This window comes from Mycobacterium pinniadriaticum, assembly GCF_026242045.1.
Taxonomy (GTDB): Bacteria; Actinomycetota; Actinomycetes; order Mycobacteriales; family Mycobacteriaceae; genus Mycobacterium; species Mycobacterium pinniadriaticum.
Genome location: NZ_JAPJDO010000034.1, coordinates 1 through 57,130, shown reverse-complemented (window position 1 = coordinate 57,130; position 57,130 = coordinate 1). Strand labels below are relative to the sequence as shown.

At 64.2% G+C, this 57,130-nt stretch carries 47 protein-coding genes and 1 pseudogene; 28 read left to right on the top strand and 20 right to left on the bottom strand.

Annotated features, from left to right (window positions below; translation table 11 throughout):
- Positions 1 to 31 precede the first annotated feature (31 nt).
- Positions 32 to 1,417, top strand: coding sequence for an OB-fold domain-containing protein (locus tag ORI27_RS26235; RefSeq protein ID WP_266000024.1), 1,386 nt, complete (start codon positions 32 to 34; stop codon positions 1,415 to 1,417).
- The gene (locus tag ORI27_RS26230; RefSeq protein ID WP_266000022.1) at positions 1,414 to 2,592 is read left to right on the top strand and encodes a thiolase domain-containing protein; all 1,179 of its coding nucleotides are present in this window, start codon (positions 1,414 to 1,416) and stop codon (positions 2,590 to 2,592) included. Before ORI27_RS26235 ends, ORI27_RS26230 begins: the two co-directional genes overlap by 4 nt.
- Positions 2,593 to 2,613: 21 nt before the next feature.
- On the opposite strand, the gene ORI27_RS26225 is transcribed toward ORI27_RS26230, so the two are convergent.
- Positions 2,614 to 3,294: a TetR/AcrR family transcriptional regulator gene (locus ORI27_RS26225; protein ID WP_266000021.1), complete on the bottom strand. Its 681-nt coding sequence runs from the start codon at positions 3,292 to 3,294 to the stop codon at positions 2,614 to 2,616.
- 268 nt (positions 3,295 to 3,562) lie between these two features.
- Here ORI27_RS26225 and ORI27_RS26220 point away from each other — a divergent pair, with 268 nt between their 5' ends.
- The 5 genes from ORI27_RS26220 (at position 3,563) to ORI27_RS26200 (ending at position 9,710) form a co-directional block, all read left to right on the top strand.
- Positions 3,563 to 4,537 (top strand): dihydrodipicolinate synthase family protein, encoded by a 975-nt coding sequence (locus tag ORI27_RS26220; protein WP_266000019.1) that lies wholly within the window; start codon positions 3,563 to 3,565, stop codon positions 4,535 to 4,537.
- Complete coding sequence (locus ORI27_RS26215; RefSeq protein WP_266000018.1) at positions 4,537 to 4,983, top strand: cupin domain-containing protein; 447 nt, start codon at positions 4,537 to 4,539, stop codon at positions 4,981 to 4,983. Before ORI27_RS26220 ends, ORI27_RS26215 begins: the two co-directional genes overlap by 1 nt.
- Before the next feature lie 37 nt (positions 4,984 to 5,020).
- A complete protein-coding gene (locus ORI27_RS26210) occupies positions 5,021 to 6,592 on the top strand; it encodes a class I adenylate-forming enzyme family protein (RefSeq protein WP_266000017.1) in 1,572 nt (523 codons plus the stop codon).
- A 10-nt stretch (positions 6,593 to 6,602) separates the two neighbouring features.
- Positions 6,603 to 8,420, top strand: coding sequence for a flavin-containing monooxygenase (locus ORI27_RS26205; RefSeq protein WP_266000016.1), 1,818 nt, complete (start codon positions 6,603 to 6,605; stop codon positions 8,418 to 8,420).
- 135 nt (positions 8,421 to 8,555) lie between these two features.
- Entirely contained in the window at positions 8,556 to 9,710 is a 1,155-nt protein-coding gene (locus ORI27_RS26200; RefSeq protein ID WP_266000015.1) for an FAD-dependent monooxygenase, read from the top strand.
- Positions 9,711 to 9,797: 87 nt separating this feature from the next.
- Here ORI27_RS26200 and ORI27_RS26195 read toward each other — a convergent pair whose 3' ends face one another.
- Entirely contained in the window at positions 9,798 to 11,441 is a 1,644-nt protein-coding gene (locus ORI27_RS26195; protein WP_266000014.1) for a GMC family oxidoreductase, read from the bottom strand.
- A gap of 210 nt (positions 11,442 to 11,651) precedes the next feature.
- Here ORI27_RS26195 and ORI27_RS26190 point away from each other — a divergent pair, with 210 nt between their 5' ends.
- The 6 genes from ORI27_RS26190 to ORI27_RS26165 are packed head-to-tail and all read left to right on the top strand — an operon-like array spanning position 11,652 to position 18,034.
- Positions 11,652 to 12,929 carry a cytochrome P450 gene (locus ORI27_RS26190; protein ID WP_266000013.1) on the top strand — a complete coding sequence of 426 codons (1,278 nt, stop codon included), beginning with the start codon at positions 11,652 to 11,654 and terminating at the stop codon, positions 12,927 to 12,929.
- A 31-nt stretch (positions 12,930 to 12,960) separates the two neighbouring features.
- Positions 12,961 to 13,158: a ferredoxin gene (locus tag ORI27_RS26185; RefSeq protein ID WP_266000012.1), complete on the top strand. Its 198-nt coding sequence runs from the start codon at positions 12,961 to 12,963 to the stop codon at positions 13,156 to 13,158.
- Positions 13,155 to 13,970 carry a maleate cis-trans isomerase family protein gene (locus ORI27_RS26180; protein WP_266000011.1) on the top strand — a complete coding sequence of 272 codons (816 nt, stop codon included), beginning with the start codon at positions 13,155 to 13,157 and terminating at the stop codon, positions 13,968 to 13,970. Before ORI27_RS26185 ends, ORI27_RS26180 begins: the two co-directional genes overlap by 4 nt.
- A complete protein-coding gene (locus tag ORI27_RS26175; protein WP_266000010.1) occupies positions 13,967 to 15,631 on the top strand; it encodes an FAD-dependent oxidoreductase in 1,665 nt (554 codons plus the stop codon). Before ORI27_RS26180 ends, ORI27_RS26175 begins: the two co-directional genes overlap by 4 nt.
- Positions 15,628 to 16,779, top strand: a complete 1,152-nt coding sequence (locus ORI27_RS26170; protein ID WP_323055673.1) for an acyl-CoA dehydrogenase family protein — start codon at positions 15,628 to 15,630, stop codon at positions 16,777 to 16,779. Before ORI27_RS26175 ends, ORI27_RS26170 begins: the two co-directional genes overlap by 4 nt.
- A gap of 10 nt (positions 16,780 to 16,789) precedes the next feature.
- Positions 16,790 to 18,034 carry an acyl-CoA dehydrogenase family protein gene (locus ORI27_RS26165; protein WP_266000008.1) on the top strand — a complete coding sequence of 415 codons (1,245 nt, stop codon included), beginning with the start codon at positions 16,790 to 16,792 and terminating at the stop codon, positions 18,032 to 18,034.
- A 152-nt stretch (positions 18,035 to 18,186) separates the two neighbouring features.
- On the opposite strand, the gene ORI27_RS26160 is transcribed toward ORI27_RS26165, so the two are convergent.
- The gene (locus tag ORI27_RS26160) at positions 18,187 to 18,975 is read right to left on the bottom strand and encodes an enoyl-CoA hydratase/isomerase family protein (RefSeq protein WP_266000007.1); all 789 of its coding nucleotides are present in this window, start codon (positions 18,973 to 18,975) and stop codon (positions 18,187 to 18,189) included.
- A gap of 251 nt (positions 18,976 to 19,226) precedes the next feature.
- Here ORI27_RS26160 and ORI27_RS26155 point away from each other — a divergent pair, with 251 nt between their 5' ends.
- From ORI27_RS26155 to ORI27_RS26140, 4 genes are read left to right on the top strand one after another with little or no spacing between them, the layout of a single operon-like run.
- The gene (locus ORI27_RS26155; protein ID WP_266000006.1) at positions 19,227 to 20,417 is read left to right on the top strand and encodes a thiolase family protein; all 1,191 of its coding nucleotides are present in this window, start codon (positions 19,227 to 19,229) and stop codon (positions 20,415 to 20,417) included.
- A 5-nt stretch (positions 20,418 to 20,422) separates the two neighbouring features.
- Positions 20,423 to 20,830, top strand: coding sequence for a Zn-ribbon domain-containing OB-fold protein (locus tag ORI27_RS26150; protein ID WP_266000005.1), 408 nt, complete (start codon positions 20,423 to 20,425; stop codon positions 20,828 to 20,830).
- Between the two features lie 54 nt (positions 20,831 to 20,884).
- Positions 20,885 to 22,357 carry an NAD-dependent succinate-semialdehyde dehydrogenase gene (locus tag ORI27_RS26145; protein ID WP_266000004.1) on the top strand — a complete coding sequence of 491 codons (1,473 nt, stop codon included), beginning with the start codon at positions 20,885 to 20,887 and terminating at the stop codon, positions 22,355 to 22,357.
- A 27-nt stretch (positions 22,358 to 22,384) separates the two neighbouring features.
- Positions 22,385 to 24,520 (top strand): acetate--CoA ligase family protein, encoded by a 2,136-nt coding sequence (locus ORI27_RS26140; RefSeq protein ID WP_266000003.1) that lies wholly within the window; start codon positions 22,385 to 22,387, stop codon positions 24,518 to 24,520.
- Positions 24,521 to 24,529: 9 nt separating this feature from the next.
- Here the strand turns inward: ORI27_RS26140 and ORI27_RS26135 are convergent, their stop codons facing one another.
- The 5 genes from ORI27_RS26135 to ORI27_RS26120 form a co-directional block, all read right to left on the bottom strand.
- Positions 24,530 to 24,925: an ArsR/SmtB family transcription factor gene (locus ORI27_RS26135; RefSeq protein ID WP_266000002.1), complete on the bottom strand. Its 396-nt coding sequence runs from the start codon at positions 24,923 to 24,925 to the stop codon at positions 24,530 to 24,532.
- A gap of 97 nt (positions 24,926 to 25,022) precedes the next feature.
- Positions 25,023 to 25,817, bottom strand: coding sequence for an enoyl-CoA hydratase/isomerase family protein (locus ORI27_RS26130; protein ID WP_266000001.1), 795 nt, complete (start codon positions 25,815 to 25,817; stop codon positions 25,023 to 25,025).
- A gap of 43 nt (positions 25,818 to 25,860) precedes the next feature.
- Entirely contained in the window at positions 25,861 to 26,133 is a 273-nt protein-coding gene (locus ORI27_RS33215; RefSeq protein WP_407666432.1) for a 3,4-dihydroxy-2-butanone-4-phosphate synthase, read from the bottom strand.
- 129 nt (positions 26,134 to 26,262) lie between these two features.
- On the bottom strand, positions 26,263 to 27,714 hold the full coding sequence (locus tag ORI27_RS26125; RefSeq protein ID WP_266000000.1) for an aldehyde dehydrogenase family protein: 1,452 nt from the start codon (positions 27,712 to 27,714) through the stop codon (positions 26,263 to 26,265).
- A 13-nt stretch (positions 27,715 to 27,727) separates the two neighbouring features.
- Entirely contained in the window at positions 27,728 to 29,173 is a 1,446-nt protein-coding gene (locus ORI27_RS26120; protein WP_265999999.1) for an aldehyde dehydrogenase family protein, read from the bottom strand.
- Positions 29,174 to 29,652: 479 nt separating this feature from the next.
- On the opposite strand from ORI27_RS26120, the gene ORI27_RS26115 reads away from it, so the two are divergent.
- The gene (locus ORI27_RS26115; protein WP_265999998.1) at positions 29,653 to 30,288 is read left to right on the top strand and encodes a GntR family transcriptional regulator; all 636 of its coding nucleotides are present in this window, start codon (positions 29,653 to 29,655) and stop codon (positions 30,286 to 30,288) included.
- 19 nt (positions 30,289 to 30,307) lie between these two features.
- Here ORI27_RS26115 and ORI27_RS26110 read toward each other — a convergent pair whose 3' ends face one another.
- The 3 genes from ORI27_RS26110 to ORI27_RS26100 are packed head-to-tail and all read right to left on the bottom strand — an operon-like array spanning position 30,308 to position 33,292.
- Positions 30,308 to 31,324 (bottom strand): dihydrodipicolinate synthase family protein, encoded by a 1,017-nt coding sequence (locus ORI27_RS26110; RefSeq protein ID WP_265999997.1) that lies wholly within the window; start codon positions 31,322 to 31,324, stop codon positions 30,308 to 30,310.
- 34 nt (positions 31,325 to 31,358) lie between these two features.
- Positions 31,359 to 32,342 carry an ornithine cyclodeaminase family protein gene (locus tag ORI27_RS26105; RefSeq protein WP_265999995.1) on the bottom strand — a complete coding sequence of 328 codons (984 nt, stop codon included), beginning with the start codon at positions 32,340 to 32,342 and terminating at the stop codon, positions 31,359 to 31,361.
- The gene (locus ORI27_RS26100) at positions 32,339 to 33,292 is read right to left on the bottom strand and encodes a cyclase family protein (protein ID WP_265999994.1); all 954 of its coding nucleotides are present in this window, start codon (positions 33,290 to 33,292) and stop codon (positions 32,339 to 32,341) included. The genes ORI27_RS26105 and ORI27_RS26100 overlap by 4 nt, the downstream gene beginning before the upstream one ends.
- A gap of 328 nt (positions 33,293 to 33,620) precedes the next feature.
- Here ORI27_RS26100 and ORI27_RS26095 point away from each other — a divergent pair, with 328 nt between their 5' ends.
- Positions 33,621 to 34,880, top strand: a complete 1,260-nt coding sequence (locus tag ORI27_RS26095) for an IS110 family RNA-guided transposase (RefSeq protein WP_265999993.1) — start codon at positions 33,621 to 33,623, stop codon at positions 34,878 to 34,880.
- A 62-nt stretch (positions 34,881 to 34,942) separates the two neighbouring features.
- Here the strand turns inward: ORI27_RS26095 and ORI27_RS26090 are convergent, their stop codons facing one another.
- The 5 genes from ORI27_RS26090 to ORI27_RS26070 are packed head-to-tail and all read right to left on the bottom strand — an operon-like array spanning position 34,943 to position 43,424.
- The gene (locus ORI27_RS26090) at positions 34,943 to 38,002 is read right to left on the bottom strand and encodes a hypothetical protein (RefSeq protein WP_265999992.1); all 3,060 of its coding nucleotides are present in this window, start codon (positions 38,000 to 38,002) and stop codon (positions 34,943 to 34,945) included.
- 11 nt (positions 38,003 to 38,013) lie between these two features.
- Complete coding sequence (locus ORI27_RS26085; protein ID WP_265999991.1) at positions 38,014 to 39,378, bottom strand: NAD-dependent succinate-semialdehyde dehydrogenase; 1,365 nt, start codon at positions 39,376 to 39,378, stop codon at positions 38,014 to 38,016.
- 11 nt (positions 39,379 to 39,389) lie between these two features.
- Positions 39,390 to 41,375, bottom strand: a complete 1,986-nt coding sequence (locus ORI27_RS26080) for an AMP-binding protein (RefSeq protein WP_265999990.1) — start codon at positions 41,373 to 41,375, stop codon at positions 39,390 to 39,392.
- Between the two features lie 19 nt (positions 41,376 to 41,394).
- Complete coding sequence (locus ORI27_RS26075) at positions 41,395 to 42,159, bottom strand: SDR family NAD(P)-dependent oxidoreductase (protein WP_265999988.1); 765 nt, start codon at positions 42,157 to 42,159, stop codon at positions 41,395 to 41,397.
- The gene (locus ORI27_RS26070; protein ID WP_265999987.1) at positions 42,156 to 43,424 is read right to left on the bottom strand and encodes a cytochrome P450; all 1,269 of its coding nucleotides are present in this window, start codon (positions 43,422 to 43,424) and stop codon (positions 42,156 to 42,158) included. The genes ORI27_RS26075 and ORI27_RS26070 overlap by 4 nt, the downstream gene beginning before the upstream one ends.
- Before the next feature lie 562 nt (positions 43,425 to 43,986).
- Between ORI27_RS26070 and ORI27_RS26065 the strand changes: the two genes are divergently transcribed.
- Genes ORI27_RS26065 through ORI27_RS26050 form a run of 4 tightly spaced genes read left to right on the top strand, consistent with a single transcriptional unit; the run spans position 43,987 to position 48,126 of the window.
- Positions 43,987 to 45,261 (top strand): LLM class flavin-dependent oxidoreductase, encoded by a 1,275-nt coding sequence (locus ORI27_RS26065; protein ID WP_265999985.1) that lies wholly within the window; start codon positions 43,987 to 43,989, stop codon positions 45,259 to 45,261.
- A gap of 30 nt (positions 45,262 to 45,291) precedes the next feature.
- Positions 45,292 to 46,236, top strand: a complete 945-nt coding sequence (locus ORI27_RS26060) for a VOC family protein (RefSeq protein ID WP_265999984.1) — start codon at positions 45,292 to 45,294, stop codon at positions 46,234 to 46,236.
- Between the two features lie 57 nt (positions 46,237 to 46,293).
- Positions 46,294 to 47,598 carry an aromatic ring-hydroxylating oxygenase subunit alpha gene (locus tag ORI27_RS26055; protein WP_265999983.1) on the top strand — a complete coding sequence of 435 codons (1,305 nt, stop codon included), beginning with the start codon at positions 46,294 to 46,296 and terminating at the stop codon, positions 47,596 to 47,598.
- Positions 47,599 to 47,631: 33 nt separating this feature from the next.
- The gene (locus tag ORI27_RS26050) at positions 47,632 to 48,126 is read left to right on the top strand and encodes an aromatic-ring-hydroxylating dioxygenase subunit beta (protein ID WP_265999982.1); all 495 of its coding nucleotides are present in this window, start codon (positions 47,632 to 47,634) and stop codon (positions 48,124 to 48,126) included.
- A 239-nt stretch (positions 48,127 to 48,365) separates the two neighbouring features.
- Here the strand turns inward: ORI27_RS26050 and ORI27_RS26045 are convergent, their stop codons facing one another.
- Complete coding sequence (locus ORI27_RS26045) at positions 48,366 to 50,021, bottom strand: GMC family oxidoreductase (RefSeq protein WP_265999981.1); 1,656 nt, start codon at positions 50,019 to 50,021, stop codon at positions 48,366 to 48,368.
- A gap of 464 nt (positions 50,022 to 50,485) precedes the next feature.
- Between ORI27_RS26045 and ORI27_RS26040 the strand changes: the two genes are divergently transcribed.
- The 4 genes from ORI27_RS26040 (at position 50,486) to ORI27_RS26025 (ending at position 53,955) form a co-directional block, all read left to right on the top strand.
- Entirely contained in the window at positions 50,486 to 50,926 is a 441-nt protein-coding gene (locus tag ORI27_RS26040) for a cupin domain-containing protein (RefSeq protein ID WP_265999980.1), read from the top strand.
- Positions 50,927 to 50,991: 65 nt separating this feature from the next.
- Complete coding sequence (locus ORI27_RS26035; RefSeq protein ID WP_265999979.1) at positions 50,992 to 52,254, top strand: cytochrome P450; 1,263 nt, start codon at positions 50,992 to 50,994, stop codon at positions 52,252 to 52,254.
- Positions 52,255 to 52,273: 19 nt separating this feature from the next.
- On the top strand, positions 52,274 to 52,975 hold the full coding sequence (locus tag ORI27_RS26030) for an SDR family NAD(P)-dependent oxidoreductase (protein ID WP_265999978.1): 702 nt from the start codon (positions 52,274 to 52,276) through the stop codon (positions 52,973 to 52,975).
- Between the two features lie 158 nt (positions 52,976 to 53,133).
- Positions 53,134 to 53,955 (top strand): iron-containing redox enzyme family protein, encoded by an 822-nt coding sequence (locus ORI27_RS26025; RefSeq protein WP_265999977.1) that lies wholly within the window; start codon positions 53,134 to 53,136, stop codon positions 53,953 to 53,955.
- 113 nt (positions 53,956 to 54,068) lie between these two features.
- On the opposite strand, the gene ORI27_RS26020 is transcribed toward ORI27_RS26025, so the two are convergent.
- Positions 54,069 to 54,905 carry a GntR family transcriptional regulator gene (locus ORI27_RS26020; RefSeq protein WP_265999976.1) on the bottom strand — a complete coding sequence of 279 codons (837 nt, stop codon included), beginning with the start codon at positions 54,903 to 54,905 and terminating at the stop codon, positions 54,069 to 54,071.
- Positions 54,906 to 55,140: 235 nt separating this feature from the next.
- On the opposite strand from ORI27_RS26020, the gene ORI27_RS26015 reads away from it, so the two are divergent.
- Positions 55,141 to 56,112, top strand: coding sequence for a PDR/VanB family oxidoreductase (locus tag ORI27_RS26015; RefSeq protein WP_265999974.1), 972 nt, complete (start codon positions 55,141 to 55,143; stop codon positions 56,110 to 56,112).
- Between the two features lie 74 nt (positions 56,113 to 56,186).
- Here ORI27_RS26015 and ORI27_RS26010 read toward each other — a convergent pair whose 3' ends face one another.
- Both ORI27_RS26010 and ORI27_RS33210 read right to left on the bottom strand, forming a co-directional pair.
- Positions 56,187 to 56,675 (bottom strand): hypothetical protein, encoded by a 489-nt coding sequence (locus tag ORI27_RS26010; RefSeq protein WP_265999972.1) that lies wholly within the window; start codon positions 56,673 to 56,675, stop codon positions 56,187 to 56,189.
- A 72-nt stretch (positions 56,676 to 56,747) separates the two neighbouring features.
- Positions 56,748 to 57,020 (bottom strand): annotated as a pseudogene (locus ORI27_RS33210) (Rieske 2Fe-2S domain-containing protein); the annotation flags it as partial.
- Positions 57,021 to 57,130 lie beyond the last annotated feature (110 nt).

Sequence of the window (57,130 nt, the reverse complement as noted above, 5' to 3'; positions counted from 1 at the left end):
AAGGAATGGGCATGAGACAAGGACAAGGCTTGTGAGGCAGACCGTCAGCATTCACGCCGTGGGTGCGGCCGCGCCGTCGTTCCGGCTCGCTGCGGCAGACGTCGCCGCCGCATGGGGTTTGAGGGCCGGCAACGGCCAGGTGGGAGTGTGCGCTCCGGATGAGGATGTGCTGACGCTGTCCTGGCTGGCCGTCGTGCGGGCCTTGGCCAACGCGGGTCGATCATCCGGGGAGGTGGACGGTCTGTGGTGGGGCACGACACGGCTGCCCCTGGCGGAGGGCCCGAGCTTGGCGATACTGGGCGCTGCGCTGCGGCTGCGAAGCGATGTCGGCGGTGCTGTGATGAGCGGATCGGCGCACGCCGGCATGGAGGCCCTCACCGGCGCCTGGCACGCGGTTGCTGCCGGAACCACAGAACTTGCCGTTGCCGTCGCCGCCGATGCGTTGGTACCGGGTCTGGGCACAGCGTGGGAGTCGCGGGCCGGGGCGGGTGCGGTCGCGTACGTGCTGACCGCCGCTGACGGCCCGGCGGCGCTCGTGTCGATGACCCAGCGGAGCAAGCCGGTACTCGATCGCTACCGCGGTGACGGCGAGGACTCGACACGAGATGTGTACGACGCGCGCCTGTTTCGCGAGGACGTGTTCTTGCCGATGCTCACCGACGTTGCGAGCGCAACGGGCGACGCGGATTTCTGGTCGCTGCCCGACCCGGACGGCAGGCTCGGCGCAGTTCTTGCTCGTCGTCTTGGCGTAGACGCCTCGCCGTCCGTCTCGGCCTATGCCGAGGTGGGTGATGCCGGCGCGGCCGCTGCGCTGCTGGGCCTTCGGAGGGCCCTGGGTAGCGCCGGCCGGGCCGCGGTGGTCGGGTACGGAGGCGGGCGGGCGACGGGCATCGCCATCGAGGTCAGTGAGACGGTCCCTGGTTGGTGCGACGAACTCGATCGTGGCGTCCCGGTCAGCTACCCCGAAGCGCTCCGTGCCCGCAGGCAACTCGTCGCCTCTGGCGAGCCCGTCCCGATGGGCGTGCCCCCGGCCGGCGGCGCCTTCGTGCGCGGCGGCTTGGAGATGCTGGCCTTGCTGGGAGGCAGGTGCGTCGAGTGTGGCACGGTCAATGTGCCGCCGTCGGTGCATCCCGCGTGCATCGGATGCGGCGCCGACAAATTCGAGATCTGCGAGCTCGAGCGGACCGGCACCGTCCACACCTTCAGTGTGAATCATTCGATGCCGGCACCCTTCGTGGCGCCGTTGCCGCTGGTCATCGTCGACCTCGAGGACGGTGCCCGAGTTCAGTTCCAAGGTCTACCCGAAGATGCGTCGAGCTTGGCGGTCGGTGACCGCGTCGAACTGGTGCTGCGACGCTACGCCCTGGAGCGAGGAGTGCCGGTGTACGGCTACAAAGTACGGAGGATCGCGTCATGAGCTGGAATCGCGTCGCGGTGGTCGGCGCCGGTCTGATCAAGTTCGGCGAACTGTTCGAGCAGAGCTTCGAGCAGATGGCCGCTGGCGCCTTCGAGGCTGCCCTTGCCTCGGTTGACAACGGGATCCCGCGCAGCGCCATCGATTTCGCCGTGGTCGCCACCCAGCGGACGACGTTGTGGGGCCACGAAAGCATCTCGGGCAACACGGTTCCGACCGTGCTGGGTCTCAACGGTATTGCCTGTACCCGAATCGAGAACGCCTGCCCGACCGGCAGCGACGCATTTCGGATCGGTGCGATGGCGGTCGCCAGCGGAGTCTACGAGTGCGTGCTGGTGATCGGTGTGGAAAAGATGCGAGACAAGTCCCCCGACGAGGGACTGCTCGCACGCGCGGCGTCCGGCCATCCTCTCTACCAGCGCGGCGAGTCCGCTCCGGCGTTGTTCGCGCCGTTCGCAACCCGGCACATGCACGAGTTCGGTACCACTCGCGAGATGTTGGCGAGCGTCGCGGTGAAGAACCACCACAACGGTGCACTCGATCCTTACGCGCATTTCCAGAACGAGGTCACCGTCGCCGACGTGCTGAACGGGCCGCCGGTATGCCACCCCTTGCACCTGCTGGACTGTTGTCCACAGACTGACGGCGCCGCCGCTATGCTCCTGGTTTCTGCCGATCGCGCAAGAGAATTCACCGACAAGCCGGTCTATGTAGCCGGATTCGCGATGGCCTCGGACCACCCGTGGATGCACGAGAAGTCCTCCTACGTCGGATTCCAGGCCACGACTCTGGCCGCGGAGCGCGCCTACCGGATGGCCGGGTTGACTCCGGATGACATCGACATGGCCGAGGTGCACGATTGCTTCACCATTACTGAGATCCTCGATATCGAAGACCTCGGTTTCGTCGACAAGGGCAAAGGCGGTATCGCCTCGCTGGAAGGCGAGACGGCCATCGGGGGTCGGATTCCGATCAACACCAGTGGTGGACTGCTGGCCAAAGGCCACCCGATCGGCGCCACCGGTGTCGCCCAGCTCACCGAATGCTGGTGGCAACTGCGCGGCCAGGCCGAAGATCGACAGGTCGACATCCGGCATGGAAATGTTCTGCAGCACAATGTGGGCGGCCGCGGCTCAGGCGTCGCCGTCGTCAACATCCTCACCACCAACACGGCTTGACAAATTCCGCCGGCCCGGGCCTCAGGGGGTGGACGTGGCGCGCTGGATCAGCTCGGTACCCTCGCGGATGAGTTGGAGCCCGCGCTCGACAGGAGTGCCCGTGCGTCGTGTCGGTTCCACAACCCCATGCAGAATGACGTCGACGGCCAGCCGCATGGCCTCCTCCGGGGACTTGTCGATGGTCGCCACGTAATGCCCTTGCATGCCGCTGAGCGCGGCGATGATCGTCAGTGCGGTGGCAGGCGCGTCATGCACGCGAAGGTAGCCTGCCTCGCTGCCTTCATCGAGGGTCCGGGCCAGGAGGTGGAAGTAGGCCAGACGGGATGCGCGGTCGCGCGCGCGGGCGTCGTCGGGCAGCGCGGCTTCGTCGCGCAGCGCGATGCGTATCCAGACGGGGTGCTCGCTGATGAGCTGCCCGAGTCCGAGTATCAGTGCGGTGAGGCGGTGCAGCGGGTCGCCGTCGAGCTCGCGAAGGCCCTCGGTGATGATGTCGCGCTGCTTGGACAGCAGATCGATTCCGGCGGCCAGAATCTGCTCCCGGTTGTCGAAGTAGTGATAGAGCGACGGCCGTGCCATGCCGATGGCGTCGGCGATGTCCTGCAGGGTGGTTTGGTTGAAGCCCTTGCGGTCGAACAGTTCGGCGGCGGCCTCCAGGATCGCCTGTTCCATCTTCTCGAAGCTCACGCCCCGCGGCTTTGTCATCGCTATCTCCAATGCCCTCGTCGAAATCTTGCGAAATCCTCGCCACCAAATCCTCGTCGTACGCATATCTTGACACTCGACACTAGTGTAGTAATCTCGTCGTTAGTGTCGATGTCGGCCTTGTCGCGCGGGTCTCGCAAATCGGAGTCCGGGTGCGCCGAACCGCCCAGGGAAGGACGGCAGTGGACCACAGCGACGTGACGCGTCCGCTCCGCAAGCGTGCGCTGCGCGGTTTTTCGAACAACTTTCAGTGGAAGGGTGGGCAAAGATGCTGAGCGCGCAGGATTTCAAGGGCGTTTACGGAATTCTGCCCACGCCTGCCAAAAGCGGGGCCGACCGCTGGGACGCCACGGACACCGTCGACCTCGACGAAACCGCTCGGCTGACAAACAAACTCATTGAGGACGGCTGCAGCGGCCTGCTCGCGCTGGGGACCACGGGGGAGTGCGGAACCCTCACCGAGGCCGAGTTCGAGGCGTTCACCGACTGCTTCCTCGCCACCGTCGACAAGCGGGTTCCTGCCCTGGTTGGTGCCACGACTCTTGGTACGCATGACACGGTGCGGCGAATGCGGTTCCTGCGTGACCGTGGCGCAGACGGCACCATGCTCGGACTCCCCATGTGGCAGCCATGCAGCGAGGAACAGGCGGTGAAGTATTACGCCTCCATCAGCGAGGCGTTTCCCGACATGGCGATCATGGTCTACGCCAATCAACACGCGTTCCGCTTTGCGTTCCCGCCGTCCTTCTGGTCCGCAGTCACCGACGCCGCGCCGACCGTCACCAGCGCGAAGTTCGCCAGCCCCGCGACCTACCTCGACTGCTTGGCGGCCTCGAAAAACAAGGTCAACTTTCTGCCGATCGACATGATGGCACTCGCGTTCGCCGAGCAATCTCCGGACACCATGACCGCTTTGTGGGCTACCGCAGCGTCCATGGGGCCCCAGCCTTGTGTCGCGTTGATGAATGCGATCGAGGCGAAAGACCTCGACCGCGCCGGAGATGTCACGAGGGACATCGCTTGGGCGAATGAGACATTCATCCCGGGCGGCGACCTTGCCGAGTTCGCCCGGTACAACCTGCAACTGGAGAAGATGCGGTTCAATGCGTCCGGTTACTGCAATGCCGGCCCGATTCGTCCGCCATACGATGTCGTCCCGGAGGGGTACGCAGAAGGCGCCCGCGAGTGCGGCCGCCGCTGGGCCGAGCTGGTGGAGAAGTACTCATCTGTAGGAGCGAAATAATGACGACCACGCCGGAGATGCCCAAGATCCCCGATGACGAGAAGGTCGTCTCCGAACTCGCTAGTGCGATCGATCCGGACAACCTGCGGAGCCTCGTTTTTCCACTGTCGAACTACCAACAGTTCGATGACAGGATGCCGACTGTCGTGCTGGGCTACCTCACCGGTCAGATCGGTATGTGCGTATGGAATCTCGAACCGGGTCAGCAGAACGACTATCACGTCCACCCCACCACGGAGCACATGCACATCGTCATCGAGGGGGAGTGCGAATATTCCCTGGGTGATGCGGAGCCGGTGATCATCAGGGTCGGGGATGCCGTCATGGTTCCGGCGGGGATCGCCCACGGAATTCGTAACATCAGCGACAAGCGGACGTCCTACGTCGCCGTGACCAGTCCCGGACCCTACGAGAAGATTCGCGTCGAGCGACCGCAGAGAGGTTGACCTGGGTATGACCCCAAGTTGCGGACCGCGAGACGAAGTGCCCGGCGCTCGTTGGAGTGATCGCGTCGTCGCCGGCGAGGTCGATGGACACCCGTCGCTCATGTACGCCGATCGGGTGCGGTCATTCGGTGCGGTGTTGCAGGAGTCCGCACGTTGGGTCGATCGCGAATACCTGATCCAGGGTGAGCGTCGAGTCACGTTCGGTGACCACGAACGCGCCACAGCCCGTGCTGCGCACGGGCTGTGGCAGGCCGGAGTGCGCCCCGGCGACCGCGTTGGGGTATTCGCCGCCAACAGTCCGGACTGGGTGGCGGTGTTCCATGGCGCGCTGACGCTGGGGGCCATCGTGGCGCCGTTCAACGGCTGGTGGTCCTCCGACGACGTACGTCAAGCGTGTGACTTGGTGTCGCCGGCGGTGGTGGTGGCCGATGAACGCCGATCGCACAAGCTACCGGCGGGCGTGCGTGCAGCCGATTTCGTCGAGATCACCTCGGGTTGCGCCCCGACGTGCGAGCTGCCTGCGGTCACCGACGAAAACAACCCGGCGATGATCCTTTTCACAGCCGGTACCACCGGTTATCCCAAGGGCGCGGTGCTATCTCATCGGTCGCTGATCGCTAATCTTCAGACCTTACTTGTTGTTTCGCGAAAGCTTCCCGATCAGATTCCCGATGACATTGCGCCGAGTGTGACGCTGGTCGGGCTGCCGCTTTTTCACATCGGCGCGATCCAGTTGTTGCTCGTGCCGCTGATGACCGGTAGCAAGGTCGTCTTCTTGGAGGGCAAATTCGACGTCGGGGAGTTCCTACGCTTGGTGGAATCTGAGCACGTGACGATGTTCTCGGGCGTCCCGACCATGATGGAGCGCATCCTCGCTCACCCAGATCTCGGTCGACACGACTTGTCGTCGTTGCGCACCGTCGTGCTCGGCGGATCGCCGGTGAGCCGAGAGCTACTCGAGCGGATTGGTACGGCGCTGCCGAACACCCGACGACGGGTCGGGCAGACCTACGGATTGACCGAGGCGGGCGGCGTTGTCAGCACAGGAGTCGGCGCCGATATCGAATCGCATCACGGGTGTTCGGGCCGGCTCGCTCCAGTCGTCGAGGCACGGGTGGCCGGTCCCGACGCCGAGGGCAATGGTGAGTTGCTTGTGCGGTCGCCAGCGGCAATGGACGGTTACTGGGGGCTGCCGGACGATCCGACCCTGGACAGCGACGGCTGGATCCGAACGGGTGACATCGGTCGCGTCGACGGCGACCGCTACCTGTACATCAGCGGCCGGGTCAAAGAAATCATCATTCGGGGCGGCGAAAATGTCTCGGCAGCAGCGGTCGAAGCCGCATTGGCCAGGCACCCGGCGATCGCCGAGGTTGCTGTGGTCGGCCTACCCGATCCTGACCTCGGTGAGATCGTTGCCGCGGCAGTCATGCTGGCTGACGGCCAGGTTGTCGAGGTCGGAGAGCTCGACGCGTGGGCCCGAAAGAATCTGGCGCACTACGCCGTTCCCGCCAAGTGGTGGATTCGATCAGCTCTGCCCACAAATGACGCCGGCAAGATCTTGAAGCGTGAGCTGATCGCAGCCTGGCCTGTCGGCGTCGAGGTCTAAGGCACGGTTCATGGAAAAGGGCGCGATGTCGATCCTGGACATGCAGCACGACACATCGATTGCGGCACAGACGCAGGCGTGGCTCAGCAGCATCGAGCAGGCAGTTCGCCGACACGACCGCGAGGCCTTCGACGACTTATTTCTGCCTGAGTCATTCTGGCGCGATGTCGTCTCGCTGACCTGGGATACCTGCCAGTTCTGGGGCCGGGACGACCTGCGGGAAGCCATGTTCGAGCACGTTGCCTCGGCCGGGTTCACGAGCCTGCGTATCGACGAGGAGCGTTCGGCACCACAACTCGCCGAATTTCTCGGCAAGCCGGTTGTCGAAGTCTTCTTTGCCTTCACCACGGCCGTCGGCTCCGGCAAGGGATTCGTCCGGTTGACGCCTGACCCATCGGGCGCGGCCGGTCTGCGCTGCTGGATGATCGCCACCTCGCTGGTGGCGTTGGACTGTGCGGTAGAGCCCGAGGGCCGGCATCCGCGGCTGGGATTTGACCCCGCATATCCAGGTCAGACCTGGGCGGAGTGGGTCACGGCGAAATCGGATTTCTCCCAACGTGATCCGGATGTGCTTATCATCGGGGGCAGCCACTCCGGTCTGAGCGTGGGCGCCCGTTTCGAGCGCAAGGGCGTCTCCTATCTCATCGTCGAGAAGAACCAGAATCCCGGCGACATGTGGCGAGGTCGCTATGAGTCGTTGGCCCTGCACACACCGACGTGGATGAACGATCTGCCCTACCTGCCGCTGCCCAAGGACTGGGCCGATTTCTTGCCCAAGGACCGCTGGGCCGACTGGCTTGACAGCTATGCCAGGCTGATGAACCTCAACTTCTGGGGATGCACCGAGGCGCTGGGCGCGTCATTCGACGAAACCACCCGAACCTGGGCGGTGCGGCTGCGCCGGCCTGACGGCTCGGTGCGCATCATGCACCCCAAACACATGGTGCTGGCGGTCGGTGGCGTGGGCGGTAGGCCCCGGATTCCCGACCTATCGGGTTTGGAGGAGTTCGAGGGCGAGGTCTTGCATTCGTCGGGCTTCAATAGCGGCGCCGCCTACAAGGGCAAGACCGTCTTGGTGGTCGGTTCGTCCACCACTGCCCACGACATCTGCCTGGATCTGTACCACAAGGGTGCCTGCCCGACGATGGCCCAGCGTGGTCCGACCTGCGTCGTCAACATCGACGAGGTAGTCAAGTTCAGCGCGGACTACGGCAGGTTACCCGTCGAAGAGGCTGACCAGCTGCGTAGCTCCATGAGCCTCCCCCTGATGATCAGGCGTGCCCAGGCATACACCCGGACTACCGAAGAGTCGCATGCCGAATTGCACAGGGGCCTGCGAGCGGCTGGCCAGAAGCTGACCATCGGTCCCGACAACACTGGGTGGTCCATCAAGCTGTTCCGCGAGGCGGCCGGCTATTACCTCAATGTCGGCGCTTCCGAGGCTATTGTCGACGGCCACATCACAATGCTCGATTTCGGCCGGATTCAGCGCTTTGTCGCCGGCGGCGCCTTACTCACGGACGGTAGCACCATGCCACTGGACGTCGTCGTGCTGTGCACGGGCTATCACGACTTGTCTCAAGACATCGAAGCGTTGCTCGGCGCGGAGATAGCGCGCAAGATCGGCCGCTGCGTCGGTGTCGCCGAAGACGGCGAGTACCGCACGATGAGCCGTCCCACGGCGCAGCCGCACCTCTGGTTGATCAACGGTGGCATCGTCGATGCACGCAAGTCCAGCGACATCCTGGCGCTGCAGATCATTGCGCAAATGAACGGACTGGTACCGAGTTTGGTGCGTCAGCCCGACGGTCGAGTCAGCCCGATGTGATGACGGGGCACGCCGGACCATCCCTGCGCCCTGATGCCGGGCCAACTCCCCGCCGGCTCGGCGTGGTAACGGGTGCGGTAATGGGCAGGGTGTAGGCATGTCGGCAGTCGGTAACGCGAGGAAGGACGGGTTGCAGTGGTCGATGTTGCGATAGTGGGTGGAGGGGTCGGTGGCCTCACCGCCGCCCTCTCGCTGCAGCACGCGGGCGTCAAAGTAGCGGTATACGAGCGAGCGCCGGAACTCCTCGAGTTGGGCGCCGGCCTGATTGTGTCGAAACCCGCGATGCGCGCCCTGAATTTCTTGGGGGTCGGCGCAAACGTGCGCGCGCTCGCGGGCAAGTACCCGGAGACGGGTTACCACGTCATGAAGCACTACGCCACCGGCGAGGTGATCGCACCGGCCATCGCGCACGGAAGCGGTCCCGACCGGCCCTGCGCGATGCATCGGGCCGATCTGCAAAGTGTCCTCGTCGACGGTGTGCGGGCGAACGATCCTGAATGCCTACATCTGGGCCACGAGTTCGCCAGCCTGGAGCAGGACGGTCGCGGGCCGATCCGGCTGTCGTTCAGCAACGGCGAGATAGTGTCGGCCGACGTCGTAATCGGTGCCGACGGCTGCGCCTCGGCGGTGCGATCCAATGTGTTCGGCGAGGAGGCGGTTGACTTCACCGGCAAGGTGTCCTATCGCGGGCTCATCCCGCGGAAGCTGATGACACCAGAGCTCGAAACCATGAACGGTGTCTACTACCTCGGACCCGAGCGAATGTTCCTGACCTACTCCGTCCGCGGGACCGATTTCCTCAATGTGGTGGCCCATTCTCGTCAACTCGGATGGGCCGAAGAGGGATGGTCGATCCCCGCAACCAACGCCGAGCTGCTCGAGTTGTACTCCGACTTCTGTGCCCCGGTACACCGTGTGATTGAAGCGATCCCGCCGGAGTCCTTGTTCAAGTGGGCATTGCGCGACCGTTCGCCGAGCCCCCGCTGGGTGAACGGCCGGGTGGCGCTGTTGGGTGATGCTGCGCATCCGATGCTTCCGTTCCTCGGTCAGGGCGGCAACCAAGCGATCGAAGACGGCACCGTGTTGGGTCGCTGCTTCGAAACGACCGGAGACATCGACGACGCGTTGGCCCGTTACGAGAAGGTGCGCAAAGACCGGGGCAACGGAGTGCAGACCATGACCCGGGCGACCGCCGAGGCCCAAATGAGATTCGAGAATCTCGAGGAGGTTGTCTTCTCGAAGTCGGCAGAAGCCATCTACGAGTACGACCCTGCGACCGTCACCGTGTGATTGAGATGGAGATGCAGAGGGGTGGCGGCAGGTGCTGCGTCGCAGATCGCGGCCGCCCCTCGAGTGCCGTGGCCGGCCCGCTCCTGCTCAACCGCCAGGCAGCCTGGACTTGTCGAGGATGAGATCGCCGGCACGCTCGGCGACCATGATGACCGGAGCGTTGGTGTTGCCGCTGGTGATGGTGGGAAACACCGAGGCATCGACGACACGGAGCCCGGTGACGCCTCGCACTCGCAGCTGAGGGTCGACGACCGCGCCCTCGTCGGAGCCCATCCGGCAGGTTCCGACCGGATGGTACGGCCGAAACGACTGCCGTCGCAGGTAATCCGCCCATTGGTCGTCGGTCTGCACGTCCTCGCCCGGCATCTCCTCGAGGACCTGTCGGGCGCGCATCACCGGTGTGCGGAAGATCTCGCGGGCCTGGCGGCAGGCGGCGATCAGGGCGGTCATGTCCTCACCGGCGACGAGGGAGTGCTCGATGATCGGGTTGGCAGCGGGGTCGGCCGATGCCAGGCGCACGCTGCCTCGGCCCGTCGGGTGGACGAAGCTCGGATACAGCATCACGCGGTTCTTGACGATCTTGACGTCATAGAGGCCGTGGGTGTCCTCAGCCTCGGAGTTCTGGCCGAATTCCATGCCGACCGGCATCAAGATGATCTCGGTTTCGGTGGGTCTTTCGCCTGTGATCGGTGCGAACACCACAGCCGCGCCGCCGGCCAACGTCATTGCGCCCCGGCCGCGAAGGAAGAAGTCGATCGCGTGTCGGATCGCCCGGGTGGGGCGCAGTTCCTCGCCAAGAGTCCGGGCGGTCGTGCGGTACCGCATGAGGCCGTAGGCGTGCTCCTGAAGATTGGTGCCGACGGCGGGCGCATCGAGCTGGACGTCGATGCCAAGAGCGCGGAGATGCTCGGCCGGTCCGATACCCGAAAGCATCAGCAGCTTAGGCGAATTCAGCGCTCCGGCGCTCACGATGACCTCTGTGGTGGCCTCCGCCTGCCGTCGCCGTCCTCGGTGTTGGTACACCACGCCGGTGGCCCGTGCCCCGTCGATCAGCACCTTGCTCGCCACCGCACCGGTACGGATCGTCAGGTTCGGGCGTTTGCGGGCCGGTGCCAGATACGCTCGCGCCGTGCTGCTGCGATACCCGCGTCGCTGAGAGACCTGTGCGCGGGAGACCCCCTGTTGGTACTCGCCGTTGTAGTCGGGGTTGAGCTCGTGGCCCGCCGCTACGGCCGCGGCGAGGAAGTCGTCGATGGAGTCGAGAGGCATCGCGACAGGGGTCACGCCGACCGGTCCGCTACTGCCGCGGTAGCGGCTGGGCGAGCCCGCGAAGGTCTCGGCTCGTTTGAAATAGGGCAATACGTCGTCGTAGCCCCAGCCGGCGCAACCCGAATCACGCCACGCATCGAAGTCGGAACGGTCGCCGCGCACCCAGAACATCATGTTGATCGAACTTCCGCCGCCGAGCACCCGGCCGGCAGCCCACGTGTCGGGCATATTGTTTCGCGACGGGTCAGGGGCGCCTGTCATACGCCAATCGAAGCGTTCGGGCAGTCGCGCGAGACCCGCGGGGATGCGGATCAGCGGGTGGCGATCCCAACCCCCTGCCTCCAACAAAAGCACGTGCGTAGCGGGGTCCGCCGACAGCCGATTGGCCAGGACGCAGCCAGCCGAACCGCCGCCGACGATGACGTAATCCCACTGCGTGCGTTCAGATTCGCGAGATGTCACTCGCTCGCCTCCATGCGTTGCCAGCCACTCACGTGGTTCATCGGATCGCGCTGGCAGGTCGGTTCCTGCAAGCGCCGGAAGCGACCATAACAAGAAATAGTTGACTGGGTCGATATAGTTTTAAAATAGTTGACCTGGTCGATGAAATCGAGCTAGGTTGAGGTGGATGCAGGCGCGTGACGGCGCCGCGGTCAACAGCGGGAGATCTCCATGACGAGTACTGCGGCGCAACGCAAGTACGACGTAATCGACTTGTCGGCAGACAATCTCTGGGCCGGGCCGCCGGACGAGCGGGATCGGCTGTTTGCCGAGCTTCGCCGCGACCGTCCGGTCAGTTGGCAACGTCCCTTCGTCACTCCGATGATGACGCTGCTCGGCCAAGAGCCACCGCCCGGGTACTGGGCGGTGGTCAGCCGCGAGGACATCGTGACCGTGAGTCGTAACACCGAGGTGTTCTCCCACGCGAGCGGTGTCATGTTCGAAGACCTACCTGACGAGGTCAGGCGAACCTCATTTCTTCTCGCGATGGATGAACCTGCGCATGGCAAATACCGCAGGCTCGTCAGTTCAGTGTTCACTCCGAAGCGTCTGGCCCAGATCCGTGATCAGATCGACAACCAGGCTCGGCTGATCGTCGACGACATCGCGCAGCACTCCGACGACGTGGAGTTCGTCAGTACCGTCTCGGCGCGCCTGCCGTTGTGGACGGTTTCAGAGATGGTCGGTGTTCCTGAGGAATGGCACGACGAGATACGCGAAGCCGCACTGGGATTGGTCGGCCAGAACGATGCGGAGGTCGTCGGCGATTCGGACCCGGTAACCGTCATGGTCAGCTCGGTCCAGACCTTGCACGACCGGTGCCACCAGATCATCGACGCCCGCCGCCGCAAGCCGGAGAACGACCTCATCACCGCCTTGGCGCAAGCCGAGATCGACGGAGAGCGATTGACCGACGACGACATCTCGAACTTCTTCACGCTGCTGTGCGTCGCGGGCAGCGACGCTCCGATGCACGCCACCACGCACACAGTTCGCGCATTGAGTGCCCACCCCGAGCAGCGCGCGTATCTCCTGGATGATTTGGACGGGCGTCTGGACACCGCGATCGAGGAGTTCCTTCGCTGGTCCACACCGCCCATGACATTCCGCCGCACCGCACTACAGCCCTATGAGCTGTCAGGTGCCATGATCGAGCCGGGGGACCGAGTGGTCATCTTCGTCAACTCCGGCAATCGCGACGAGAAGTGGTTCGCTGACCCATACCGCTTCGACATCACCCGTAAGCCCAACCCTCACATCGCGTTTGGGGGCGGAGGCCCGCACTACTGCCTGGGCAGTCATGTCGCAAAGATGCAGCTGAGAGCGATCTTCACCGAGCTGTATCGCCGGCTGCCCGACATCGAAACCGTTGGCGAACCTGAGTATCTGGCAAGCACGTTCATTCACGGCATCAAACGCCAGTATGTCCGGTTTACCCCTGAGTCCTGACCGCAAGAGATCGGCGAAGTTGGATACACCAATGAAAATCGAAGTAGACCGCGTCAAATGTACGGGGATGGGTCTGTGCGAGGTAGCAGCACCGGCGATCTTCGAAGTAGGTGAGGACGGGCAGACGCACGTTCTCGTCGAGAATGTGCCGGACGCCGACCGGGCGGCGGTCGAGGAGGCGGTGGCGAACTGCCCGGCGATGGCACTGTCGTTGAAGCAGGGCGAATGAGTCTCAGCCTGAATGCGCCGACCCGGCTGGGCCTGATCGTGCCGAGCTCGAACACGACGATGGAAACCGAGCTTCCCGAGATGTTCGCGCGCCGGACGCATCTCACCCCTGATGAGCGATTCACTTTTCACTCCAGCCGGATGCGGATGCAGCACGTCAGCGCCGAGGCCCTCTTGCAGATGGATCGCGACAGCAACCGGTGCGCCGTCGAACTCGCCGATGCTCAGTGTGACGCGATGGCCTATGCATGTCTGGTCGCGATCATGTCGCAAGGGGCCGGCGCCCACATCGACGCCGAGGACCGGCTTACGAAGGTCGCCCGCGAGGAGGGTTGTAGCGCACCTGTCTTGTCCAGCGCAGGAGCGCTGCTGCGTGGTCTCGCTGCCCTTGGCGCGCGCCGGATCTCGATGGTCACGCCGTATGTGCCGGAACTGTCTCAGAAGGTGCGCGACTACATCGAGGATGCCGGGGTGGAGGTGGTCGACATGGTCAGTCTCGGTGTCGCCGACAACTGCGCTGTCGGGCGGCTGGACCCGGTCAACCTCCCGGAGATCGCCGCCGGTCTGACGCGGACCGGGTGCGATGCGGTCGTCCTGTCGGCATGTGTGCAGATGCCTTCCCTCGCTGCGATCCCCGAGGCTGAGGCGCGTCTCGGCTTGCCCGTGCTCTCGGCGGCGACGGCCACCACCTACGACCTGTTGACCGCACTCGGGCGTTCGACCGTGGTGCCCGATGCCGGCCATCTCCTCAGCCACGCATTCGCGGCCAATACGCCACGGAGCGGGGAGCGGCGTGGAAAAGGGGACAAGTGAGCGATCAAGCAACCTCGGGACCTGACGACTGGGACGAGGTGTACGACCTGGTCATTGTGGGCAGCGGCGCGGCCGGGCTCACGGCAGGCATTGCGGCTGCCCGCAGAGGGCTCAAAGCCCTCCTGGTGGAGAAGGCGCCGGTGTGGGGCGGTACGTCGGCACTTTCGTTGGGTGGTGTCTGGATTCCGGCGAATCCGGTGATGCTCGAGTCAGGTTGTCGGGACTCGACCGAGAACGCAATCCAGTTCCTTCGTGACGTCGTCCCTCCCGATGGGCTTGCCACCGCACCGGACAGGCAGGCTGCATTCGTCCAGAACGGCCCGCGGATGGTCGCCGAGCTGATTGAAGCGGGAATGCGCTGGGACGCTGAGGTGCATCATCCCGATTACATCTCCGAGGACCCACACGCCGCCCAGGGGCGATGCCTTGACGAGGCCCTCTTCGACGGCAAGAAGCTAGGTCCATGGTTGAAGACCCTGCGGCACAGCACTCTTGCCCCCTACGCGGTACAACTAGCGGACTTGCCGCTGATGGGGAAAGGCAGTATGCGCAGGCTGGCCTACGTGGTTCTACGGCACTACGGCCGTAGGCTGCGTGGCGAACAGCCACTCGGCGCCGGCGCAAGCCTTGTTGGACAGCTCATGTACATCCTGCAGAAATATCAGGTCCCGGTGCGGCTCGAGACGTCCATCGACGAGGTGGTGTTCAACAGTGGTACGGCGGTCGGCGTCGTGACCCGCTCGCAGGGGGCGCGACGGCGGATCGGCGCACGCGCGGGTGTTGTTCTCTGTGCGGGCGGGTTCGCCCACGACGATGCGTTGCGCACCCGCATGCACCACATGACCGGCGCGCTGTCGAGCGCATGTCCGGACGACACCGGCGACATCATCAAGATGGCTGACGAGATGGGTGCCATGACGCAGCTTTCCGATGATGCCTGGTGGACTACCACCTACGCCCTGCCGGACGGGTCGCCTTCTCCGTCGCACTTCGAGCGCTCGGTACCCTTCGGGCTCTGTGTGGGCTCGGACGGAAAACGCTTTGTCAACGAGTCACGGGACTACTATCACTTCGCACGGGCCATCGTCCAGCGCGGAGGGGAGCCGGTGTGGCTGATCTTCGAGTCACGGCACCGCAAGCGCTACCCGTTCCTGGGTAACCCCCCGCGCGTCACACCACGATGGATGCTCAGGAGCGGATTCCTCAAGACTGGCAACAGTCTTCAGGAGCTGGCCCGCACGTGTGGTATCGACGAAGCCAACCTGACGGCCACCGTGCAACGTTTCAACGCCTTCGCGCGATCCGGGATCGACGACGACTTCCACCGTGGCGAATCGAAATACGACAGACACTGGGGTGACCCGAGGCAGACGCCGAATCCGAATCTCGGACCACTCGAACGTCCGCCCTTCTACGCGGCGCAGGTACACGCGGGCGACCTGGGCACCAAGGGCGGATACGTAACCGACGGCGATGGGCAGGTGCTGGGTGAAGATGGAACGCCGATGACGGGTCTGTACGCCGCGGGCAACGTCACGGCTTCGATCATGGGCAAGTCCTATCCCGGCCCCGGCGTCACCCTGGGCCCAGCCATGACGTTTGCCTTCCTGGCGGCCGAACACGCCGCCAAGCGGCTCCAAACGAGCCACACTCGGCCTTGACAAGGCCCCATTTACGATGTGGAGATCTGGTATTGACAACCGAACTCGAGCTTGACCAGAGGCCGCTTCGAGACGCTGCGCGGAAGTTCCTCGATCACTACGCCTCCTCGGCGCAGGTGCACCAAATAGCCTGTTCCACACCAAGTCTGGATAGGACATACTGGTCGGCCGCAGCCGAGCTGGGCTGGACATCCCTACTCGTGCCCGAGAACGCCGGCGGTGGCAGCATCAGTGGTCGTCCCTTCGCCGACGTCGCCGTTCTGGCCGAAGAGGCTGGCCGCCATGTGGCTCCGGGGCCGCTCGTGCCCTGCAACGTGGTCGCATGGGTCCTTTCGCGGGACGATGCCGAGCCGACTGGCGACGCGCTGAGCTCGGTTCTCGATGGAAGTGCGGTGGCGGCTTGGTCTCTCGTGGAACCGGGCAGCGGCTGGGATCCGGACGCTGTCGCGGTGCGGGCCACCCGCGCCCCCGGCGGGCATACGGTGACCGGCATCAAGACTGTCGTCGAGGCCGCACCGGATGCCGACGTCTTCCTGGTCTCCGCACGTGATGAGGACGGCGTCGGGCTGTACTTGGTCGACAGATCGGCACCGGGTGTGGCGGTGACGCCGAAGCGCGGACTCGATCCGACACGTGGATTCGGCACCGTAGAATTCGCCACGGCACCCGCAACCAAGGTCGCCGGAGGCGATGCGGGACGGCGCATTTCCGAATCGGCCTATTGTGCTGCGATCGCCATTCAAACCGCCGAGACGGCGTCGCTGATGCGCCATGTCTTCGAGATCACCCTCGACTGGGTGACCAAACGATATGCATTTGGGCGAGTTGTCGGCTCCTACCAGGCGATCAAACATCGCTTGGCCGAGCACTACTTGGCTCTCGAAGTCGCCACGGGCGCCGCGGCCGGGTTGGCCACCGCACTGGACGAGGGGTCGCCGGAGGCATCGGCTCTGGCGAGTGCGGCCAAGGCCTACATCGGCGACGCCGCCGTCGCTCTCGTTCAGGACGCGATCCAACTGCATGGGGGAATCGGTATGACGTGGGAGCACGATCTGCACCTCTACCTGCGGCGCGCGTCGACGAACCGCGTGGTTTATGGCGATCCGGCCGCACACCGTGAGCGGCTGTGCCGGTTGGCCGGAGTCTGAGGAGGCGTCAATGGCTACCGAAACAGAGGCTGACGGCCGGCCGGCGGTCCCCTCGGATATCACCGAATTTCGTTCTTATGTCAGGCGATGGCTACCCGGCGGGCTCCCGAAGTCGGGTAGCCAATCCCGAACCGGCGAGCCCCTCGAGGAGCAGGCCGCACGGCACCGGGAACTGCAACGGCGGCTGTGGGACGCGCATCTGGCCGGTATCTGTTATCCGGTCGAATACGGTGGACTCGGTCTGACGCGTGAGCATCAGGCAGCGTTCCTTGACGAGACGGCCGGGTATGAATTGCCGACGATTATGGCCGTCACGCACGCCGTGATCCTGCCGACGCTACTGGATTTCGGCACACCCGAGCAGTGCGCGGGTCACGTCCCAGCGGCACTGCGCGGCGAAGAGATCGCCGTGCAGCTGCTTTCGGAACCCAGTGGCGGTTCGGACATGGCCGGTGCGCTGACGCGGGCGATCAAGGATGACGATATCTTCATCATCAACGGCGCCAAGGTCTGGAGCACGGGTGCACAGGTGGCAGACTACGGGCTGCTGCTCGCCCGTACCGATCCCGAACTCTCCAAGCACAGTGGCCTGTCGATGTTCGTCGTGCCACTCGATGCCGACGGTGTGACGGTCAACCCGATTCAACTCGCCACCGGTGCCAGTGAGTTCTGTGAAGAGTTCTTCGACGACGTCAAGATTCCGGCGACCAACCTCGTGGGCCAGCTCAACGATGGCTGGGCAGTCGCCTCCCGCCTGCTCTTCCATGAGCGCAGCATGGTCGGCGACAGCGGAATGAACGACTCCCGCTACACCCCTGCAGCCGAGGAACGTTCGGATCCCTTGGTGAATATGGTGCAGCGGCTCGGGACCGGTTCCGACCCGCTGGTTCGGCAACTGTTGGGTGAGGCACTCGCCCTGGCCCACGTGAAGCGTCCTGCCGTAGAGCACATCAGCGAGGGGCTGCGCTCCGGGCGATTCCCAGGCCCGGGGGCCAGCCTGCTCAAACTGCTCAGCTCGCATATCGGATACCGCCGACTGGAGATCGCGATGGAGATTGCCGGTGACAGCGGCATCGTCTGGGAGGGCGCCGACGAAGAGTCGCCCGGAATCCAGTGGCTAGGTGCGCGAGCGCATACCCTCGCAGGCGGCACCACGGAGATGCAGCTCAACCAGATCAGCGAGAGGGTCCTGGGGCTTCCGCGTGACCCGTCGGCAGACCGGGATCTGCCATTCTCCAAGCTGCCGCACAACTAGGACAACAGAGAGGATTGCTCAGAGAGGAAAATGTCCTGGTGCACAACAGAATTCGGGCGGATTATCGCGGGAACCAGCGGTCGCGGCACACTGCGGCATCAGGCGTGTGCAACTTCTCTGCGCTTCATCGGACGTCACGGTGTGAGCCCCGCTCAGTCAAAAGCACTCGGCCACGCCTGGCGGAATTCCGGCTCACGCTTCTCGGCAAATGCGCGCGGCCCCTCGTGAACATCGCCCGACAGCATCACCCGATGGACGACAGCCTCGTAGTAACGCTGCTGCTCGGCGATCAGCGCATTGCGCCAGAACTTCAGTATCTGCTTGGTGCCCCACACCGCTGCTTGGGAGTTCTTACCGATGGCCTCCGCCTTTTCGAGGGCCTTTTCGAGGAGTTCCGATCGCGGCACGACACGCTGCACGAGCCCGAGCCGGAACGCTTCGTCGGCGGTGAGCCGGTCCCCACTGAGCATCAGGTCCATGACGGCACCTATGGGCATGAGGCGGGGCAGCACGTTGACGGCGACCCCGGCGATGATGCCGCGCTTCACCTCCGGCAGGCTGAACCATGCGCTGTCGGCTGCGATTCGGATATCGCAGGAGATTGCGAGTTCGGTTCCGGTGCCGGCGGCGAGTCCGTTGACTGCGGCGATCGTCACTTTCTCGCATTCGGCGATTCCGGCTATGTCGGGACCAAGGGAGATCGGCAGGTAGTCACCGCTGTCAACGTTGGCCGTCATGTCCTTCAAATCAGCGCCCGCGCAGAAGGCTTTGTCTCCGGCAGCAGTGATCACGGCGACGTATTGGTCAGGATCGGCCTGGAATTCCGCGAGCGCGGCCTGCAGCTCGGCGGCGTCGGCGGCGCCTATCGCGTTCAGGCGGTCTGGCTTGCTGATCGTGAATATCGTCGTATGGCCCTGCTTCTCTACCATGATGTTCGGCACAGACATCCCCTTCACGGCGCTTCCATGGGTCTTGCGTTGGGCTCTTGGTCGTCCCGCGGTCGACCAACATTTGACAGATATCAAAGTATAAGCCATTCGCGTGCTAGGCAAGGCCGCCGGACTTTCGAATTTAGTTCGTATCGTTGGGGAGCAGGAACATTGACATTGGAACCAACGTTCGATACACATAAAACTGTCAATGCATATCGACTGGCCCGCTGTGTCAACGGCGACCGCAGCGAGGTGTCGAGGTGGTAAGGAAACTACGCGAGGCGGCGGTTGGCGGCGTCTATCAGACAAAACAGGGTGATTTGTCGGGACGTACCCAGGCCGAGGTCTGGTTCGAATGCGCACTGGGAGCCTGCGAGGATGCCGGCATAACGCTCGGCGACATCGACGGTCTCATCATGGACGGGCCGGAGGGGGTGGGCATCAGGTCCCTGCTGCCCGCGGCCGCGCTGGGGTACGACCTTCTGGGTAAACCCTTTCGGTTCCATGCCTCGAGTTCGATTGGCGCGTCCGCCGCCGCCGCCGGAATCAATCTCGCCGTCTACGCGGTGTCGACCGGTCTGGCCGACGCCGTGTTGATCGACAATGCGGTTGCCGGCCGACCGGAGGGGCTGGCCAGCGCCAACCGTGACGAGGCGGTCGCGGCGATGGCCAAGATGAGCGGTCCCTACGAGTACGTGTACGGGACGACTCGGGTGTCCGACTACGCGGTGCTGGCACGGCGCCACATGTTTGAGTACGGCACGACCTCAGAACAGCTCGCGGAAGTCGCTGTGGCCCAACGCCATGGGGCAACAATGCATGCGTTGTCGTTCAACGGGCATCGTGGTGAGATAACCATTGATGACGTCGTCAACTCGCGGATGATTGCCGACCCGTTGCACATGCTGGATTGCTGCGCGATCAATCAGGGTGGTGGCGCGATCGTGGTCACCACAGCCGACACTGTGCGAGCTAACAAGAGGCACAGGGCGATCGGCCTGCTTGGCTACGGTGAAGGGCACAGCCACATCGACGTGAACGCCGCACCGTCCTTGGCCTTCTTCGAAGCCGCCCGTCTCGCGGCCGAAACAGCGTTCACATTCGCCGGGGTTTCGCCCGATGAAATCGACGTTGCCGGAATCGGAGATCACTTCACCATCAACGTCCTGTTCGGCCTCGAGGCCGCCGGATTCTGCAAGCCAGGCGAAGGTGGGCAGTTCGTGGAGAATGGAGCGCTGAAAGTCGGTGGACGGCTGCCTACGAATACCGCAGGCGGCTTCCTGTCCTTCAGCCATGCCGGTGCCTGCGGTGCCTTCACCCTGATCGAACTGGTCGAGCAGCTGCGCGGCACGGCCGGCGAGCGCCAGGTCAACGACGCCAAACTCGGCTACCTGAGCGGCTCCGGGGGCGCGATGCAGAACAACTTCTCGGCGATCCTGGGAGAGGTCTGACACCGATGAGTGATCACTGGTTCCTCCCAGAGGGCATTCCCGAATGGCAGCAGCCGTTCTGGGACTCACTCAAGCAGCGCAGCATCCGCATACAACGGTGTGCCTCCTGCAAAGCCTTTCGGCATATCCCGAAAGAACTGTGCGCCCAGTGCCATTCGGCATCGTTCACCTGGGAGCCGGTGTCGGGACGCGGCGTGATCTACACGTACACGATCGTCCACCGCGCCCCGACACCCGCGTATCAGGAAGAGGCGCCGTACGCCATCGTGCACGGGGCGATGGAAGAGGGGTTTCGCATGGTCGCAACCATGACCGGGACCGAGCTGGACTCGGTGGAGATCGGCATGCCGGTTCGCGTCGTATACACCGATCTCTCCCCACAGTGGACAATCGTCGAGTTCCAGTCGGCGTAGGTGTCGGGTGAGCCGGCACAAACATTCAGACAAGACAAGCGAAGTTGGTGGGCAATGACCGAAGGAATCACAAGCAGTTCGGTACCTGTCGTGGAGTCGATGTTCGTCGACGGGGAATGGCGGGCGGCAACATCGAAATCGACTTTTGCCGTGACGAACCCGGCGACCGGGGAGATGCTCGCGCAAGTCTCCGACGGGGCCGCCGCCGACGTTCAGGGCGCAATCGCCGCTGCGGCGAGTGCGTTTCCGGAGTGGTCGAGGCGCACCGCATACCAGCGCGCCGAGGTTCTCTTCGAAGCACACCGTCGGATGCTCGAACGATCCGATGAGCTCGCAAAATTGATGACCGAGGAGCAGGGCAAGCCGATCCGTGCTGCCGGGATCGAGGTCAAGTACGCTGCCGATTTCCTGATCTGGTTCGCCGAAGAGGCGAAGCGAGTCTACGGCCAGACCATCCCATCGGCGCGAGCCGACCAGCGGTTCATGGTGCTACACCATCCCGTCGGCGTCGTGGGTGCGGTGACACCGTGGAACTATCCGATCTCGATGATCACGCGCAAGGTCGCACCGGCGCTGGCGGCTGGTTGCACCGTGGTACTCAAGCCTGCCGAGCAGACACCGCTTTGTGCGATCGAAGTCTTCCGGATCCTCGAAGCCGCGGGCGTACCACCGGGTGTGGTCAACTTGGTGACGACTGCCGATCCGGAGCCGGTCGGCACGGAGTTCGTGAGCAACCCCGCGGTGGCCAAGCTGACATTCACCGGATCGACCTCGGTTGGAAAGCATCTCGCTCAAGGGGCCGCCAGCCGGATGAAGCGATTCTCGATGGAGCTCGGCGGCCACGCGCCCTTCATCGTGTTCGAAGACGCCGACCCGGTTCACGCTGCCAAGGGTGCTGCGATGGTAAAGGTCCTCAACACCGGACAGGCCTGCATCTCCCCGAACCGGATCTTCGTGCATCGGTCGATCAAAGATGCGTTCGTCGAGGTGCTCACCGAGCGCCTTGCAAAGATGAAGGCCGGCAGTGGTTTTACCGAAGGTGTCAGCATCGGGCCGCTCATCGATGCTGATGCAATGGAACGGATGCAACGGCAGGTCGACGACGCGGTGAAGAAGGGTGCGGTCATCGAGACCGGTGGGATGCGACTGACCGCCGACGGGCTGGATCGTGGATTGTTCTTCGCGCCAACCATCCTGGCGGGTGTCACCGACCAAATGGACATCTACCGGGAAGAGACTTTCGGGCCGATCGCGCCGGTGATTGTCTTCGACGACGAGGACGAAGTTATCCAGATGGCCAATGACACCGAGTACGGTCTTGCCAGCTACGTCTACACCCAGAACCTCGCCCGCGCGTGGCGGGTTGTCGAGCAATTGCGCTTCGGCATGGTGGGAGTCAATGACATCAATCCGACTTCGGCTGCGGCTCCCTTCGGCGGGGTCAAGCAAAGCGGGCAGGGCCGTGAAGGTGCTCATGACGGAATTCTGGAGTACCTGGACACCAAGCTCGTGGGCTTCAGCATCTGATTGTATTGAAGGCAGCAAAGAGTCATCGTGGAGCGAAAAACTGAGATGATCGATCAGATACCCGACGATCCGGCCGCAGTTGCGGTGTCCCGTCCTGATCTGGACCGGCTGTTGAATCCGAAAGCGGTTGCCTTCGTGGGAATCACCGACGAGTCGCGATGGGCGCACGCTGTCGAGTATTCGCTTGACAGCGATACCGAGTTCTTCTTCGTCCATCACAAGGCAGCCCATGCCTTCGGCCAACGGACGTACCCTGACGTGCGATCAATTGGCAGGCCGGTCGATGCCGTGTTCAGCGCGCTGGGTGCTGAGCGGACGGTTGACGCGGTGGAGCAGGCTGCCGAGATCGGAGCGGGCGGTGTGATCGCCTGCGCTGCCGGCTTCTCGGAACTCGGCCAGGAGGGTGTTCTCCTTCAGCAGCGGATGGTGGAAGCGGCACGTGCGGGCAACATGCCGGTGATAGGTCCAAACGGCGTGGGTCTGGTGAACGTGGGGCATCACCTGCATCTCAGCATGCTGCCGATCTTCCGGCGCCGCGCAGGAGGTTTGTCAGCTGCCACTCACAGCGGCGCGATGATCGAGGCGATGGCTGCGGCGGCGTCGCGCCCCGGTGGGGTCGGGTTCAATCTGCTGGTGTCGGCAGGCAATGAGGCCGTCACGGACGTAGCCGACTACTTGGACTATTTCGCCGATGACGAGGACACCCGGATTATCGCCTTGGCGGTGGAGAAGATCCGGCGCCCGGACGCATTTTTCGATGCGGCCCGGCGCTGTCTGGAGGCCGGCAAGCCGATTGTTGCTATCAAGCTCGGTCGCAGCGAGCGCACCCAGCGGATGGCCGCTTCGCACACCGGAACCCTCACCGGGGATGCCTGGGTCTACGACGTCGCTTTCAAACAAGCCGGGATCCTGCCCGCGGAGGACATCGACGATCTGATCGACCGAGTGCAGTTCCTCGAACAATTGCCCCGCAATCGGTGGACACCGGTGCGTGGCCTCGCAATCCTCACTGCGACCGGCGGCTTTGCGCAGTTGGCCAGTGACCTCGCGGATGTCGAGGGCGTCGACGTACCGGAGGTCGAGCGGCTGTGTCCCTTCGTCGAGGAGACGATCCCCGGCGGCGCAGTGACGAATCCGCTCGACATCACCGGGTTCGCCGGTGTGATCGACGGGCTGTGGCACAAAGTGTTGACCGAGTATTCGTCTGCGCCAGAATTCGACGCGCTGATGTTCAGCAGTCAGCACGCCGAATGGAACGAGCCGCTTTTCGCCGACATCGAATTCGCCGAATTCGGTTCGGTCAGTGACAAGCCGTTTGTGATCGCGCCTCTGGCAGGGCAGGGCGGTGCGTGGCTGGAGCGGTATCGCGATGAGGGCATAGCGGTCGGCAACGGTCTGCGCGGTTGCCTGCGCGGACTGAAAGCCATGGGTTCCTTCATGCGTATTCGCCCGGGATCGTGGGTACGGCCGCCTGCGCAAGTCCCCGCGTTACAGCGGCCGATGGCGACGCCGCTCGTCGTGGCGGAAGGGTCGATGCTTCCATTCGGGGCAACGATGGATCTCCTGTCCTCAGCCGGAATTCCTACCGCGCCATACCATCTGATATCAGTAGACGCAGCGGTCTCACCGCCGTCCTTCGCCGGTCCGTACGTGGTCAAGCTGGCAGACGTCGCTCACCGAACAGAGCACGGAGCAGTGCGCATCGGTGTGGACATCGGGATGCTGGCTTCAGCGGTGGACGAGTTGCGAACGATCGCGCATTCCCACAGGCTACCGGCGACGGTCGCAGTACAGCCGATGGTCTCCGGCCACGGGGAGGCGTTCATCGGTCTCAAGGGCGACAGCGAACTAGGGCCTGTCGTGGCGTTCGGTCTGGGCGGGATCTTCGTCGAGGTCATGGGACGTATCGAAGGCCGCATGGCGCCGATGACTCCCGATGATGCCGCCGAGTTGATCGAAGAGTTCAGTGACACAGGCGTTTTCGAGGGTTTGCGAGGCTCGACCCGCTGGGATCGCCAAGCGCTGTCACGAGTCTTGGTGGCCTCGTCGCACCTCGCTGCGGGAGGACGGCACTGGATCGAGTCGATCGACATCAATCCGCTGATCGTGACCGCCGACGGTCCGATCGCCGTCGATGGCTTGTGCCTGGTTCGCACTCACTGAAGGACGTGATCACCAGGTGAGCAGAACGTCGTCCTGCCGGGCAGGTACCGCCTCACCGTTCCTGCGCCGCCGCGACGATGACGAGTGGTTGCCGCGGCTCTGTTGCACCTGCCGAGTCAGGGGTGCCAATGCCCGCACCTCGCTCACGACCTCCTCTAGCGCGGCACGATTCAAGGAATAGAAGAAGTTGCGGCCCGCTTTGCGGGCGGTTATCAGACCGGCTTTGAGCAGGATGTTGGTGTGGTAGGAGATCGTTGGCTTCGACAGCGGCAGCGTTGACTCCAGTGTCGCGCAGGGCAGGTCGTCCGTCTCGGCTATCTGCCGGACGATCTCCCACCGGGTGGGATCGCTCAGCGCCTTCATCACCTCGGCGGCCGTTGTGTTCGTGCGACGCGGCCGTTTCACGGGATCGGTCCGGACTGCGCTCGATGCTGGCACAACGTCGAACTTACTCCACAAAGTTCCCGGTCGTCGGTAGCAGGGCTTCGATGCATCGAATCAGTCACCGGCCCTTGAACTGTGCTGGGCGATGTTCTCGTCGCGCGCGGATGCCTTCCTGCAGGTCCTCGGTCGCCATGGTCACCGGCTGTGCCAGCGCTTCCCAGCGCAAGCTCGCCTCCAGACCGTCGCCGGCATGCTCGAGGCCGACCTTGGTAAGCCGCGTGGCGATCGGAGCGGCAGCGGCGATGCGGCCCGCGATCTCGAGGCTGTGCTCGACGACGTCATCGACGACATCGCTCACCAGACCCCAATCGAGCGCCACTTCGGCATCAAGGAGTCGGCCCGTGTAGAGCATTTCACGAGCGCGAGCTTTGCCGACGACCTCTGGAAGAAGATAGTTCACCCCCATGCCGCCGTGGGTTCCCAGCGAGTTGAACGGTGCGCTGAACACCGCGGGCCGGGCTGCGTACCGCAGATCGCACGACAGCGCCAGGCACAGGCCTGCGCCGATGGCCGGCCCGTTCACGGCCGCAATGACCGGAACAGGCAGCCGGTGCGCCATCAGCCAAGCGTCGTAGAACGGCACCATCTTGTCCCGCAATGCATCCGGGGTGAGGTGGTCGTCGCCGCCCTGGCCGAGAAACGACAGATCGGCGCCCGAACAGAAGGAGGTCCCGGCACCTGTCACTACGACCGATCGAACATCCTTGTCTATGCCGATCGCCGCGATGACTTCGCGCCAGGTCGTGGTCATCTGTTCGGTCATCGCGTTCCGGAGCTTGGGCAGATTGAGAGTGACCAGACGGACCCACGGTGAGACTTCCTCCACGACGACTTCGCGGTGGTTCTGCTTCATGGATCTCCGATCGCTGACGTGAGACTGTTCGACATCGATCAAATTATCCCGAAGAGCCGCCGGATGCGCGTGATTTGCCGGTCGGGTTCCGTCGGTGTCCGATCGGCTGCCGACGGCGGGAGCGAGGATGTGACCGAAAGGCCTGCGCACCGCTGCTTTGCCCAACGCCTTCCGTCCGACACCTTGTTGGCGGAGGACTCAGACGCGTGTGTTCCGTGCGTTCCAGGACGATACCGGACCTGGCCGTGAGCGGGCAGGCACGGCCCGGCCGTCCGAGATCTCGCGGGCGCGTGTCCGGATCGATGACCAGTTGCATCGTTGGCCACGACGCGATTCGGCCGTCCCCGGGCAGATCAGCCCGCGGTCCTTCCTGGTCCCTCGTCGCCGCAGACGACGGACTGGTGCCCGCAGCGATGCTGGCGGTGCGCCGTTCGGGGCGTTCGAGTCAGATGCCCATACACGTGTTGTTGATCGTCTTGATCTGCATGTATGCGTTCAAGCCGGCTTCGCCGCCGAATTCCCGGCCGATGCCACTCTCTTTGTAGCCTCCAAACGGGCCGTCGACGTCCATGCTGCCCAGGTTGTGGCTATTGACGAACGTCGCTCCCGCTTCCAGACGCGAGCCCACCGCGAACGCTCTGTCCTCGTCCCGGGACCAGACCGAACTCGCGAGGCCGTACGGGCTGTCGTTGGCACGGCGCACCGCTTCGTCGACGTCGCTGAACTTCATGATCGGCAAGATGGGGCCCATCTGTTCGCAACTCACCACAGTCGCGTCGTCCGGCGGGTTCAGTACGAGATGGGGCAGCATGAAGTAGCCGTTGGCAGGGTCGGTGCCTTCGGCGTAGGAGCCCAACTCGACCACGTCCAGGCCGGCTTCCTTTGTCGCTGCCAGCAATTCGCTGACTTTGTTGAACTGGCGTTCGTTGTTCAGCGGTCCCATGGTCACATCGGGGCGGGTGCCGTCGCCGACGACCATCCGAGTGAGGGCGGCGCGCAGCTTGTCTACGAGCTCGTCGTAGCGCGATTCGTGCACGAAGAGTCGCTTGATGGCGAAGCAGATCTGGCCCGCCGCGGCAAACGCACCATTGGTCAGCCGCGTGATCGCCTGCTCATCGAGCTCGGCGTCATCGAGGACCAGGGCCGCATCGTTGCCTCCGAGTTCCAGCGTGACATTCGCCAAATGCGACGCGGCATCGGCCATCACCGCTTTCCCGGTTTCGGTACTGCCCACGAACGCGACCTTGCGCACCCGCCGGTCCCGGACAAGCGCCGAACCCACTTCCGGGCCCAATCCCGATACGACGTTGAGCACACCAGGCGGAAAGACCGCGGCTATTGCGCCCAGGGTTTCCAACGTGGCAAGGGGGGCGAACTCAGGCACCTTGACCACCACGGTGTTGCCGGCCATCAGCGCCGGGCCGATCTTGGCGCACGCGAGCCCAACCGGGAAGTTCCACGGCACGATCGCTACCACCACTCCGTAGGGGTGCTTCTGCACGCGCAGCCGGCGATTCTCATCGTCGAGCACTTTCTCGTCGAGCCACTCCGGGTGCGGCGCAAAGTAACTCAGCGACATCGCCGCGATCCCGAAGTCGATGAACGACTCCATGAGGATCTTGCCGTTCTCGGCCGTCAGAACGGGCGCAAGCTCGTTGCTACGTTGCCCGGCGACCCCCGCGGCCTGGATCAGCAGTGCGCCGCGTTCGGTGGCCGGGGTCTCCCGCCATGCCGGGAACGCGTCGGATGCCGCAGAAACAGCCTGCGCCGCGTGCGCGGCCGTGCCGTTGGGGTAGCGTCCGACTATCGTCGTGAGATTCGCGGGATTACGGACATCGATCCAGGCATCGCTGGTGGCAGGTTTGCCACCGATCGTCATCGTCGCTTCAATGGGCACGTCATTCCCTCTTTCAGGCGTAGGTCTTGGTCGTGATCGACTGCAGCTGGATGTAGCCGTCGACCGCTTCGGCGGAGATTTCGTAGCCACAACCACTCTGCTTCGTGCCGCCGGCCGGAGTGGCTGGGTGCAGAGCCCCGAGGCTGTGTCCGTTGATGAAGGTCATACCGGCTTCCATCCGGTCGGCGATGGCGAAGGCGCGCTGCTCATCGGCCGACCACACCGAGGCGCCCAACCCATACTCGGTGGAATTCGCGCGTGCGAGCGCTTCCTCGTCGGACGAGAACTTCATGATCGGCAGGATGGGTGACATCTGTTCGTTAGCGACGATGCTCATGTCGTCCGGTGGGTTGAGGACCAGGTGGGGGAGCATGAAGTACCCGTTGTCGACGTCGGTGCCCTCGGCATAAGTGCCCAGCTGCAAACAGTCGGCCCCCGCCTCCTTCGTTTCGGCGAGAAGCTTGGTCACCTTCTCGTATTGCCGGGAGTTGTTGATCGGGCCCATGGTCACCTCGGGTCGCGCTCCGTCCCCGACCACGAGCTGATCGACCGCTGTCCGCAATTTGTCGACCAGCTCGTCGTAGCGGCTGTCGTGGACATAGAGCCGCTTGATGTCGATGCAGATCTGGCCGGCGTCCAAGAAGGTGCCGGTGACCAAACGGGCAATCGTCGCCTCGGAGAGATCGACATCGTCGAGCAGGACCGCCGCGTCATTCCCGCCGAGTTCCAAGGTGAGTCGGGCCAGGTGGCCGGCAGCGTCGGCCATGATGAGGCGGCCGGTCTCGGTGCTGCCGGTGAACGCCACCTTGCGCACCTTGGGATGAGTGACCAGCGCCCGACCGACCTCGGGACCCAATCCCGATACGACATTGAGCACGCCCGGCGGAAGAAGGGCAGCGATTTCGGCCAGCGCCTGCATCGTCGTCAGCGGGCCAAACTCGGGAACCTTGATCACCAAGGTGTTGCCGGCCAGCAATGCCGGTCCAATCTTGAGACTGGACAGAATCATTGGGGAGTTCCACGGAACGATCCCGACGCATACCCCAAGGGGCTGGCGGCGTACGACCATGCGGCCCTGCTCGTCGTCCACGACGCGGTCGCCAACCCATTCGGGGTGCGACCCGTAGGTGACGATCGCGTGTCCACCCATCGCGATCTCGACCACCGACTCGCCAAGGGGTTTGCCGTTCTCGGCGGTCAGCAGTTCGACCCACTCCGGCCGGGCATCGGCGATCAGCGCTCCGGCTTTGACCAACAGCGCTGCCCGTTCCTCGACGGGAGTAGACCGCCACTGTGGAAATGCAGCGGATGCCGCCTCGACCGCCATCTCGGCATGTTCGACGGTGCCTGCGGGATATCTGCCGACTTCTGTACTCAAACGGGCCGGGTTCGCCACGCTGACCGTCTCATCGGCGAAGACCGCCTTGCCGCCGATCGTCATGTGCGCTGTCACGCTCATCCGGGTCAGATCCTCCTTGAGAAAGCGGTAATCGAGGCTTCGGGGACGTGGTGTTCGTCACTACCGAGATAGATGAAATACTTTATCAGAAATCCTACGGCGGTCTAGAAATACTTCGAAGCCGGCCGACACCCGCGAACTGTTTTCGTCGCGATTGCAGCGTTCTCGGGAAGTCTGGGTCCGTGAAATGCCCGGCAACGTGCAGTGATGAGCGAACCAAGTCGCGATGCGCCACTCGGAAGGTTCACGACCGTCTCGGGTCGCGTAGCCGTCCACGAACTGGGCGGTGGCAGTAGCGTCTGGCTACAGTATCTAATCTGCCACTGCGCTGCCGACCCGCAGCTGCGGCGAGCGGACCCTGAGGACGCGGAGGCAGCGTGGCACAACCACCCGGTTACCCGAGAACGTCGACCCCCACATATGGGGGGACGTACCGCTCCGGGCGCTCGCACCCGCGCTATACCCCGAGCCTCAAGGACATGGCGGTGGAGTTCATCCGTGAGGCGATCGCCTCGCGAGTGCTGAGGCCGGGCGCCAAGATCGAACAGGACGAGATCGCTGGTGAGCTCGGAAGTAGCCGACTTCCGATTCGGGAGGCACTGATCGAGTTGACCGCCAAGGGATTCGTCGTCGCGATCCCGCGGCGGGGGGCCTACGTGGTGCAGCTGTCGGTGGAGGACATCGAGGACCATTTCGAAGTGGTGGGTCTGTTGTTCGCGGTGGCCGCCAGGCGGGCCGCCGACCGACTGTCCGATGCCGAACTCGCCGAGCTGCGGAGACTGAACGCCGAGATAGCGGCCACCCGTGACGATTCCGAATGTCAAGACCTGAATCATCGTTTCCTGCGAACGATCAATGAAGCGGGCAGCTCCAATCGGTTGCTGCTGACTCTGCGCTATCTGTGGCTGTCGCTGCCCAACGACTTCTACACGAGTGCACCGGATTGGGCGGCCAACGAGTCGATGTACCGCGAACAGATACTCGACCTGCTCGAGGCCCGTGATGGCGAAGCGGCGGCGAGCTCGGCTGAGGCACATCTGCAAGCGTGCGCGAAGGTGACCGTCGACAGTCTTCGCGCACAGGAATATTGGTCTGGCCCAACAACTCTCGGGTGAATTGATTCGGGCGGCGCACTCACGCTGGATTGCGGCCGACGAAGAAGGTGTCATCGGAGTCCTCGGTGACTGGTAGGCCGGTGGACTGCAAGGCGCCGCGCAGCATCGTCATCTGGTCATAGAGCAGCCGACCGGTCGGCATGCGCAAGGGGCCGCCGTTGTAACCAGACAGCCAGGCTTGGTATTTCCATGCCATCCGGTGAACGGTGTTCATTCCTCCGATGGTCGTCAGCTTGGCGTTGGCCTTCCGGGCGGGATGAATCTGCCAGTAGATCGACATCGCCTCGGCATGCTGGTCGTTGCGGATGAGGTCGAACATCTTCGGCACGGCGGCGCCGTAGTACTCCTGGTTCGAGGTGCCACTGAACTGCAGCGGAACCAGTTGTGCAAGCGCCATGGCGACCGATTCGATCGGCTCGCTGACCACCACGCGATCGTTCAGGCGCTCCCACGCTTCGACGAAGCCGCCGATCGCCGGATGGCCACCCTCGGCCTTGACCGCCACTACGGTGGGGCAGCTGTCGACCAATCGCTCCATCAGTTCGATCGACAGCGAGGCTGGATGGATGCGTTCGAATCCCCAGAGGGGCACCGGAAACAGCATCACCGCCATGTCCACGGTGTCGCAGAACGCCCGGGTGTAGCCCTCGATATCGGCTTCCGAGCCAGGATAGAAATTCGGCGGATAGGACAGCAGCGCGAGTTCGGCTCCGGCATCGGCGCAGCGGCGCGCCATCGCGATGTTCTGCTCGAGCGTATCGAAGCTGGCGTGGTAGATGACCATCGCCTTGCCGGCGGCTTCGTCGACGGCCGTTGACACGAACCGGACATACTCGTCGGGGGAGAGCGCAGTCTCGGCCGTCGCCAGGAAGCCCATGAACCCCTGCTCGATCTCGAGCCTGACGTCGTGGCGGATCCCGCGCTCGTTGATATCGCTGAGATCGCTGGTGTACGAGGCGATCATCGTGTTCGCCACCCCACGCATCCGCTCACGCGCCCAGTCCCGGGCCTCACCACGGGTGTACGGAAGTGCCATTGTTTCCTCTCATCTGGGGTGTCCCGGCGACCGTTCAGAACTGTTTGACGTCAGCGAGCACACCGATCTCACGACCGATCCCGCGCTGGACGGCTGTGTCGTAGACGACCTTCGCCGCCGCGAGGTCCTGCGCCGCGGTGCCGACCGACTTGAACAACGTCACCGCGTCGGCACCGCGGTCGAACCCGTGAGCCACCACCTCGGAAAGCACGCTGGCGCCGGCGAGCCTGCTGCGCGAAGCGTCGGTCAGTGCGATCAGGTCGCCGGACTCTTCGAAGACCTGCGTAGGGGATGCATCGAATACCACGTGCTCGAGGCGGTCGAAGCACTCTTCGTCGAGTTCGCGGAGGAACGGGCTGGTGGCGCCCACCGAAACGATGTGCTGACCGGGCTCGATCCAAGCTCCCCGGTAGGCGACCGGGCCGTGCGGTCCGGTGTTGGTCGCCACGATGACGATGTCGGCACCGGTGACGGCCTCCTGAGCGGTCGCCGTAGCGACCGCTTCCACTCCGAGCGACGCACCGGCTCGACCGGCAAAGGCGGCTCGGCGCTGTGGATTCGGACTGAACACGCGCACCCGTTGGACCGGCCGCACGGCGGCGACGCCGGCGAGATTGGTCTCCGCCTCCAGGCCGGAGCCGATGACGGCGACGTCGGCGGAACCTGGGTGAGTCAGGTGGCGAGTCGCGACTGCACTGGTTGCTCCGGTGCGGAGTCCGGTGAGAAGAGCCGCGTCGACCAAGGCCAGGATATCGCCGTCATCCGCGCGCATCAGCACGATCAGATACCGGACGCCCTTGGCCAATGAACCGTGGAATGACTTGTAGCCCATGAGATTGCTACCCGCCAAATGGGCCGGCATCAACCGCAGGACGGTGCCGTCACTGGCCACGTTGACCCGCGGCGGCATGGTGATCAGCCCGTCGTGCTCCTCGCGCAGCACCGTTTCGACGGCATCGACGAGCCGGGGCATGTCAGCTGTGACACGCACGTCGGCGTCGCTGAGTAGCAGCGTCACTTGATCACCAACGGATTCAGCGGTGAGCCAACAGCCCCGGTGAACGGCAACGGTGGTGCGACGAACATGAACTCGTACACACCGTCCTCGGCGCAGTCTTCGGACAGTCGCTCGAGGTCGAAGATCTCACCGACCAACATGCCGGCGTTGACCAGCAACACCACGTGAAGCGGCTGGAAGATCTCGGCGGTTTGATTCGGGCGGACCTCCATGCCCCAGGTGTCGGTTGCGACTCCGGCCACTTCGTGCTCGCAGAGCCACTCGGCGGCGCTGAGGTCGAGTCCCGGAGCGTCTCCGCCGGCATAGGTTCCCCATTCGCCCTTGGCGCGTGCCATCGCGATCGCTCCGGTCCGAACGAGGACGATGTCGCCGCGGAGCGGCGCGACCCCCTCGCGGGCGGCGCATGCCGTGAGCTCGTCGGCACCGATTGGCTCGCCGGGCTCGAGCCAGTCCACGCCCCGATGAGCCGGTATATCGAGGAACACCCCGCGCGTCACGATCTTGTCGGCGTAGTTCTCGACACCGCAGACCGGAGTGCCCCGGCTGGTGACCAGTTCCTGGCGAAAGCCGTTGTACATGGTGCCGTCATAGAAGATGTGCGACAGCGCATCCCACTGCGTGCCGCACTGAAGCGGCATGTAGATCGCGTCGTCGGCATACCGGATACCGTCCAGGTGATCCTGTGCCCCGGTGGCGGCGTCCCCACCGTCCTGAAGCATGGTGTGGATCGGATTGACCCGCCCGAAGGTGCCACTCTGCGGCCCGTTTTCGTCGTAGGGCAGCGCGCACGAGATCACCTTGCCCTGCCGGACCAGCGACGCGGCCCGGACGATCGCCTCGGCGTCGATGAAATTGACAGTGCCCAGCTGGTCATCTTTTCCCCAGCGGCCCCAGTTCCGTTGTCGCAGAGCGACTTCGAGAACGTCTTCAGCTTTGAGCTCTTGCTCCACGGACAAGCTCCTAATCGTTTGTAGGGATCGGTTCCGCCGAGTGGCCGGGCCGGTTTCCTGACGGGGCTGTCGCCAGGTGATGCCTGATTGCTCCCGGCGTACGACGTCTTCTGAAAGAACGGCGCGCCTGGCGACAGACCCTGTTCGATGGTGGTGGGATTCCGTTGCCCGAGCCCGCTGCAGGGTTGACTTCCTGATGGTTGTTCTCGAGCTTTGAGCTCTTCGACAGAACGAAGTCCTGCGGTGTGCTGGAGTCACGGACGGCTAGTGAGATGTTGGACCTTGGAGTCCTGCGATTAGGGCGCCGCGTGAATCCACCGGTAACGGCATGACCATCGACCGAAGGAGTGGTGACACCTTGGGACTGTTTTGCGGAATCGATTGGGCCACTGATCATCACGACGTCGCTGTCGTCGACGGTGACGGACGTGTGGTGGCCCGCGGACGGGTCAGCAACGATGCGCCCGGCTTCGCTGCGTTGTTGACCCTGCTGGCTGAAGCCGGCGACAGCGCCACCGATCCGATCCCGGTCGGAATCGAAACCGACCACGGCCTGTGGGTGGCCGCCCTGCGTGAAACCGGCCGGGTGATCTATCCGATCAACCCGCTGGCCGCCTCGCGTTACCGGTCCCGATATGCGGTCTCGGGGGCCAAATCCGATGCCACCGACGCGGTGTTGCTGGCCAATATCGTGCGCACCGATCCCGACGCGCACCGACCGTTGCCCGCCGACACCGAAGCCGCCCGGGCCATCCGGGTTCTGGCCCGGGCCCAGCAGGACGCGGTCTGGGCGCGCCAGCAGGTCGGCAACCAGGTCCGCGACCTGCTCAAGGAGTTCTATCCCGCTGCGATCGTGGCCTTTGCCGACCTCGAGGGCGGGTTGACCCGTCCCGACGCCCGCGCCATCCTGGCCGCCGCACCGACCCCGGCGCAAGCGGCCACGCTGACTCCGGCACGGCTGCGCCGACTGCTGATCAAGGCCGGTCGCAAACGCTATCTCGACCGCGACGTCGCTCGACTGCGGGAGGTGTTCACCGACAGCTACCTGCGCCAGCCGCTGATGGTGGAGAACGCGATGGGCATCCAGCTGAGCGCGCTGCTGGGGCAATTGGAGGCCGCTTGCAGTGCTGCCGATGCGCTCGCCGAGGCGGCGATCGCCCATTTTGAGCAACACCCGGACGCCGAAATCATCACCAGCTTCCCCGGCCTGGGGATGCTGACCGGTGCCCGGGTGCTCGCCGAGATCGGCGATGACCGCGCCCGCTTCACTGACGCCCGCGGGCTGAAGGCCTTCGCCGGATCGGCGCCCATCACCCGTGCCAGCGGCAAGAAAATCGTTGTCCTGCACCGACATATCAAAAACCGGAGACTGGCCGCCGTCGGCCCGATCTGGGCCCTGGCATCGCTGCGCGCCTCCCCGGGCGCCCGTCGCCACTTCAACGCTCGCCGCACCGCCGGAGACTGGAACCACCAAGCCCAACGACACCTCTTCAACAAATTCCTCGGCCAGCTCCATCACTGCCTCCAGACTGGCCAGCACTACGACGAACACGTTGCGTTCCCACCTCCTCTCCAACTCGCGGCTTGACTTTTAACTTCGTGAGATGTCTTTCATTGAACGACCGTGGCCGCGAACCGTTACGCCCCCCGTTACCGGACGCTGACCCGCCGACTCGACGGCGTGGCTGGACGCGCGGGCTGATCCGGTGGCCTGCGAAGCAGCCGCGCGGTTGCCTCGCTTGGCGCGAGGCCGATCTCCCGAAGCGCCGCCACCGCGCGCCGGTAGGTGGCCAGCGCGCTCGTCTCGGCTCCGATGGCTGTGTCGACCGCGATCAACACGCGATAGGCCGCCTCCGAGTAGACATCACGGACCAGGACGCGTTCGGCAAAGCGCCTCGCACAGTCGAGGTCGTCGAGATCGAGCGCCAGACGTGCGGTTTCGAGCTCAGCATCTTCGGCCATGACGTCGAGTTCGAAGCGGCGGTCGCTGACCCACTCGAGGTCGCTGCTTAGCAGGTACGGCCCGACAACCTGGTCGAGGGCTTCTCGCAGGCGAGACAGACGAGCCTCACCCGCGAGCTCGGGTGCCTCGTTCAGCGCGCGTTCGAACTGGCGATCGGCGCTGTCCACCGACAGGGAGTCCGACCACGCGATACGCGATGCGGGTAACCGTTGCAGGGTCAGGCCGGCTGTCTTCCGAAGCTGGTGCACTACCTGCCGGAAGTGGTTGCTCGCGTGGTTTCGGTCGCTGTCGGGGAAGAGCTGCATGATGATGTCGTCTCGGGCCACGCCGCTGGGCCGGGCGGCGAGAAAACTCGCCAGTTCGAGCATTTTCAGCCGACGGATGCCCACGGGCCGGCCGTTCACGTGAATGTCGGGCGCCGCTCCGAACGGCTGAATCAGGACGAGCGTTCCGTCGTTCGAGTCGGGGTTGCGATTCTTGACGATTAGATTCGGACCGTTGGTAACGCGACGCCATTTGGAGTCGCCCTGGCGCAGCAGTTGCGCCCGTAAGTCGGGAACTCGATCGAGAGCTCGCTTGAGGCCGAAGAACGAACCCATCAACTTGGCTATTTGATAGGCGTGATCGGCGATCTCGAGGGATGTCTCGGGTCGGCCGAGCCGCCGATGCGCCTCGGCGAGAAAAATTGTTGCGGCCGGCAGCAAGAGCAACCTGTTGGCCCCGGACATCGCGTCCACGCACGACGTGAGCAGCGCCGCGGCCTCCGTGTCTTCGCTCTTCAACAGCAGGGCATGGCCGAGCAGCGTCTGACCCCACTCTTCGTAGGCGCGCAACCCCCTGAACCGACTCGTCTCGATGGAATCGGTGAGTACTGCGACGGCATCGTCGGTGCGGCCGAGCGAGAGCAGCGCCTCGGCATAGACGATCTGGAACACCGGCTCGAAGCCGAAATGCGTTCGGCGACTGTGCGCAATCGCCTGCTCTGCTGCCACGAGCGCGCCCTGGGGGTCGTCGCGGGCCAACAGCAGCCACGCTTCCAGGTAGTACCACAGATCGGTGTGGATATGGCGCTTGAACTCTTCGGGTACCTGGTCGAAGAGCTCTTTCGCTCGGTCGAGCTCCCCGCGCCAGACCAGGCCGAGCAGCGGATGCGGCGTGGTGTACGGCGTTCGTGGTGGCCACCGGTCCTCCGTCGGCAGCATCGCCACCAGATCGTCGAGCCTGCCCTGGACCATCAGCCCCCAACTCACGAGCCGATCCACTTCGTTCCAGCCGCTCCCGCGAACCGGCTCGACCGGTTCTGCGCTGGTGGTCACCTCGAGCATGTACCGGGCGCCGGCGGCGTTTCCGGCAGTGTCGTAGCGATCGAGGAGATCCAACCCTTCCTGGGGCCGCCAGAGCATCGTCCACGCCACATGTGTGATCAGCCGGCCGTCGGTGGCCAGCACGTCCGCCAGCCGGCCGTCGGCATGAAGCTCGCGGATGAGCGTTCGTGCCTCCTCGAGTCGGCGAGCACTACGCAAGGCCGGGATCAGGGCGCCCAGCAGCACAGGGCTCCGGCGTGTTCTCTCGGCCCCCAGCGCATCTGTCCACCGCAACACCGTTGTCCAGTCGGATCGGTCGATCAGTTGCCTGCACGCCGACTCGACTGCCGAGATGGCTTCGTCGGGGTGTCCGATCTCGAGGAGCAGCTCGGTAGCATCCTCGTAATGCGCTGCCCTGCAGAGTAATTCTGCGTGCACACATCGCAGCCGGCTGAGACGTTCGGGATCGGTCAGCTCGAGGTGTTCGCGCAGAAAGCTCCGGAAGCAGGGGTGATAGACGATGATGTCGTTCGTCGACGAAGTGGCCGGCAGATGGCGCATTCGCACTGTATGCCATTGCGCGCGGGCGCCGTTGCCGCACAGGGCGATCGCGTCATCAACAGACACCGTATCCAGGATCGACGTGTCCAAGAGGAACTGGCGTTCATCAGGGGGCAGGACGTCGAACACCTCCGCGGCGATGTAGGAGCTGAAATCTCGGGCAAGGTCGTGTCCGCCCGGTTGGGGAGCCGCGCCGAAGGCAACGGCGGCGAACCACCCGTTGGTCCGCTCCAGGCACGCGCTGACCTCGGTCGTATCGTCACGAGCAGTCAGAAACAATTGGGCTTCGTCGGCCGTGACGGCGAGGTCATCATCGCTGATGCGGCCGATGCGACCGTGCAGTAGCAGCCGCCCGAGCGAGAATTTCATCTCTTGCCGGCTCAGCAGCAGCACGCGTACGCCACCCGGCAGGCAGTACAGGAATGACTCGAGCACCGAACAGCTGGTCACGGAATCAGCGATCACCTCACACTGGTCGATCACGATCAGCAGACGTTGGGACTCGATGGCCTCGGCGAGCAACGCGGCGACCACCTCGGGTGTTGGTTCGGTGGCGAATGCCGACTCGAGTACCGCCTCGATTCCCGGGACATACGGTCGCAGCGCCCTGGCGAGGTAGGACAGCATCCGGGAGGCGGACCCATCGGCTTCGTCTAGGGTCAGCCATGCCAGTGGCCACTGTTCGCGAGCCGCAAACAACTGCGCCTGGATGGTCTTGCCTGAGCCGGCCGTGGCGAATACCGCCAGTGCGTCGTGCTCTTCGAGCAGCCAGGTATACAGCTCATCGAGCCGCGGCCGGGCGATCGCCGTGGCGGGCAGGCCCGGGGGAACCACCTTCTGCCGGATCATCGTCGGCAGGGGTCGGGCTGATGACAGATCCATCGCTGCTCCGACTACCTCGCGTAAACCGTTTGGGCGTTGACGAATTCGTGTATCCCATGGTGTCCCAATTCGCGTCCGTAGCCCGAGGCCTTGACACCCCCGAACGGGATCCGCGGGTCGCTTCGCACGTAGTCGTTCACGAAAACCATGCCACTGCAAACGCGTTCGCCGAGCTGCAGCGCCCGCTGGGGGTCCCCGCTCCAGATGCTCGACCCGAGCCCGTAGCGCGAGCAGTTTGCCAGCTCGATGAGGGCGTCCTCACCGTTGGCGCGGGCGACCACCCCGGCGGGGCCGAACAGTTCCTCGTCGAAGCCGACCATCCCCGGGCCGGCGTCGATGAGCAGCGTCGCCGGATAGAACGCGCCGGGTCCCGACGGAGGTGTCCCGCCGGCCACCAGGCGGGCACCGCCGGCGACGGTGTCGATGACCTGGCCATGCAGCTCGTCGCGGAGGTCGCTGCGGGCCATCGGACCGAGCTGGGTCTCGGGATCCGTCGGATCGCCGAACTTCAACGCGGCCAAAGCCGCTCGGGTCGCGTCGATGAAGTCGTCGTACACCGAGCTATCGACGAGGAAGCGCTTGGCGGCGATACAGCTCTGGCCGTTGTTGAGGGTTCGTGCGGTGGCGGCCGCCTGCGCGGCCGCCGCCATGTCGGCGTCGGCGAGAACGATGAACGGGTCTGATCCACCAAGCTCGAGCACGGCGGGCTTGAGCGCGGCACCCGCCTCAGCGCCGATACGACGCCCGACGGACTCCGAACCGGTCAGCGACACCGCAGCGATGCGGTCGTCGTGGATGAGGGGGATGACCGCGCCCCCCTCCACCAACACGGTGCCGAACAGACCCTCGGGCAGGCCGGCCGCAAGCGCGAGTTGCTCGAGCGCAAGGGCCGAACCCGGAACGTTGGACGCGTGCTTGAGCACGACTCCGTTACCGGCCAGGAGCGTCGGAATCGCGAAGCGCAACGCCTGCCAGAACGGGTAGTTCCAGGGCATCACACCGAGCACTACGCCCAGCGGCAGGTACCGCACCCCGCTGAACCGGACGCCCATCTCGACGGTGGTCGGTCGCAGATACGCCTCGCCGCACTCCACGTAGTGGTCGACACAGGCTGCACACTTCTCCACTTCGGCAAGCGCCTGCGAGATGGGCTTGCCCATCTCGAGGGTGATCAGTGCGGCGTACTCGTCCTGACGCGCCCGCAGCTCCTTTGCCAAGCCCTGCAGGCGGTCGGCGCGCATGCCCAGATCTTGTGCGGCCCAGTCACGCTGGGCTCGGGAAGCAGCCTCGAGCACAGTGCTGCAACGGGACTCGTCGTACGGTTCGTACGACTCGACCAACTCACCCGTGGCCGGATTGACGGTGGCAATCGCCATGCCGTCGCCTCCTAACTGTTCGTGACGGTCGTGGTGACCGTTTCGGCGACCGACGCGGTCGGGAAGTTGTTCAGCGAGCCCGGGTTCTCCAGGGAGCTGGTGTCACCGACAGGCTGGCCGAGGTAGACGGCGCGGGCGAGGCGGCGCAACACCTTGCCGCTTCGTGTCTTCGGTAGCTCTGCAACGGCTTCCATCGCCTTGGGCACCAGGGCGGGTCCGAGCACGGCCCGGGCTCGCCCGGCCAAACGCGCCGTGGTGGCTTGCAGATCGGCATCATCCCGCAGCACCAGGAACACCACCATCGCTTCGCCCTTCATCGGGTCGGGCACACCCACTGCCGCGGCCTCGATCACGTCGTCGTCATCGACCATGATCGACTCGACCTCGGCGGGCCCGACGCGTTTGCCGGCGATGTTCATGGTGTCATCGGAGCGGCCGAGCACATACCAGAACCCGTCGGGATCGATGTAGGCGAAATCGCCTTGGTGCCACATCCCTTCGTAACGGCGCCAGTACGAGTCGAGGTACCGTTCCGGCTCGCGCCACAACCCCTTGGTCATACCCGGCCAGGGAGCGCGGACCACCAGTTCGCCGACCTCGCCGCGCACCGACCTGCCGTCCTCGTCGACGACATCGGTCGCCATGCCCAGTGTCGGACCGGTGAACGACATCGGCTTGACCGGCAGCATCACGCAACCGGACAACAGCGACCCGCCGCACTCGGTGCCACCGGAGACGTTCACGACCGGAACGCGTTCCTTGCCCACGTGTCGGAAGCACCACATCCACGGCTCGAGGTTCCACGGCTCACCGGTGGCCGCGATTGCCCGCAGCTGACCGAGATCGTGGTCTCGGGGCCACTTCTCGCCGTGGCGCATGAGGGAGCGGATGAGGGTGGGGGACACCCCGAGAACCGTGACCCCCAGCCGCGAAGCGACCGACCACAACCGGTCGGGCGCCGGCCAGTCCGGTGCGCCCTCGAACATCGCCGCGGTGCCGCCGTTGAGCAATGCGGTGGCCACCACGTAGCTGCCCATGACCCAGCCCATGTCGGTGAGCCACAGCAGCGTCCCCGTCTCGTCGAGCCCCAACCCGTGCCGGGCCTCGATGGCGACTTTGTAGGGCAGCCCGACGTGAGTGTGCACGCACCCCTTGGGTCGCCCGGTGCTACCCGATGTGAACAGCAGCAGACACGGATCCTGGGAATCCATCGATAACGCCGTAGCGACCGGGCTGGCTTCGGAAAGTGCCGTTTGCCAGCCGATGTCGCGTGGTTGGCGCATCGGGACGGACTCACCGGTGCGCTCGACGACGAGAACGTGGCGGATGGGCAGGTCAGCCACCGCCTCGTCGAGAGTTGCTTTGAGCGGTACCGTCTTGCCGCGCCGCCGAAACGCGTCGGAGGTGATCACCACTCGGGCACCGGCCTCGCGGACCCGCTCCCGGATCGCCTCCGGGCCGTAGCCGCTGAACATCGGGACCGCGATGGCCCCGATCCGGGCGATCGCCAGAAGCGACACAGCGGCCTCGGGAATCATCGGAAGCAGGAGCGCGACCGTGTCGCCGACCTGGATCCCGAGTCGCAGCAGCGCACCGGCTGCGCGATCCACGGCTTCCTTGAGGTCTGCGTAGGACAGTTCCCGGGTCGAGCCGTCGTCGCCCTCCCACACGATCGCGGTGGCGTCGCTCCGCCCTTCCTCGACCCAGCGGTCGACCGCGCAGTCGGCCCAATTCAGTCGCCCGCCGGCGAAGAAGCGAGCGTAGGCGGGTCCGTTCGAGAGGTCGACGATCTGCTCGTAGGGCCGCATCCAGCGGATGCCGAGATCCTCGGCGGCCGCCGCCCAGTACCAGTTCGGGTCGCCCGCGATCTTCGCCTGCAGGGCTGCCATGTCGTCCAGGCCATGCCGAGCCGCCATCCGGCCGACCGGCGAGGCCGCGAAGGCGTCCTGCGACGGTGTCCAGGCGGCTTGAAGCCGGTCCAGCTGTTCCAGTCCCATCAGCTCACGCTCCAGCGGCTCATGAGGGCATCAGGAAACCGCCGTTGACCACGACGGTCTGTCCGGTCACATAGCCCGAATCCGCGCTGAGCAGGAAACGCGCGACGGCGGCGACGTCCTCTGGTGTACCGATCCGGCCCAGTGGCGTTCGGCTCACGTAGGCCGCGCGGTACTCGGCGGGCACCCGGCTGGCCAGCGGAGTGTCGATGACGCCCGGTGCAACGCTGTTCACCCGGATCGCGGACGGGCCCCACTCCAGTGCCAGGCTTTTGGTCAGCGCTACCACCCCGCCTTTGGAGGCGGAGTAATGCGCTCCGTTGGCTCGGCCACTGAACGCCAGCGCGGAGCCGATTGTGACGATGGACCCGCCGCCGGTTTCGATCATGGTCGGGGCGAAACCCCGGGCGCACGAGAACGTGCCCTTGAGGTTGACCCCGACGACGGCGTCGAAGGCGTCGTCGCTGAGTTCCAGGGCGGGCACCGATTGCTCGACACCGGCGGAGGTGACCAGTCCGTCGACCCGGCCGAAGGTGCTCAGAGTCCTGCTGACCAGCTCCTCGACTGCCGCGGGGTCGGTGACGTCGACCTGCTGAGTGGCCACCTTGGTCTCAGAAGTGGCCAGGGTGCGACTCGCGTCGTCGAGGGCGGTTCGGCTGCGGTCGGCCAGCATCAAGCCCGACGCCCCGGCCGAGCAGGCGGCCGCGGCGACGGCGAGGCCGATTCCCGACGCTCCACCGGTCACGACGATGACGGCTCCCGAAAGCGAGCCGAAGGTCTGGGTCACTGATCCCACCCGACGTGCAGCGCCAAGGGAATGCGAACCGCCGTGTTGCGGGCGAACTGGAGTTGCTCACCCTCCCTGAGCCGAAGCGACGGCAGGCGGGCCGACAGGCGCTCGAAGGCGATCCGGCCTTCGAGGCGAGCCAGGGGCGCACCGGCGCAGAGGTGGATGCCCCGACCGAAGGCGAAGTGGGGGTGTCCCTTTCGCTGGGCGTGGATGTCAAACCGGTCCGGAGCGGAGAACGCCTCCTCGTCGCGGTTCGCCGAACCGACGACGAGGCCCACACGTGCGCCGGCGGGAATGGCGACGCCTCCGATCTCGGTGTCGCGCATGGCTTCCCGCGACAACATCTTCATCGGGCCGTCGAACCGCAGCGATTCCTCTACCACGGGGCCGGCCAACTCGGGGTCCGCCACCAACTCGTCCCAGAGTGACCGGTCACGAAGCAGCTGACGCAGGCCCATGGTGAGCATCGTCGTGACGGTTTCATGTCCCGCGTTGACCAGCCCCATGACTTGGCCGACAAGCACCACGTCCTCGAGTGGCTCGCCGTCATCCTCGAACGCGATGAGCGTGGAGATGAAGTCTTCCTGCGGATTCGCTCGTTTCTCCTGGATGCGCTCCAGGATGTAGCGCTGGAAGTCCACGAACTTCCGGGCTACCTCCATGTGCTCGTCCAGCGGCATGTCTCCGTATTGGAGGGCCATCTTGGCCGCGGCCCATTCGTGGAGTTGCACCGCGTCTTCGACAGGCACCCCGAGTATCCGGGCGATGGTGCGCAGGGGCAGCGGATAGGCGAAGGCGTCGACGAAGTCGGCACCGGGGCCCGCCGCGATCATCGCGTCGATGAGTTCGTCTGCGGTGGAGTGCACTTCGTCCTGGAGTGCGGCCACCCGGCGGGGGGAGAAGGCCGGGATCGTGGCGCGCCGGATCTTGGTGTGCATGGGAGGGTCGAGCATCACGATGGCGCCGAGCCTGCTCGGGTCGAAACCCGTGGCCAGGATTTCATCGACCTCCGGGGGGCGCTCCTTGAGCGGTTTGAGCATGACCCCGCTGGAGAACGTCTCCGGGTCGGTGAGCACCGCGTTGATGTCGTCGTAGCGCATCACCACATAGGTGTTGAGGACGGGGGCGAAGAAGACCGGCGTCTCATGCCGGGCGGCGGCCCAGGTGGCGAACGGATAGGTGATCTCGTTTTCGTCAGCAGGGTCGTAGGTGTCGACCTGCGGGCAAGACCTGCCCGATGGCTCGGTTGCCGTGTGGCTCAATGTCTCCGCCTTGACTTCGGGTTGTCAGTGGTCTGTCGGGGCCCGCATGAGCCTCAGAGCAATGAAATATACAATATCCGATTAAAGCTTGTCCATGATTCGCCCTGGCCCCGCCGCGGAAATCGGCGGGTTCCCCACGCCGGTATCGCGACGGTCGCGGTCCAAATCGCGCCGCCGGAGCGAGAAGACGGTGCATTGTTCCGCGAAAGGAAAGCGCCGGCGCAATGCCGGCCCGGGCGCGGGCTCCGTATAGCGAGCGCCGAGGTTGCCTACTCCAGAGTCAGATACTTGATATAATTTGCGAATCGGGCGGTTGTCAATGGAGGCAAACGTGGTTGAGCGCCGGTCGGATGCGGGGCAGGTCCGCGCCACTCGGAGCTCTGCCGGGCGGAGCTGGCACCGCCGACTCGCGGTTCCCTCCTGTCCGATCGCCATCGGATCCATCAGCCCGTCGAGGGCCGAGAAGGCCGTAACGCCGCGGGTAACGGCCCCGGCCGACATTCGGGGTGGCATGCGTCCCGCTGTACCGGCGCTGCCACATCCCTAGATAGGACGGTAAGAGATGGTCAAAGTCATTCTGCAGCTGTACCCGACGCTTCGGGCCGAGAGCGAACAGGAGCGCGAGGAGCTGCGCCCCCTCGGTCGGAACAACGAACGGTTCCAGGAGTTCATCGACACCCTGCCGCAGGTCGCCCAGGCGGCCGACGACCTCGGGCTCTGGGGCATCGCCTCCATCGAGCACCACTTCCATTCGGAGGGTTACGAAGTCGGGCCCAACCCCACCGCCATCGGTATCCATCTGGCCAACCTGACCAAGCGGGTGCGGGTCGGCCAGCTCGGCTACACGATGAGCGCGCAGAACCCGTTCCGGGTCGCCGAGGACATCGCGTTGTTGGACCACATCACCAAGGGCCGCTGCTTCGCCGGCTTCTCCCGCGGCTACCAGTCACGCTGGACGAACGTGTTCGGCCAACACATGGGAGTCGAGGCCACGCTCTCTCCGCAGGGCTACACTGATGAACGGCGTGCCGAGTACACCGGCGAACAGTTTCGTCAGCAGACAGCGGCCGACCAGGTCAACCGGGGTGTGTTCGAAGAACAGATGGACATGGTCGTCGACGCCTGGACCAAGGACTGCATTTCGTACGACACTCCGCATTGGAAGGTGCCCTTCCCCTACGACGAGGGTATCGACTGGGGGATGGCGCCGGCCACCGCCCGGCTGGGCGCGCCCGGCGAGATCGGGCCCGATGGTCGCGTCCATGGAGTCAGTGTGTGCCCAGCGCCCTACACCAAGCCATACCCTCCGGTCTTCGTGGCCAGCACCGCATCCAAGGAGACCGTCGACTACTGCGGCCAACACGGGTTCAACCCGACGTATTTCTCCAGCATCACCAAGGCTGCCAAGTTCGGTCGCAGCTACGTCGAGCGCGCAGCCGAGGCGGGCAAGAACTTCGCCTACGGGCAGAACCAGGCCCTGGTCCGCTGGATGCAGATCGGAAACACCCGTGAGGAGGCCCTGCAGGCGGTCGCGGACTACGACGTGGAGATCTACAAGAACCTGTACCGGTTGTTGACGCCGGCTATGCCGTACGATCCCGCCGACCCGGTCGGAAGCGTGCTCGCCGCGGGTCTTTGGAGCGCCGGCACCGTGGACGAGGTTCGGCAGGACTTCGCCCAGCAGTGGGATGAGCTCCCGGCCGAGTACTGCGTACTGATCTTCCACTATCCGCAGATGCCGGCGGACAGGATGATCGAGAATCTCGAAGCTTTCATGACCAAGATCAAGCCTGACCTCGACGAGCGCGTCCAGGCCGCCGGCTACACCGACGTGTGACATCGAGCGGCGCCTGAGGATGCCTGGGAGGTGGGATCTGTGATGATGCGGGAGTCGCCGATATCCGGTGTGGCGTACCTGGTCGTGCAGACCGAAAACGTCGACGGGTGGTGCGATTTCGCCGGCAATCTCCTCGGGATGATGCCGTCGGCGTTGCCGCTTCCCGAGGGCTCGCGTGCCTATCGGATGGATGATCGGATGGCGCGGCTCATCCTGACCAGCGGTCCCGACTCCCTGGCGGCGGTCGGCTGGGATGTTGCGGGTCTTCCTGCATGGGAAGACCTGCACGTCCGGCTCGACAAGGCCGGGGTGCAGATCCACAGCGCCCCTCGCCAGGAGGCACACCACCGCGGGGTGAGCGAGATGTGCCGGGTTCACGACCCTTCGGGTGCCGTAGTCGAGTTCGCCCTGCGGCCGATGGCGGATCCGATCGATCACTTCGTGTCACCGCTCGGCGTCCGTTTCGTCACCGGTGACCAGGGAATGGGTCACGTCACCGCGGCCGTCGCCAACTACGAGGAAACGGTGGACTTCTACACCGGCGTCTTGGGGTTCGGTGTGCGGGAGACGATCGATCTCGCCATCCGGGCGACGTTCTGCAGTCCCAATCCCCGCCACCACACGATCGCGCTGATCGACGGACACGGCGAGAACCATGTCCACCACGTGATGGTCGAAGTCGACTCGATAGACGACGTCGGACGTTGTCTGGACAGGGTCGAGTCCGGGGCGGCCGTCCAGACGGCCACCCTGGGGCGCCACTTCAACGACCTGATGACGTCCTTCTACATGGCCTCGCCCAGTGGCCTGCAGGTCGAGTACGGCTACGGCGGCCGTCGTGTCGATGCCGCCGAGTGGGTCGAACAGGCCCAGGGCGGCGTCGGCGGCGGCAGCCTCTGGGGCCATCGACCTGTGGAGTCCGCACACCACCAGGCGGTCGCCGAAGGCTTCCAGCGGGTTGCGATCCGGGGCTAGCGCTCTTTCGGATACCTGAGCACTGCGAGCAATGACAGAAACTTCAAGGAGATTGAAATGTCCATAGCCGATATCGGAGTGTCGGATTCTACCGACCGCGTCAGGGATTGGGTGCGACCCGACGAGGGCAAAATTCTGGGCCGGGTGTACGTCGACCCGGACGTCCACCGTGACGAGATCGAGCGGATCTGGAAGAAGTCGTGGCTGTATGCGGGACACGAGAGCGAGGTGCCCGAGCCCGGCGACTACCTCACCCGGACAGTGGGCACCGTTCCACTCATCATCAGCCGGACCACCGACGGCGAGGTCGCGGTCATCGTCAACAGGTGCATGCACCGCGGGAATTTGGTCTGCTATGAGTCGTGCGGGAATACCCAGGTGTTCCAGTGCGACTACCACGGCTGGTCCTACCGAAACAGCGGGGAACTGGTCGGTGTGCCATACCAGCAGAGCTATGGCCCTGACTTCGACAAGAGCCGGCACGGGATGCAGCCCCCTGCCCGGGTGTCGATCTACCGCGGGCTGATCTTCATCTCCTATGCCCCCGAAGGTCCTGGTCTCGAAGAACATCTCGGCAATGCCCGCGAGGTGCTCGACAGGTACCTGGACCTCAGCCCGACCGGCCGCCTACGGCTTGACGCCGGTTACAACCGGATTCGGCTGGACTGCAACTGGAAGATGTACGCCGAGAACTCATCGGACAACTACCACAACAACTTCGTCCATGTGTCGGCCTACATGACCGACGCCGCGCGGAAGATCGCCCGCGCCATCTCGAGAGAGGGCTCCAAAGGCGTTGTGTGGGCGCTCGGCAACGGCCACAGCTACCTGGACTTCCGGGCCGAAGAACAGGTCCAGGGGATGGTGTTGCGCAGCGCCAGCGCCAGCGCCGACGACGACTCGGAACGGCAGTACGTTCGTGACCTCGAGGCTCGAATCGGTGCGGACCGGGCTGCCACGTTGCTGTCGGAAGGACCTCCGACACTATTCATCTTTCCGAACCTGTTCGTCATCCAGCAGGATATGCGGCGCCTCGAGCCGGTCTCGGAGACCACCTCTCATCTCTATCAGCATCCGACACTGTTCGACGGGGCTCCGGATGCGATCAATCGGCAGCGCCTCACCCGGCACGAAACAGCCTATGGCCCTGCTGGTTTCGTGATGTCCGACGATCTCGAAGTGTTCGCGCAGTGCCAGCGCGCGATCAACGAGACGCCCGACGAGTGGATTCTTCTCACGCGCGGAATGCGCCGAGAAGAGCAGTTGGAGAACGGAACCCGTCGTGCTCACGTGACGGACGAGACCGGCATGCGAGGGATGTGGCGAGAGTACTTGAGGCTGATGTCCCGTGAACAGCTCTGACCGCGCGTTGCCACCTGATACAGGAGGAAGTCAATGACCACCATCAACACTTTGGTGTCGACCCAGGACGTGATCGACTTCGTTGAGCACGAGGCCGACCTCGCCGACACGCACCGCGTGCAGGAATGGCTGGAACTCTGGAACCCCGACCGCGCCTTGTACTTTGTGCCGTACGGAGACGACGAAGAGGGGAGTCTGCGGGTGGCGCTCATCCGCGACGGCTACGGACAGCTGTGCCAACGGATCCAACGACTCACCAGTGGATCCGCGCATGCCCAGAACCCGCCCTCGCAGCTCTGCCGGGTCATGAGCCGCATCACGACCCGCGAGGGCGAGGACGGCTCGGTTGTGGCACGGTCGAAATTCGTCTGCGTCGAGTCGCGGCCCGGCAGGGATGTGTTGTGGGCCGGTACGACGCTGCACACCGTCGCGGTAAGGCCGGCCGGTGGTGGGCTGGAACTATGGCGCAAAGAGGTCCGACTGGTCAACTCTCAGAAGGAGATTCCTCCGCTGGCGTTTCTCATCTGAGCGTGCGAGTTCGCCGCTGACCGTAGTAGACCAGTCGTCTGCATCGGACGTCAGGCAAGGACCGCCGCGTGGACGTCGGCAGAATCCGACGGTACGTCCGTTGAGAACGCTGTATTCGGTTTCCTGCCAAACCATTACGGCGGCTAGGCACGACTGGAAGTCGCGTCTAACCGCAAGTGAGCCGCCGGTGCAGCCCAGCCAGCAGTGTGCAGCGCTTATGGCCGAGCGCCAAGCTGCCGTCATGGCGCCTGAGCGCTCAGGTCCTTGGTGGGCTGCGCCGGCGTGTTCAGGATGAGGTCCGCAGCGCGTTCGGCGACCATGATCACCGGCGCATTCGTGTTTCCGCTGGTGACGGTCGGAAACACCGACGCGTCGACGACACGTAATCCATCGACCCCGCGAACCCGCAGATCGGGATCCACCACGGCATTGTCATCGGATCCCATCCGACAGGTTCCCACTGGGTGGAAAGGTCGAAAAGCGTTTCCGCGCAGAAACTTTGTCCATTCTTCGTCGGTCTGCACAGTGTCGCCCGGCAGTTCCTCGACGACGTGCCTGGCTTTCATCACCGATGTCTGCATGATCTCCCGGGCTTGGCGGCAGGCCGCGATCAGCGCCGTCATGTCGGGGCTGCTGACCAGCTCATGCTCGATCAGCGGGGTGGCTTCGGGGTCGGTGGACGCGAGTCGCACCGTGCCGCGGCCCGTGGGGTGCACAAAGCTCGGGTACAGCATGAAGCGGTGTGGCAAGATTTTGACGTCGTGGATGCTGTGCACCGGCTCGTCTCCTTCGGTATCCCAGCCCATGCCCGCCGGCATCAGGATGAGCTCCGACTCGGTGGGATACTGACCGGATAACTGCGAGAACACCACGGCGGCACCGCCGGCCATTGTGATCGCTCCTTTTCGGCGCACCACGAAGTCCAGAGCATGTTTGACTGCCCGCAGCGGCGAAAGCTCCTCGCGCAGAGTGCCGGCGGTGGTGCGGTATCTCAGCATGGCGTACGCATGCTCCTGGAGGTTCGTACCCACGGTCGGTAAATCCACTCGCACATCGATGCCGTGCTCGCGCAGATGCTCGGTTGGGCCGATGCCCGAGAGCATCAGCAGCTTGGGCGTTACCAGCGATCCCGCGCTGATGATCACCTCCGCCGACGCACCTGCTCGATGCTCGGTACCCGCGTGGCGGTACTCGACGCCCACGGCACGACTGCCGTCGAAGAGCAGACGGGTGACTACCGCACCGGTCCGGATGGTGAGATTCGGGCGGCGGCGCGCCGGCGCCAGATAGCCGCGAGCCGTGTTACTCCGCAACCCTTTTCGCTGAGAAACCTGTCCGACGGAGACGCCCTGTTGGCGCTCGCCGTTGTAATCGACGTTCATGGTGTGACCGGCCTCCTGGGCGGCCGCGATGAAATCGTCGACGACCTCCAGACGTGTTGCCACCCGGGTGACTCCGATCGGACCGCTGTCGCCCCGGCAGGGGCTTGGTCCGCCGGCGAAGGTCTCTGCCCGCTCGAAGTACGGCAGTACGTCTTCGTAGCCCCATCCCGGACAGCCACGGTCCCGCCATCCGTCGAAATCGGACCGATCGCCGCGCACCCACATCATCATGTTGATCGAGGAGCCGCCGCCCAGCACCTTTCCGGCTGCCCAGGTATCGGACCGATGGTTACGCGACGGGTCGGGAGCACCGATGTATTCCCAGTCGAAGCGCCGCGGCATCCGAGCGAGCCCGGCCGGGATACGGATCATCGGGCTGCGATCCCACCCACCGGCTTCGAGCAAGAGCACGCGATTGGCGGTGACTGCCGACAGCCGATTGGCGAGAACGCAGCCGGCCGAACCGCCGCCCACGATGATGTAGTCCCATTCCGTGCGGTCCCCACGTGCCATCACTAACCTGCGCTTTCGTAGATAAGGCCACGCCAAAGCGTTCGTCTGTCGGCCCTGGGCTCCAATGCTCGTGGTCTACCGCACACAGGGCCGCAGAATCTCTGGACGAGCAAGAAATATAAAGTAACTCATATCAGATCGGACGCAAATACCTATTGCTCGATTGACCGGCCCTCTCGGACGAAAGGTTGCCCCGCGCCCGCATGGTGCGGCGTACCGGGCGCCTCGTTGCCTCGTCCGCGAGGCGCGCACCGAGGAGTGGGTCGCACCTAGACGCTCGTTGGGGTTTGGTGGGGACGGCTTCGGCGCAATTCGACCATCCCCTGGATACTTGATATATAGTTGTTCATATCAAAGTGGCCCGCATCACGGTGGTTTCCCTGAGTGGCCGGCTTCACGCCCGGTTCCGCCGCCGTCGTTTCGACCCCAAAGTGCTGAGGAGAGTGAAGACAAAGGTGTCAATGATGGATTACACCCCCGAACCTGGCCACGAGCGGTTCATCAACGAGCTCGCTCCGGCGATGGACGCTGCCAACCCGCCGTCGCTGTACTTCGATATGTCGACCTACCAGATCTTCGACAAGCAAGCGCCGACCGCGGTGCTTACCTCGGCGACAACCGAATTGGGTCTGATCATGTGGAACCTCGCCCCCGGTCAGGAGAACGATTACCACGTTCACCCGAATACCGAGCATCTGCACATCGTCATCCAGGGCGAGGTCGAATACACCCTGGGCGAGGGGCCATCTCGGAGCCTGACGGTGGGCCAGGCCGTGCTGGTTCCGGCGGGCATCCCACACGGAATCCGGAACGTCTCCGATGAGCCGGCATCGTATTTCGCCGTTGGCCCGCTGAGCGGCCCGTACGTGAAGACAATCCTCGAGCGTCCTGCTCATACTGCCTGAGATCGGGGCGGTCCCAAGAAATGACAACGACGAACTGGCAGCCCCGCGGGGGTTGGGAGCGAGATATGACCGTGGAATCTGCAGCACCGAGCCTTGAGACGATCGACCTCAGCGATCTCGAAATCTACCGACACGGATTTCCGCACGAGACGTTCAGCGTTCTGCGCGAACAGGCTCCGGTGTGGCTTCACCCGGGCAGGCCCGGTACCGAGGGCCCGTTCTGGGTGGTGTCTTCACACGCGGATGTGAAGGCAGTGAGCAACGACCACGAGACATTCCGCTCGTTTGAGGGTCCCAGCATCCCCGACTGGGACCAGAACGCGCGCGGCTTGATGCTGATCACGATGGACCCGCCCGACCACACGCGGTTGCGTCGCTTGGTCAACAAGGGCTTCACACCCCGGATGACCGCGATGCTCGAGAACCAAGCGCGGTCCTGGGCGATCAAGATCATCGACGGCGCGTTGGAGAAGGGGGAATGCAATTTCGTCCGGGAGGTCGCCTACCCGCTCCCGATGCACATGATCGCCGACATCCTGGGTATTCCCGAGTCGGATCGTGACGAGCTGTTCCGGGTGGTTCAGGAGAACACCGAAGCGCACAACGAGAGTTTGGGCTTGGCGCAGGAGGAGTTGCTGGCGCGGCAGGCGGCCGCGTTGGGGCAGATGTTCACCTACGCTCGCGAACTCGCCGACCGCAAGCGACGCTCGCCCGAGGACGATGTGTGGACCAAACTCACCACGGCTGAAATCGAGCAGCCGGACGGGTCCAAGACTCAGCTGAACGAGTTCGAGCTCGATCTCTTTTTCATGGTGCTGTGCATTGCCGGTAGCGAGACCACCCGCGACGCAATCGCCAGCGGGTTGCTCGCCCTGCTCGAGCACCCCGACCAGATGGATCGGCTACGTTCGGACCCCTCGGCGATGGATACCGCCGTCGACGAAATCGTCCGCTGGGCTTCGCCGGTCACATATTTCCGACGGACGGCAACCAAGGACGTCGTCCTGCATGGTGCCGAAATCAAGGCAGGTGAGCGGGTCACTCTCTGGTACCCGTCAGCCAACCGCGATGCCGCAGTATTCGATGGTCCGTTCTCATTTGACGTAACCCGAAACCCGAACCCGCACGTGGGTTTTGGCGGACAAGGAGCTCATTTCTGTCTCGGCGCCCACCTCGCACGGCGTGAGATCCGAGTGATGTTCGAAGAACTGCTGGCGCGCACGAAAAAGATCGAGCTGATGACAGAGCCGGCTCACACGGTGCTCGGGATCAACAGCATGATCATGTACTCGCTGAAGGACGTTCCGGTCCGACTGACGCGCCGTTGACCAGTTGGGTCGGCCCACTGTGACAGATGACCGCGTTGTCCTGGTTACCGGCGGCGCCAGGAATATTGGTGCAGCCATCGCCGCGCGTTTCGCATCCGACGGTGCGTCGGTGGTGGTCGCAGACCGAGAGCACCCAGTCCACGCGGACGCCAGGATTCGATACGAACTGACCGACGTCTCCGATGCGACCGCGGTGGAGACGTTGTTCGGGCGGGTTGCCGACGATTACGGGCGCGTTGACGTGTTGGTCAACAACGTTGGGATCTGGTACCGGCGACCCTTCCAGGAGATCACTGTCGAGGAATGGGACCAGGTTCTGAACGTGAACCTGCGCAGTGTGTTCCTATGCGTTCGTGCGGCGCTGCCGCTGATGGAAGCCGCGGGCGGGGCAATCGTCAATATGGGTTCACAGGCGGGCGTCACCGTGACGCGGGGGCAAGGTGCCCACTACGCCGCATCGAAGGCGGCGATTTCACACCTGACCAAGGTGCTGGCCGTGGAGTTCGGCCCCCTCGGCATCCGGATCAATTGCGTGGCTCCGGGAGTGACGCTGCCGGAGCCTGCCGTGCTGCCGCCGCAAGCGCTCGCTCAGATTCCGTTAGGCCGGGCCGGTGGGCCCGACGATCTGACGGGTGCTTGCGTGTTTCTCGCATCATCCGAAGCCGCGTACATCACCGGCCAGACGCTGCTTGTGAACGGGGGAGCGGTCGCCCTGCTGTGACCCGTCGGGGGTGCCCGGCAAACGGGGAACCCTTGACCACCTACGAATGTTGATATTATATTATGAATCAGGCCGATGTCCTGCCTGGCGTGTGAGCCTGGCGTGTGAGTGCCACGCATCGGCTGGATGCCACGGGACAGAACGAGAGAGGAAGTTGTATGACCGGATTGCACCGCGACGGTCGGGACCGGCGCGAACCCGAATGGACCAGCAACAGGTCGCCTGAGGAGTTTCAGGACCGATTGGTCGAGACGGTCGTTTCAACGGCGATGGCGTCGATGGATCGTCCGGGCGCTGTGCCGGAGCGCTACAACCAGGCGCAGGCACGCATGTTCCATGGAACTGCGTTGAAGTACTTCTCTTTCTTCGCATGGCGGTTCCCGAGTTGGCTGCTCGAAGTTGCCTCCCGGTGCCCCTACCAGGACGTCCGGCGTGAACTCATCGAGGACTGCGTGGACGAGGAAGTCGGTGACGAGGACGCCGGCGGCCGCTGCCATGTCGACGTTCTCTATGAGGAGGCCGAGGCATGCGGCGTCCCGCGTGACGAGGTCACCTCGACCCCGCCGACTCCGATCATCCAGACCTGCGTCCTCGCGCTCGACGACCTCTCACGCACACTGTCCTGGCAGGGTTCGTTTGCCGCGATCGCGGCGCTGGAGATCATCAACTCCAAGCCGGCGGTCGAGATGCGGATGTCGTTGATGACTGCGGAACAACAAGCTGCCGCCGAAGCAGCCATCTCGACCTCCTTGCCCGAGCGGCTCGGTATTCCCGGCGAGGACATGCTGTTCAACGCGCTGCACGCCTACAAGGATCAATTCCATGGCGGCGGTGAGCTGGAGTTGCTCGTCAAGTACGGCTCAGACACCCACATTCAGGACGAGATGCTCTGGGCGGCCAAGACCGCGGTCGAGACCTTCGGCCTGATGTACACGGAGATCCAACGCCTCGCGGCGCAAGCCGCAGACGCTGTGAGCTGAGCTCCCCGTTGTTCGAGCCCGCAGTATGGCCGCCATTCGGCCATACTGCGGGCTCGAACTCTCAGACCTTCACGACTCGAGTGGTGAGTGCGCGGCAGGATGCCAGGGCCGCGCTAACCGACTGCCTTCGCCTCGTCCTTCATCGCGGACCAGTAACCGCGCGAACGTAACTCGTCGATCGTCACCTTTGTGCAAGTACCGAAATGTTCCTCCGCTGCCTTGACGGCGGCTCGCGCATCACGGTCGGCGAGGGCGTTGAGAACACGCTCCCGATATGCGGTCTCGGTCGCCGGCCAGCGTTGACTGCTGAAATAGAAATCGTTCGGGAGCGCAAATGCCAAGAAGCGAAGCGTGAGCAACAATCGCTCGGAGGTCCCAACCCTATTGATCGCCCGGTAGAACTCGTACGTCAGGGCGAGTTGCGCCGCCGGGTCACGGGCCGTTGTGATCTGGGTGTGCAGCTTCTGTAGGCCTGCGAGTTGCTCGCTGGTGATGCTCTTGGCTGCTCGCCGCGCGGTCAATCCGAACAGCAAACTGACCACTTCGAAGTGGTCTTCGATGTCCTCGACCGTGAGGGTCACCACGAACGCGCCGCGGCGCGGAATCGATTCGACGAAACCCTTGGCCGTGAGTTCGATGAGCGCTTCTCGGATAGGTAGCCGGCTGATCCCCAACTCCTCGGCGATCTCATCCTGGTCGACCTTCGCGCCCGGACCCAAACGTCCCGACACTATGCCCTCACGGATGTAGTTTGAAGCCATCTCTTTGAGGCTCTGATGGTTTCGGCGATTACCTGGTGTGGCGCCGAAGAGTAGCGCATCGCCATTCGCGCCAGGAATATCGTCGTGGGAATCGGGCATCTCGGACGCCTTCCTGGTCGGCTGGGTCAGGTCAGCAAAACCAACTTTCGGGTAAGGGCTTCGCCCTTTATCGCATATATCGTATCGCACATTGGTTTTTCAGTGCGTTGTCCAGCGGCGCGCCGCAGCCGCCGAGACACAGAACTCGGGTCCGGCCGGCCCATCTGCGGGTGGAGTTCCCTACATCGAAGATATAATATATCCATATGGCAGTCCTTCACTGCCACGCGAGGACAACTACGAGCTCGCCTCGCCTATCGATGGTTGTTGACGACCAGAATTGCGAATACTCGTGAGACCTCGGCATTGAAAGCAAAGGAGAGAAGTGAGCGCAGCCGCAACCAGCCCCGAATATGACCTGACGCTGACCCTGGCACGCAAGGAGGTCGTGGCCGATGGGGTCGTCAGGCTTGCGCTCCGCGATGCCGGGGGCGCCAGCCTGCCCTCCTGGAAACCGGGCGCGCATATCGACTTGGTCCTGGACAACGACCTCGTCCGCCAGTATTCGCTGTGCGGCGACCTAACCGACACAGCACAATTCGAGGTTTGCGTACTGCGCGAGGAAACTGGTCGGGGTGGCTCGAAACATGTGCACGATCAGCTTTCCGAAGGAAGTACTGTCCGGATCAAAGGACCGCGTAACAACTTTCATTTGGTGGAAGCGCAGGAATACGTCTTCATCGCGGGTGGGATCGGGATCACGCCCATTGTGCCGATGATCAGGTCGGTGGCGGCCCGCGGAGCCGAGTGGCGTCTCATCTATGGCGGTCGTACCAGAAAGACGATGGCCTTCGCCGAACAATTGGCGGCCGAGAATCCGGATCGCGTCGACATCCGCCCCCAAGACGAAACTGGATTGCTCGACATCGCCGGCGTCGTCGACGAACTCGTCGACGTAACCGACGTCCGGGTCTACTGCTGCGGACCCGAGCCGCTGCTCGCTGTCGTCGAGGAAGCATGTGCTAGCCGCGGCATATCCCTGCACGTTGAGCGCTTCGCCCCCAAAGCTGGGGCACTCGATGGATCCTGTGAGGAATTCGTGGTCGAACTTGCCCGTTCCGGCGTCAGCCTCACCGTGCCCGCTGACTGCAGCATTATCGAGGTCCTGGAGGAGGCCGGGGTCATGGTGCCGTTCTCGTGCGAGGAAGGCATCTGTGGAACATGCCAGACGACCGTGCTGGCCGGTGTTCCCGACCATCACGATTCGGTGCTCACCGAGGAAGAACAGGCGGCCGGCGACACCATGACCGTCTGCGTATCACGTTCGCGTACACCACGGTTGGTTCTCGATCTCTGAGCGTCGACTGGTCCAGAAGAGCGGCTGCGCATGAAAGTGTGCAGCCGCTCTTCTGTAGGTCCGGTGCCGGCCCGTTAGCGTCCCCCGCTGCCGAGATCCGTCAGCCGGCGCTTCCACTCAGATGTGACGGCGTCCTCGTCGCCCGGGACTGCCCCGGTGACCTGTGGTGCCGCGGTTCTTGCCTGTTCTTCGGCGGCGGACTTGGTCCCCTCCAAATCCTTGACCATCTGATCGAGGATCGTTGGGTCGTCGGCTTCCGCGGTGCTGGTGGTCCACACCATGACCGTCACCAACGAGGAACGACTGTCGACGGGAGTGCACGACAATAGCCGCCGATGTACTGCTGTGTCATCCGACCCCGTCATGCTGTGTACGACGAACGGAACGTCCGCGGTGATCTCGGAATCAGGTGAAACAGGCTCTGCTAGTAGCATTTCCATGATCTGGATTGGACTGGCCCGCCATTCCGACACCTCACTGTGCACTCGGCGGTAACGCTTGTCGTCATCCCAGGCGAGATCGACGACGCCGGCGTCGGGGTTGCCGAGCGATATCCAGATCAAGCCGTATCTCTCTGTGCAGGGATAAGTGTGCAGATGGGCGTTGTCAGTGATCGGAAGTCCGGAGGGCTTGAATATGCACCGCCCCTCGTCGCCGAACGTCCAACCGTGTTTGGGGCAGACCAGGCGTCCTTCCTCGACCGTGCCCTTACTCAGCGCTCGCTTGCTGTGCGTACACCGATCGGGCGCCACAACAGCTGTTCCATTCGGGCTGCGCCACAATACAAGATCGTTACCCAGCAGACGCACAGCGGCTGGTGCACCTTGAATGGCTGACGAGGTCGCGACAGGAAACCACTGATGGCTTAGCGGTCCGGCAGCTGTGAGTGGGATCAACGCGGCGGTCATAAGGCTCGGAACTCTCTCTCAGGTAATTCCGGACAGTGCGCGCGCATGTCGATGTCCGGATTGATCGTTGCGGTCGGGTTCGAGGTATGTGTCTGCAGGGCAAGGCTTTC

Bases quoted from the DNA above. Each gene is read 5' to 3' on its own strand.
- ORI27_RS26185 (WP_266000012.1), top strand. From the start codon at position 12,961: ATGAAAATCGAAGTAGACCGCGTCAAATGTACGGGGATGGGTCTGTGC.
- ORI27_RS26115 (WP_265999998.1), top strand. From the start codon at position 29,653: ATGGCGGTGGAGTTCATCCGTGAGGCGATCGCCTCGCGAGTGCTGAGG.
- ORI27_RS26025 (WP_265999977.1), top strand. From the start codon at position 53,134: ATGACCGGATTGCACCGCGACGGTCGGGACCGGCGCGAACCCGAATGG.
- ORI27_RS26190 (WP_266000013.1), top strand. From the start codon at position 11,652: ATGACGAGTACTGCGGCGCAACGCAAGTACGACGTAATCGACTTGTCG.
- ORI27_RS26050 (WP_265999982.1), top strand. From the start codon at position 47,632: ATGACCACCATCAACACTTTGGTGTCGACCCAGGACGTGATCGACTTC.
- ORI27_RS26150 (WP_266000005.1), top strand. From the start codon at position 20,423: ATGAGTGATCACTGGTTCCTCCCAGAGGGCATTCCCGAATGGCAGCAG.
- ORI27_RS26055 (WP_265999983.1), top strand. From the start codon at position 46,294: ATGTCCATAGCCGATATCGGAGTGTCGGATTCTACCGACCGCGTCAGG.
- ORI27_RS26080 (WP_265999990.1), bottom strand. From the start codon at position 41,375: ATGGGACTGGAACAGCTGGACCGGCTTCAAGCCGCCTGGACACCGTCG.
- ORI27_RS26085 (WP_265999991.1), bottom strand. From the start codon at position 39,378: ATGGCGATTGCCACCGTCAATCCGGCCACGGGTGAGTTGGTCGAGTCG.
- ORI27_RS26130 (WP_266000001.1), bottom strand. From the start codon at position 25,817: ATGAAGCAGAACCACCGCGAAGTCGTCGTGGAGGAAGTCTCACCGTGG.
- ORI27_RS26045 (WP_265999981.1), bottom strand. From the start codon at position 50,021: ATGGCACGTGGGGACCGCACGGAATGGGACTACATCATCGTGGGCGGC.
- ORI27_RS26225 (WP_266000021.1), bottom strand. From the start codon at position 3,294: ATGACAAAGCCGCGGGGCGTGAGCTTCGAGAAGATGGAACAGGCGATC.
- ORI27_RS26035 (WP_265999979.1), top strand. From the start codon at position 50,992: ATGACCGTGGAATCTGCAGCACCGAGCCTTGAGACGATCGACCTCAGC.
- ORI27_RS26065 (WP_265999985.1), top strand. From the start codon at position 43,987: ATGGTCAAAGTCATTCTGCAGCTGTACCCGACGCTTCGGGCCGAGAGC.
- ORI27_RS26180 (WP_266000011.1), top strand. From the start codon at position 13,155: ATGAGTCTCAGCCTGAATGCGCCGACCCGGCTGGGCCTGATCGTGCCG.
- ORI27_RS26165 (WP_266000008.1), top strand. From the start codon at position 16,790: ATGGCTACCGAAACAGAGGCTGACGGCCGGCCGGCGGTCCCCTCGGAT.
- ORI27_RS26090 (WP_265999992.1), bottom strand. From the start codon at position 38,002: ATGGATCTGTCATCAGCCCGACCCCTGCCGACGATGATCCGGCAGAAG.
- ORI27_RS26145 (WP_266000004.1), top strand. From the start codon at position 20,885: ATGACCGAAGGAATCACAAGCAGTTCGGTACCTGTCGTGGAGTCGATG.
- ORI27_RS33215 (WP_407666432.1), bottom strand. From the start codon at position 26,133: ATGCAACTGGTCATCGATCCGGACACGCGCCCGCGAGATCTCGGACGG.
- ORI27_RS26095 (WP_265999993.1), top strand. From the start codon at position 33,621: ATGACCATCGACCGAAGGAGTGGTGACACCTTGGGACTGTTTTGCGGA.
- ORI27_RS26110 (WP_265999997.1), bottom strand. From the start codon at position 31,324: ATGGCACTTCCGTACACCCGTGGTGAGGCCCGGGACTGGGCGCGTGAG.
- ORI27_RS26215 (WP_266000018.1), top strand. From the start codon at position 4,537: ATGACGACCACGCCGGAGATGCCCAAGATCCCCGATGACGAGAAGGTC.
- ORI27_RS26220 (WP_266000019.1), top strand. From the start codon at position 3,563: ATGCTGAGCGCGCAGGATTTCAAGGGCGTTTACGGAATTCTGCCCACG.
- ORI27_RS26040 (WP_265999980.1), top strand. From the start codon at position 50,486: ATGGATTACACCCCCGAACCTGGCCACGAGCGGTTCATCAACGAGCTC.
- ORI27_RS26120 (WP_265999999.1), bottom strand. From the start codon at position 29,173: ATGAGCGTGACAGCGCACATGACGATCGGCGGCAAGGCGGTCTTCGCC.
- ORI27_RS26230 (WP_266000022.1), top strand. From the start codon at position 1,414: ATGAGCTGGAATCGCGTCGCGGTGGTCGGCGCCGGTCTGATCAAGTTC.
- ORI27_RS26205 (WP_266000016.1), top strand. From the start codon at position 6,603: ATGGAAAAGGGCGCGATGTCGATCCTGGACATGCAGCACGACACATCG.